The 54,179-nt window shown below is 59.5% G+C and carries 57 protein-coding genes, 2 tRNA genes and 2 pseudogenes (1 of these 61 cut by a window edge); 30 read left to right on the top strand and 31 right to left on the bottom strand.

Going from position 1 to position 54,179, the window contains the following annotated elements; all coding sequences use genetic code 11:
- The 3 genes from KKQ10_RS11675 to KKQ10_RS11685 all read left to right on the top strand — a co-directional run.
- Window positions 1-620, top strand: partial view of a RecQ family ATP-dependent DNA helicase gene (locus KKQ10_RS11675; protein ID WP_215501189.1) — the 3' end only. The gene continues 1,309 nt to the left of window position 1, outside the view; 620 of the gene's 1,929 nt are visible here — the last part of the coding sequence; its start codon lies off the left edge, out of view; it ends in the stop codon at window positions 618-620.
- Window positions 621-840: 220 nt separating this feature from the next.
- Window positions 841-2,067: a 3-hydroxyacyl-CoA dehydrogenase gene (locus KKQ10_RS11680; RefSeq protein WP_215501190.1), complete on the top strand. Its 1,227-nt coding sequence runs from the start codon at window positions 841-843 to the stop codon at window positions 2,065-2,067.
- A gap of 90 nt (window positions 2,068-2,157) precedes the next feature.
- Complete coding sequence (locus KKQ10_RS11685) at window positions 2,158-2,589, top strand: acyl-CoA thioesterase (protein WP_215501191.1); 432 nt, start codon at window positions 2,158-2,160, stop codon at window positions 2,587-2,589.
- Between the two features lie 64 nt (window positions 2,590-2,653).
- On the opposite strand, the gene KKQ10_RS11690 is transcribed toward KKQ10_RS11685, so the two are convergent.
- The 4 genes from KKQ10_RS11690 to KKQ10_RS11705 all read right to left on the bottom strand — a co-directional run bounded on the left by KKQ10_RS11690 (window position 2,654) and on the right by KKQ10_RS11705 (window position 7,646).
- The gene (locus tag KKQ10_RS11690; protein ID WP_127648529.1) at window positions 2,654-3,136 is read right to left on the bottom strand and encodes a glycine zipper domain-containing protein; all 483 of its coding nucleotides are present in this window, start codon (window positions 3,134-3,136) and stop codon (window positions 2,654-2,656) included.
- Between the two features lie 345 nt (window positions 3,137-3,481).
- Window positions 3,482-5,830, bottom strand: coding sequence for an FdhF/YdeP family oxidoreductase (locus KKQ10_RS11695; RefSeq protein ID WP_215501192.1), 2,349 nt, complete (start codon window positions 5,828-5,830; stop codon window positions 3,482-3,484).
- Window positions 5,827-6,666 carry a formate dehydrogenase accessory sulfurtransferase FdhD gene (gene fdhD / locus KKQ10_RS11700; RefSeq protein WP_215501193.1) on the bottom strand — a complete coding sequence of 280 codons (840 nt, stop codon included), beginning with the start codon at window positions 6,664-6,666 and terminating at the stop codon, window positions 5,827-5,829. The genes KKQ10_RS11695 and fdhD overlap by 4 nt, the downstream gene beginning before the upstream one ends.
- Before the next feature lie 92 nt (window positions 6,667-6,758).
- Window positions 6,759-7,646, bottom strand: coding sequence for a LysR family transcriptional regulator (locus KKQ10_RS11705; protein ID WP_215501194.1), 888 nt, complete (start codon window positions 7,644-7,646; stop codon window positions 6,759-6,761).
- A gap of 142 nt (window positions 7,647-7,788) precedes the next feature.
- Between KKQ10_RS11705 and lysM the strand changes: the two genes are divergently transcribed.
- Window positions 7,789-8,238: a peptidoglycan-binding protein LysM gene (lysM, locus tag KKQ10_RS11710; protein WP_127648533.1), complete on the top strand. Its 450-nt coding sequence runs from the start codon at window positions 7,789-7,791 to the stop codon at window positions 8,236-8,238.
- 51 nt (window positions 8,239-8,289) lie between these two features.
- Here the strand turns inward: lysM and yrfG are convergent, their stop codons facing one another.
- Window positions 8,290-8,952, bottom strand: a complete 663-nt coding sequence (yrfG, locus tag KKQ10_RS11715) for a GMP/IMP nucleotidase (protein ID WP_215501195.1) — start codon at window positions 8,950-8,952, stop codon at window positions 8,290-8,292.
- Between the two features lie 88 nt (window positions 8,953-9,040).
- Here yrfG and nudE point away from each other — a divergent pair, with 88 nt between their 5' ends.
- Window positions 9,041-9,607 carry an ADP compounds hydrolase NudE gene (gene nudE / locus KKQ10_RS11720; RefSeq protein ID WP_127648535.1) on the top strand — a complete coding sequence of 189 codons (567 nt, stop codon included), beginning with the start codon at window positions 9,041-9,043 and terminating at the stop codon, window positions 9,605-9,607.
- 5 nt (window positions 9,608-9,612) lie between these two features.
- Window positions 9,613-10,446: a 3'(2'),5'-bisphosphate nucleotidase CysQ gene (gene cysQ, locus KKQ10_RS11725; protein ID WP_215501404.1), complete on the top strand. Its 834-nt coding sequence runs from the start codon at window positions 9,613-9,615 to the stop codon at window positions 10,444-10,446.
- Between the two features lie 85 nt (window positions 10,447-10,531).
- Here cysQ and KKQ10_RS11730 read toward each other — a convergent pair whose 3' ends face one another.
- Genes KKQ10_RS11730 through rfbC form a run of 4 tightly spaced genes read right to left on the bottom strand, consistent with a single transcriptional unit; the run spans window position 10,532 to window position 14,756 of the window.
- Window positions 10,532-10,987, bottom strand: coding sequence for a YiiD C-terminal domain-containing protein (locus tag KKQ10_RS11730; protein WP_127648537.1), 456 nt, complete (start codon window positions 10,985-10,987; stop codon window positions 10,532-10,534).
- Entirely contained in the window at window positions 10,984-12,363 is a 1,380-nt protein-coding gene (locus KKQ10_RS11735) for a sigma-54-dependent transcriptional regulator (RefSeq protein ID WP_215501196.1), read from the bottom strand. Before KKQ10_RS11735 ends, KKQ10_RS11730 begins: the two co-directional genes overlap by 4 nt.
- A complete protein-coding gene (locus KKQ10_RS11740; protein ID WP_127648539.1) occupies window positions 12,360-14,168 on the bottom strand; it encodes a sensor histidine kinase in 1,809 nt (602 codons plus the stop codon). The genes KKQ10_RS11735 and KKQ10_RS11740 overlap by 4 nt, the downstream gene beginning before the upstream one ends.
- A gap of 42 nt (window positions 14,169-14,210) precedes the next feature.
- Window positions 14,211-14,756, bottom strand: coding sequence for a dTDP-4-dehydrorhamnose 3,5-epimerase (gene rfbC, locus KKQ10_RS11745; RefSeq protein WP_025110961.1), 546 nt, complete (start codon window positions 14,754-14,756; stop codon window positions 14,211-14,213).
- A gap of 146 nt (window positions 14,757-14,902) precedes the next feature.
- Between rfbC and KKQ10_RS11750 the strand changes: the two genes are divergently transcribed.
- The 3 genes from KKQ10_RS11750 (at window position 14,903) to KKQ10_RS11760 (ending at window position 19,635) form a co-directional block, all read left to right on the top strand.
- Window positions 14,903-17,815, top strand: coding sequence for an aminotransferase (locus tag KKQ10_RS11750; protein WP_215501197.1), 2,913 nt, complete (start codon window positions 14,903-14,905; stop codon window positions 17,813-17,815).
- A gap of 255 nt (window positions 17,816-18,070) precedes the next feature.
- Window positions 18,071-19,177, top strand: a complete 1,107-nt coding sequence (gene aguA, locus KKQ10_RS11755; protein ID WP_127648541.1) for an agmatine deiminase — start codon at window positions 18,071-18,073, stop codon at window positions 19,175-19,177.
- A 245-nt stretch (window positions 19,178-19,422) separates the two neighbouring features.
- Window positions 19,423-19,635: a hypothetical protein gene (locus KKQ10_RS11760; protein WP_007961849.1), complete on the top strand. Its 213-nt coding sequence runs from the start codon at window positions 19,423-19,425 to the stop codon at window positions 19,633-19,635.
- A 150-nt stretch (window positions 19,636-19,785) separates the two neighbouring features.
- Here KKQ10_RS11760 and KKQ10_RS11765 read toward each other — a convergent pair whose 3' ends face one another.
- A complete protein-coding gene (locus KKQ10_RS11765; RefSeq protein WP_215501198.1) occupies window positions 19,786-21,879 on the bottom strand; it encodes a TonB-dependent receptor in 2,094 nt (697 codons plus the stop codon).
- Window positions 21,880-22,135: 256 nt separating this feature from the next.
- Between KKQ10_RS11765 and KKQ10_RS11770 the strand changes: the two genes are divergently transcribed.
- The 6 genes from KKQ10_RS11770 to KKQ10_RS11795 all read left to right on the top strand — a co-directional run bounded on the left by KKQ10_RS11770 (window position 22,136) and on the right by KKQ10_RS11795 (window position 26,826).
- Window positions 22,136-22,804 (top strand): DsbA family protein, encoded by a 669-nt coding sequence (locus KKQ10_RS11770; RefSeq protein ID WP_215501199.1) that lies wholly within the window; start codon window positions 22,136-22,138, stop codon window positions 22,802-22,804.
- Window positions 22,805-23,098: 294 nt separating this feature from the next.
- Window positions 23,099-24,385, top strand: a complete 1,287-nt coding sequence (locus KKQ10_RS11775; RefSeq protein WP_127648544.1) for an OprD family porin — start codon at window positions 23,099-23,101, stop codon at window positions 24,383-24,385.
- Between the two features lie 228 nt (window positions 24,386-24,613).
- Window positions 24,614-25,360: a 2OG-Fe dioxygenase family protein gene (locus KKQ10_RS11780; protein WP_034151909.1), complete on the top strand. Its 747-nt coding sequence runs from the start codon at window positions 24,614-24,616 to the stop codon at window positions 25,358-25,360.
- A gap of 79 nt (window positions 25,361-25,439) precedes the next feature.
- Complete coding sequence (locus tag KKQ10_RS11785) at window positions 25,440-25,817, top strand: GNAT family N-acetyltransferase (RefSeq protein WP_127648694.1); 378 nt, start codon at window positions 25,440-25,442, stop codon at window positions 25,815-25,817.
- A complete protein-coding gene (locus KKQ10_RS11790) occupies window positions 25,814-26,530 on the top strand; it encodes an AzlC family ABC transporter permease (protein WP_003220701.1) in 717 nt (238 codons plus the stop codon). The genes KKQ10_RS11785 and KKQ10_RS11790 overlap by 4 nt, the downstream gene beginning before the upstream one ends.
- A complete protein-coding gene (locus KKQ10_RS11795) occupies window positions 26,509-26,826 on the top strand; it encodes an AzlD domain-containing protein (protein ID WP_007909127.1) in 318 nt (105 codons plus the stop codon). The genes KKQ10_RS11790 and KKQ10_RS11795 overlap by 22 nt, the downstream gene beginning before the upstream one ends.
- Here the strand turns inward: KKQ10_RS11795 and KKQ10_RS11800 are convergent.
- Complete coding sequence (locus tag KKQ10_RS11800; protein WP_215501200.1) at window positions 26,743-27,669, bottom strand: LysR family transcriptional regulator; 927 nt, start codon at window positions 27,667-27,669, stop codon at window positions 26,743-26,745. The genes KKQ10_RS11795 and KKQ10_RS11800 overlap by 84 nt on opposite strands.
- A gap of 333 nt (window positions 27,670-28,002) precedes the next feature.
- Between KKQ10_RS11800 and KKQ10_RS11805 the strand changes: the two genes are divergently transcribed.
- Together KKQ10_RS11805 and KKQ10_RS11810 are read left to right on the top strand one after the other, a co-directional pair.
- A complete protein-coding gene (locus KKQ10_RS11805) occupies window positions 28,003-28,413 on the top strand; it encodes an MbcA/ParS/Xre antitoxin family protein (protein ID WP_127648546.1) in 411 nt (136 codons plus the stop codon).
- Entirely contained in the window at window positions 28,410-29,090 is a 681-nt protein-coding gene (locus tag KKQ10_RS11810; RefSeq protein ID WP_215501201.1) for an RES family NAD+ phosphorylase, read from the top strand. Before KKQ10_RS11805 ends, KKQ10_RS11810 begins: the two co-directional genes overlap by 4 nt.
- 43 nt (window positions 29,091-29,133) lie before the next feature.
- On the opposite strand, the gene KKQ10_RS11815 is transcribed toward KKQ10_RS11810, so the two are convergent.
- Window positions 29,134-29,415, bottom strand: coding sequence for a DUF3077 domain-containing protein (locus KKQ10_RS11815; RefSeq protein ID WP_215501202.1), 282 nt, complete (start codon window positions 29,413-29,415; stop codon window positions 29,134-29,136).
- 470 nt (window positions 29,416-29,885) lie between these two features.
- On the opposite strand from KKQ10_RS11815, the pseudogene KKQ10_RS11820 reads away from it, so the two are divergent.
- The 3 genes and pseudogenes from KKQ10_RS11820 to KKQ10_RS28715 form a co-directional block, all read left to right on the top strand.
- Window positions 29,886-30,060, top strand: a pseudogene (locus tag KKQ10_RS11820) (type II toxin-antitoxin system HicA family toxin).
- A 31-nt stretch (window positions 30,061-30,091) separates the two neighbouring features.
- Window positions 30,092-30,517 carry a type II toxin-antitoxin system HicB family antitoxin gene (locus KKQ10_RS11825; RefSeq protein ID WP_127648550.1) on the top strand — a complete coding sequence of 142 codons (426 nt, stop codon included), beginning with the start codon at window positions 30,092-30,094 and terminating at the stop codon, window positions 30,515-30,517.
- A gap of 47 nt (window positions 30,518-30,564) precedes the next feature.
- Window positions 30,565-30,702, top strand: a pseudogene (locus KKQ10_RS28715) (helix-turn-helix domain-containing protein); the annotation flags it as partial.
- Window positions 30,703-30,815: 113 nt separating this feature from the next.
- Here the strand turns inward: KKQ10_RS28715 and KKQ10_RS11830 are convergent.
- From KKQ10_RS11830 to KKQ10_RS11860, 7 genes are all read right to left on the bottom strand, one after another.
- Complete coding sequence (locus KKQ10_RS11830) at window positions 30,816-31,364, bottom strand: hypothetical protein (protein ID WP_215501203.1); 549 nt, start codon at window positions 31,362-31,364, stop codon at window positions 30,816-30,818.
- 100 nt (window positions 31,365-31,464) lie between these two features.
- Window positions 31,465-31,540, bottom strand: a tRNA-Thr gene (locus KKQ10_RS11835).
- A 420-nt stretch (window positions 31,541-31,960) separates the two neighbouring features.
- Window positions 31,961-33,196: a methyltransferase gene (locus KKQ10_RS11840; RefSeq protein WP_215501204.1), complete on the bottom strand. Its 1,236-nt coding sequence runs from the start codon at window positions 33,194-33,196 to the stop codon at window positions 31,961-31,963.
- Window positions 33,177-33,866, bottom strand: a complete 690-nt coding sequence (locus tag KKQ10_RS11845; protein ID WP_003220713.1) for an ABC transporter permease — start codon at window positions 33,864-33,866, stop codon at window positions 33,177-33,179. Before KKQ10_RS11845 ends, KKQ10_RS11840 begins: the two co-directional genes overlap by 20 nt.
- A complete protein-coding gene (locus tag KKQ10_RS11850; RefSeq protein ID WP_007961693.1) occupies window positions 33,863-34,558 on the bottom strand; it encodes an ABC transporter permease in 696 nt (231 codons plus the stop codon). Before KKQ10_RS11850 ends, KKQ10_RS11845 begins: the two co-directional genes overlap by 4 nt.
- Window positions 34,559-34,635: 77 nt before the next feature.
- Entirely contained in the window at window positions 34,636-35,385 is a 750-nt protein-coding gene (locus KKQ10_RS11855; protein ID WP_127648553.1) for an ABC transporter substrate-binding protein, read from the bottom strand.
- Window positions 35,386-35,398: 13 nt separating this feature from the next.
- Entirely contained in the window at window positions 35,399-36,172 is a 774-nt protein-coding gene (locus KKQ10_RS11860; protein WP_041071351.1) for an ABC transporter ATP-binding protein, read from the bottom strand.
- A gap of 552 nt (window positions 36,173-36,724) precedes the next feature.
- On the opposite strand from KKQ10_RS11860, the gene gabP reads away from it, so the two are divergent.
- Window positions 36,725-38,116 carry a GABA permease gene (gabP, locus tag KKQ10_RS11865; RefSeq protein ID WP_215501205.1) on the top strand — a complete coding sequence of 464 codons (1,392 nt, stop codon included), beginning with the start codon at window positions 36,725-36,727 and terminating at the stop codon, window positions 38,114-38,116.
- A 70-nt stretch (window positions 38,117-38,186) separates the two neighbouring features.
- Here the strand turns inward: gabP and vapC are convergent, their stop codons facing one another.
- The 6 genes from vapC to KKQ10_RS11895 all read right to left on the bottom strand — a co-directional run bounded on the left by vapC (window position 38,187) and on the right by KKQ10_RS11895 (window position 41,993).
- Window positions 38,187-38,594, bottom strand: a complete 408-nt coding sequence (gene vapC / locus KKQ10_RS11870; protein ID WP_127648556.1) for a type II toxin-antitoxin system tRNA(fMet)-specific endonuclease VapC — start codon at window positions 38,592-38,594, stop codon at window positions 38,187-38,189.
- Window positions 38,594-38,824, bottom strand: a complete 231-nt coding sequence (vapB, locus tag KKQ10_RS11875; RefSeq protein ID WP_127648557.1) for a type II toxin-antitoxin system VapB family antitoxin — start codon at window positions 38,822-38,824, stop codon at window positions 38,594-38,596. The genes vapC and vapB overlap by 1 nt, the downstream gene beginning before the upstream one ends.
- A 164-nt stretch (window positions 38,825-38,988) precedes the next feature.
- Window positions 38,989-39,441 carry a hypothetical protein gene (locus KKQ10_RS11880; protein WP_215501206.1) on the bottom strand — a complete coding sequence of 151 codons (453 nt, stop codon included), beginning with the start codon at window positions 39,439-39,441 and terminating at the stop codon, window positions 38,989-38,991.
- A gap of 6 nt (window positions 39,442-39,447) precedes the next feature.
- Window positions 39,448-39,861 (bottom strand): hypothetical protein, encoded by a 414-nt coding sequence (locus KKQ10_RS11885; RefSeq protein ID WP_215501207.1) that lies wholly within the window; start codon window positions 39,859-39,861, stop codon window positions 39,448-39,450.
- A gap of 28 nt (window positions 39,862-39,889) precedes the next feature.
- The gene (locus tag KKQ10_RS11890; protein WP_502941586.1) at window positions 39,890-40,840 is read right to left on the bottom strand and encodes an alpha/beta hydrolase family protein; all 951 of its coding nucleotides are present in this window, start codon (window positions 40,838-40,840) and stop codon (window positions 39,890-39,892) included.
- Between the two features lie 94 nt (window positions 40,841-40,934).
- Window positions 40,935-41,993: a PDDEXK nuclease domain-containing protein gene (locus KKQ10_RS11895; protein ID WP_215501209.1), complete on the bottom strand. Its 1,059-nt coding sequence runs from the start codon at window positions 41,991-41,993 to the stop codon at window positions 40,935-40,937.
- Between the two features lie 259 nt (window positions 41,994-42,252).
- Between KKQ10_RS11895 and KKQ10_RS11900 the strand changes: the two genes are divergently transcribed.
- Both KKQ10_RS11900 and KKQ10_RS11905 read left to right on the top strand, forming a co-directional pair.
- On the top strand, window positions 42,253-42,702 hold the full coding sequence (locus KKQ10_RS11900; RefSeq protein ID WP_127648561.1) for a carboxypeptidase regulatory-like domain-containing protein: 450 nt from the start codon (window positions 42,253-42,255) through the stop codon (window positions 42,700-42,702).
- A 74-nt stretch (window positions 42,703-42,776) separates the two neighbouring features.
- Window positions 42,777-43,058 carry a YceK/YidQ family lipoprotein gene (locus tag KKQ10_RS11905; protein WP_252191581.1) on the top strand — a complete coding sequence of 94 codons (282 nt, stop codon included), beginning with the start codon at window positions 42,777-42,779 and terminating at the stop codon, window positions 43,056-43,058.
- Window positions 43,059-43,071: 13 nt separating this feature from the next.
- Here KKQ10_RS11905 and KKQ10_RS11910 read toward each other — a convergent pair whose 3' ends face one another.
- From KKQ10_RS11910 to KKQ10_RS11935, 6 genes are all read right to left on the bottom strand, one after another.
- Window positions 43,072-43,506 carry a hypothetical protein gene (locus KKQ10_RS11910; RefSeq protein WP_252191582.1) on the bottom strand — a complete coding sequence of 145 codons (435 nt, stop codon included), beginning with the start codon at window positions 43,504-43,506 and terminating at the stop codon, window positions 43,072-43,074.
- A gap of 186 nt (window positions 43,507-43,692) precedes the next feature.
- Window positions 43,693-43,768, bottom strand: a tRNA-Phe gene (locus KKQ10_RS11915).
- A 103-nt stretch (window positions 43,769-43,871) separates the two neighbouring features.
- The gene (locus KKQ10_RS11920) at window positions 43,872-44,144 is read right to left on the bottom strand and encodes an oxidative damage protection protein (protein ID WP_095192313.1); all 273 of its coding nucleotides are present in this window, start codon (window positions 44,142-44,144) and stop codon (window positions 43,872-43,874) included.
- Entirely contained in the window at window positions 44,141-45,208 is a 1,068-nt protein-coding gene (gene mutY / locus KKQ10_RS11925) for an A/G-specific adenine glycosylase (protein ID WP_215501210.1), read from the bottom strand. Before mutY ends, KKQ10_RS11920 begins: the two co-directional genes overlap by 4 nt.
- A complete protein-coding gene (locus KKQ10_RS11930) occupies window positions 45,205-47,430 on the bottom strand; it encodes an AsmA family protein (RefSeq protein ID WP_215501211.1) in 2,226 nt (741 codons plus the stop codon). Before KKQ10_RS11930 ends, mutY begins: the two co-directional genes overlap by 4 nt.
- Before the next feature lie 78 nt (window positions 47,431-47,508).
- Window positions 47,509-47,913 carry an acetyl-CoA sensor PanZ family protein gene (locus KKQ10_RS11935; protein ID WP_215501212.1) on the bottom strand — a complete coding sequence of 135 codons (405 nt, stop codon included), beginning with the start codon at window positions 47,911-47,913 and terminating at the stop codon, window positions 47,509-47,511.
- A 318-nt stretch (window positions 47,914-48,231) separates the two neighbouring features.
- Here KKQ10_RS11935 and KKQ10_RS11940 point away from each other — a divergent pair, with 318 nt between their 5' ends.
- From KKQ10_RS11940 to KKQ10_RS11970, 7 genes are all read left to right on the top strand, one after another.
- A complete protein-coding gene (locus tag KKQ10_RS11940; RefSeq protein ID WP_215501213.1) occupies window positions 48,232-49,896 on the top strand; it encodes an OFA family MFS transporter in 1,665 nt (554 codons plus the stop codon).
- Window positions 49,897-50,159: 263 nt separating this feature from the next.
- A complete protein-coding gene (gene hisB, locus KKQ10_RS11945; protein WP_007909204.1) occupies window positions 50,160-50,753 on the top strand; it encodes an imidazoleglycerol-phosphate dehydratase HisB in 594 nt (197 codons plus the stop codon).
- Entirely contained in the window at window positions 50,753-51,391 is a 639-nt protein-coding gene (gene hisH / locus KKQ10_RS11950; RefSeq protein ID WP_127648569.1) for an imidazole glycerol phosphate synthase subunit HisH, read from the top strand. The genes hisB and hisH overlap by 1 nt, the downstream gene beginning before the upstream one ends.
- Window positions 51,392-51,652: a DUF2164 domain-containing protein gene (locus KKQ10_RS11955; RefSeq protein WP_127648570.1), complete on the top strand. Its 261-nt coding sequence runs from the start codon at window positions 51,392-51,394 to the stop codon at window positions 51,650-51,652. It begins immediately after the preceding gene.
- A 101-nt stretch (window positions 51,653-51,753) separates the two neighbouring features.
- Window positions 51,754-52,491 carry a 1-(5-phosphoribosyl)-5-[(5-phosphoribosylamino)methylideneamino]imidazole-4-carboxamide isomerase gene (gene hisA / locus KKQ10_RS11960; RefSeq protein WP_127648571.1) on the top strand — a complete coding sequence of 246 codons (738 nt, stop codon included), beginning with the start codon at window positions 51,754-51,756 and terminating at the stop codon, window positions 52,489-52,491.
- Between the two features lie 9 nt (window positions 52,492-52,500).
- The gene (gene hisF, locus KKQ10_RS11965) at window positions 52,501-53,271 is read left to right on the top strand and encodes an imidazole glycerol phosphate synthase subunit HisF (protein ID WP_007897430.1); all 771 of its coding nucleotides are present in this window, start codon (window positions 52,501-52,503) and stop codon (window positions 53,269-53,271) included.
- 73 nt (window positions 53,272-53,344) lie between these two features.
- Window positions 53,345-54,100, top strand: a complete 756-nt coding sequence (locus tag KKQ10_RS11970; RefSeq protein WP_215501214.1) for a substrate-binding periplasmic protein — start codon at window positions 53,345-53,347, stop codon at window positions 54,098-54,100.
- Window positions 54,101-54,179 lie beyond the last annotated feature (79 nt).

The following is a 54,179-nucleotide window of genomic DNA, read 5'->3' on the forward strand; positions in this document are numbered from 1 at the left end:
AGACTTCCAGCCGTGCACGCACCTGGGCCACGGTGGATTTCGAAGCGATGTACACGCAGTACTCGGCTGAGCGCAATCGGGTGGTGACGGCGCTGGACTACTTCCAGGAGAAAGGCTGGGTCGAGCTTGAGAGCAAGCAGATGACCGAGGTCTACAACGTGCTGCACAGAGATTTCGACAGCGCTGTTTTGAGCGCCGAGTTGCACGGTTATTTCACCCGGCATGAGCAGGCTGAAATCGCCCGGATTCACGCGATGCTCGAGCTGTTCGCCACCGAGCGCTGCCTGGGTTATCGCCTGGCCGAATACTTCGGTGACCACAACGCGCCCGAGCGCTGCGGGCACTGTTCGGTGTGTCACGGGGATATAGCGCGCCTGCCGCCACCGCCGGAACTGCCGGCGCTTGTGGATAAGAGTTTCGCGGCGCTGTGCGGTGATTTTATCCACAGGCACGAGCAGCACACCGGCAGTGTGCCAACGGCGGAGCGCCTGACGCGGTTTCTGTGCGGGATCAGTGTGCCGCTGTTCACCAAGCTCAAGGCGCGGACGATTTCCGGGTATGCGGCGTTGGAGGAGTATCCGTACGCGGAAGTTCGCAGCTGGGTTCACGAACACCTTTGATCTGTCTGCAGGAGCTGCCGAAGGCTGCGATCTCTTGATCTTGCTATCGAAAATCAAGATCAAAAGATCGCAGCCTTCGGCAGCTCCTACAGTGTGTGGCTTCGGTGCGATGGGGGTTTATCCATCCGCTGAATGTCGTTCATCACGGTAATAAACTTCAAAAATACCCGGTGCCTGACTATGGTGAAGGCTGTCTTCGGATCGCCAACAAGAGAACAACATGAGCCAGACATCCTTCGATATTCAGCAAGCTGCCGTCATCGGTGCGGGCACCATGGGCCGCGGCATTGTCATGTGCCTGGCCAATGCCGGCATCGCTGTGCAGTGGGTCGATAACAATCCACAGATGCTTGAGCAGGCACTGGGTACGGTGGCGGACACTTATGCACACAACGTGCGCCAGGGCCGGATCGATCAGGTCGAAGCGGATGCACGTATTGCCCGGATCAGCGCGGCGGCGGATTACCCGGCGATCCGCAATGTCGATCTGGTGATCGAGGCGGTGTACGAAAACCTTGAGCTCAAGCAGAGGATCTTTCGCGAACTGGATGGCCTGCTCAAACCCGAGGCGCTGTTGGCGAGCAATACATCGGCACTGGATATCGATGCGATTGCCGCTGCGACACGGCGTCCGTCGCAAGTGCTCGGTCTGCATTTCTTCAGCCCTGCGCACATCATGAAACTGCTGGAAATCATTCGGGGGGCGCAGACTTCGCCGGCGGTATTGGAAGCCGCACTGAGACTGGGCAAACGCATGGGCAAGGTCAGTGTGGTGTCGGGTAACTGCCACGGTTTTATCGGCAATCGCATGCTGCATCCGTATGTGCTGGAGGCGCGCAAGATGCTGCTCGAAGGCGCTTATCCACAGCAGGTGGACGCGGCGCTGCAAGGGTTCGGCTTCGCCATGGGGCCTTTCCGCATGTATGACGTCGTCGGTATCGATCTGGAATGGCGCGCTCGCGAGTTGGCCGGCAAGGGCCAGGATGCGCCGGAGGTGCAGGTGGACAACCGTTTGTGCGAGATGGGCCGTTTCGGCCAGAAGTCCGGTAACGGTTATTACCACTATGAGCCGGGCAGTCGACAGGCCGAGCATGATCCCGAGGTCGATGCGCTGGTGCTGCGGGTCAGCGAAGGGCTGGGTTTCCAGCGTCGCGAGATCGGCGCTGAAGAGATTCTGGAGCGCTGCCTGCTGGCGCTGGTCAACGAGGGTGCAAAGATTCTCCAGGAAGGCATTGCCGGGTCGGCCCATGACATTGATCTGGTGTACCTGAACGGCTACGGTTTCCCGGCCGACAAGGGCGGGCCTATGGCCTGGGCGGATCAGCAAGGGCTGGCGGACATTCATCAGCGCTTGCTGGCGCTGCAGATGCGTCAGGGCGATCAGTGGCAGCCGGCGCGGTTGATTGGCGAGTTGGCGGCGCAGGGCAAGGGGTTTGCCGAGTGCTGAGTGGGGATGTATTGCGCTGGAGCCGGCTCGCGATGGGGCCACCACGGTTTTGGCTTTAGACTGCTCACAACACTCAATGGATCAATGCTGATGTCCAACCCGATGCCACAACGCGCCGACTACCCGCACTTCCAGCCCATCACCACACGCTGGCACGATAACGATGCCTACGGGCATGTGAATAACGTCACTTACTACAGCTTCTTCGACACGGCGGTGAACACCTACCTGATCCAGGTTGGCGGGCTGGATATTCATGACGGCGAGGTGGTGGGGTTTGTGGTCAGTTCGGCCTGTGACTACTTTGCCTCGATCGCTTTTCCGGACCTGATCGAGATCGGTCTGCGGGTCGGCAAGCTGGGCAACAGTTCGGTGCAGTACGAACTGGCGGTGTTCAAGGTCGGTGAAAGCGAGGCGTGTGCAGCAGGGCGTTTCGTTCACGTATTCGTGGATCGGAGCACCAATCAACCGGTACCGATTCCAGGCCGGTTGCGTGAAGCATTGGAGCGTCTGGTGGTTTGAATCAGAGCAAAAAAAATCGCAGCCCTTGGGCTGCGATTTTTGCTTTCCCGCTTAACGCAATGCGTTAGTCGCGATAGTAGCGGTGATGCTTGCGGTGGCCGTAAGCGTGACCACGACCAGGGTGGCCATCGCGGTAGTAGCGACGGTCACGGTCATAACCGCGATCGTAATGACGACCATCGTCATTGCTCTGGTTGCCCATGTAGTTGCCCAGCGCGCCACCGGCGCCGCCACCTGCTGCGGCGCCGATCAGGCTGCCGGTGGTGCCGCCCATGCTGCGGCCAACCACGTTACCGCCGGCTGCGCCCAGTGCACCGCCAATGGCTGCTTCTCCACGGCTGTGTTTGTTGGCACCCACCGCGCTACCACCCGCGCCGCCCAGGGCCGCGCCAATGGTTGAACCTGTGCTGCCGCCTAAAGACTGACCGACGACCGAGCCAAGAACCCCGCCCAATGCGCCGCCCACGCCTGCTTCGGCGGTGCCTCCGGCAGAAGCGAAGCCACTGACCAGGCCAAGGGACAACAAGAGAATCGAGGAGAACTTCATAGAGGAGCCTCAAAGGGATGACGGCGCGATCCTGAGGCTGTGTAACAAGGCTGACAATCAAAATCCGACGAATAACACGACTTGTATACAATTATGCAAGTTGCTGTTTTGTATGTGGAACTTAAGCGATTTTCGTCGGTCTTTAGCTACTTCGGACAGGCCGCTTTTGTGAAAAAGCGGCCTTTTTTGTGGGCGTTTGAAAGGTGCACAGTACAAAGAATGGCGTTGAATCGGCTACCGCTATCGCGAGCAGGCTCACTCCTACAGTGACCGAGTTCCTACAGATCGAACACATTCAACTGTAGGAGTGAGCCTGCTCGCGATAGCAATGGGGCTGACCCCGCATTAAGCAGATTTAGCCATGATCAACCCGGTCTCACTCGCCGCTTCCAGCCGGATCGCAATGAATTTCGACGTCGGTGTATGGCTGCCATCACCAGTGCTTTCCAGCGGCACCAGCGGATTCACTTCAGGGTAATACGCAGCCGCTTGCCCGGCCGGAATATCAAACGCCAGCAAGGTAAAGCCTTTCACCCGACGCTCACGGCCATCGTCCCACAGCGACACGATGTCGGCCTTCTGTCCCGGACGGAAGCCCAGGCGAATGATGTCGGCCTCGTTGGCGAACAGCACGTCGCGCTGGCCTTTGACCCCGCGATAACGGTCGTCGAGGCCATAGATCGTGGTGTTGTACTGATCGTGGGAACGCATCGATTGCAGGATCAGATCCGGCAGTTGTCCGGTGGCGCGGGTGCGTTCGTGCACCAGATCCTTGGGCAGCAGGTTGGCGCGGAAATTGGCCCGGCCCGACGGGGTGTTCCATTTGCGTGCACCGGCCGAGTTGCCGAGGTAGAACCCGCCCGGGTTCTTGACCTTCTCGTTGAAGTCCTTGAAGCCGGGAATGGTGTCGGCGATCAAGTCGCGGATGCGCCGGTAGTCGGCCACCAGCCAGTTCCAGTCCACCGGTTTGCTACCCAGCGTGGCGGCGGCGATGCCGGCGATGATCGCCGGTTCCGAGCGCATCTGGTTCGACAGCGGCTGCAACTGACCGTTGGAGGCGTGGACCATGCTGAACGAGTCTTCCACGGTGACCGCTTGCGGGCCTTCGGTCTGGATGTCGATGTCGGTACGGCCCAGGCACGGCAGGATCAACGCGTCTTTACCGTGGGCCAGATGGCTGCGGTTGAGCTTGGTGCTGATCTGCACGGTGAGGTCGCAATTGCTCAGCGCCGCGAAGGTGCGCGGGCTGTCCGGTGTGGCCTGGGCGAAGTTACCGCCAAGACCGATGAAGACCTTGGCGCGGCCCTCGGCCATGGCGTGAATCGCTTCGACCACGTTGTGCCCGTTTTCACGCGGCACCTTGAACTGGAAACGTCGTTCGAGGGAATCGAGGAACGCCACCGGTGGACGCTCGTTGATGCCCATGGTGCGGTCGCCCTGCACGTTACTGTGGCCGCGCACCGGGCATAGACCGGCGCCGGGTTTGCCGACGTTGCCGCGCAGCAGCATCAGGTTGGCGATTTCCTGGATGGTCGGCACCGAGTGGCGATGCTGGGTGATGCCCATCGCCCAGCACATGATCACGTTCTTGCCTTTGGCGTACATGCGCGCGGCTTGTTCGATCTCGACCAGGGTCAGGCCGGATTGCGCGACGATCTGCTCCCAGGGCGTGTCATCGACCACGCCCAGATACTCCAGCACATTGGTGCTGTGGGCATTGAGGAAGTCGTGATCGAACACCGCCGGGGCGCCAGCCTTCTGCGCATCGCGCTCCCACTGCAGGAGAAACTTGGCCATGCCGCGAAGCACCGCCATGTCGCCGCCCAGTGCCGGACGGAAGTACGCGGTGTTGGTCGGTTTGTCGCCGTTGGTGAGCATTTCCAGCGGATGCTGCGGGTGCTGGAAGCGTTCCAGGCCGCGCTCTTTCAGCGGGTTGATGCACACCACTTGTGCTCCGCGTTTCACCGCCTCACGCAACGGTTCGAGCATCCGTGGGTGGTTGGTGCCGGGGTTCTGACCCCAGACAAAAATCGCGTCGGCGTGTTCGAAGTCGTCGAAAGTCACGGTGCCTTTGCCGACGCCAACGCTCTGCGCCAGGGCCACACCGCTGGCCTCGTGGCACATGTTCGAGCAGTCGGGGAAGTTGTTGGTGCCGTAGGCGCGCACGAACAGTTGATACAGGTACGCCGCTTCGTTGCTGGCCCGGCCCGAGGTGTAGAACTCGGTCTGATCCGGGCTCGACAGCGCTTGCAGGTGCTTGCCGATCAGGGCGAACGCGTCGTCCCAGGCGATGGGTTTGTAGCGGTCGGTCTGGGCGTCGTAGACCATTGGCTCGGTCAGGCGACCCTGGTATTCAAGCCAGTAGTCGCTCTGCTCCAGCAGCGAGGTCACGCTGTGTTTGGCGAAGAACTTGCCGTCCACCCGGCGCTTGGTTGCTTCCCAGTTCACCGCTTTGGCGCCGTTCTCGCAGAATTTGACCATGCCGCTTTCCGGCGAATCGCCCCAGGCGCAACCCGGGCAGTCGAAGCCGCCGTTCTGGTTGGTCTTGAGCATCATGCGCAGGTTTTTCAGCGCGTTGTCGCTGGTCAACCAGGCCTGGGCCACGCTGATCAGCGCACCCCAGCCGCCGGCTGCACCTTTGTAAGGTTTGTAGCGCGGGACAGGTTTCTGGTCGGCTTGATGATGTTGGCTCACGCTTGATTCTCCATCGCTGGGCTGTAGACCCGCGGCGCATTCTTCTGCGGCAGGTGGATGAGATTGAGGTTGTGGCGCCGGGCCCATTGCACGGCAAGGCCCGTCGGCGCGGACAGGCTGACCAGGGTCTGGATGCCGGCGCGCAACACTTTCTGGATCAATTCGAGGCTGCAACGGCTGGTGACAATCGCCAGGCCGCCGTCTGTGGATATCTTCTGGCGGATCAGGCCGCCGATCAGCTTGTCGAGGGCGTTGTGCCGGCCAATGTCTTCGCGGCCCAGCAGCAATTCACCGCTGGCGTCCATGAACACCGCTGCGTGTACCGCGCCGCAGTGCTGGCCGAGTGGCTGGAACGCGCCGATGCGCTGGCGCAGGCCGTCGAGCCATGCAGCGGGCGGCAGAGGTGCGCCGGGCAACACGTTGAGGTCGGGCAGCGCCTGCTCCACCGCTTCGACGCCGCACAATCCGCAACCGCTGGTGCCGGCCAGTTGCCGACGTTGTTGCTTGAGGTTCCAGAAGGCGCGGTTGGCAATGGTCACTTGCGCGTATTGCGCCGAGCCTGCGCCGGTCAGTTGCAGGTCATAGATGTCGCTGGCGTCCTCGATGATGCCGCTGCCGAGGCTGAAGCCGACGATGAAGTCTTCCAGGTCCGTCGGGGTCACCAGCATCACGGCCTGGCTGATGCCGTTGTAGGCAATCGCCAACGCGACTTCCTCGGCGAGCGCGGTGCTGGCCGATTCCACAAGGGGCAGATCGCTGTAACTGTAGGTCTGGCTGGCGGCGGGCGCGGGCGTTTCGAGTGCAGGCGCCGCGCAGGCTGGGCGCTTGGCGTTCATGGCATCACCGACGGATTGATCAACGTTAAGACTAGGCGCGGCAACTTGTCGCGTCTAATCGCTACTGTCGATCTATTGATAGATACCGTCGATCAAGGCGTTGCCGGTGATTTCTGGTACAGCGCGAAACAGGCCTCGGCCAGCGCCGAACGCGGGGCGCCACGGCGCATGATCAGGCCCAGTGGCGCGAGGGTCCGGGCGTTTTCGATCGGTTGCAGGCGCAGGTGATCGGTGAGTTTTTCCAGACCGCCGTCCAGCGGCATGATCGCGCAGCAGAAGCCGCCATGCACAGCTTGTAACAATTGATGCACGGCATCGGTCTGCAGCAGTGGCAGCGGGGTCAGGCCCCGGCTGTGGAAGTTGTGGTCGATGGACTGACGAAAATGCATGCCGCTGGTGAGCATGCCCAGTGGCAGTTCGATCAGTGCTGCCCAACTCAACGGCGCGTCGCCAAAGGTGAAGGAGCGTTGGTCGTAGAGCAGGCCCATGCGGGTTTCGCTGAAGGCCAGTGAGTCGAAACGTTCGTGATCGAGCCGGTCGAGGTATGACACGCCGATGTCGATGCGGTTGTTTGCCAGATGTTCGAGGATCTGCTCGGAACTCAGTGCCGACATTTCGAAGCGCAGGTTCGGGTGCGCCGCATGCAAACGCTGCATCAGCGGCAGAGGATCGAAACTCGACAGCGGCACCACCCCCAGTCGCAACGTACCGATGAGGTTGCCGCGACACGCCGCCGCTTCCGCCTGCAATCCGTCATAAGCCGCCATCACCGAGCGTGCCCAGGCCAACACACGCTCGCCAGGCGCGGTGAATCCTTCGAAACGCTGACCGCGATTGACCAGCGGCAGGTCGAGTTCTTCTTCGAGATTGCGCAAACGCATCGACAGGGTCGGCTGGGTGATGTGGCAACGCGCGGCGGCCTGGCCGAAGTGGCGGGTTTCGTCGAGGGCGATGAGGAATTTCAGCTGCTTGATGTCCATCTTCGCTCCGGAGGGTGTTGGCGGGGGTGGGCGATTCTAGCGCTTGGGCGGTGGGTGGGTCATTGGTCGGTCTGGAACCGTGTTGGTAAAAGGTGGTCTAGGCTTTGGCGTCTGACCCTTTTATTCCATGGAGAGAAACACGATGAGCCTATTCAGCTTTATCAAAGAAGCCGGTGAGAAAATCCTCGATGCGCTGACGCCGGACAAGGCTCAGGCGAATGGCGAGGCGCTGACCAAGCACGTGCAGGAGGCGCTGTCGGGGATTGATACTTCGAAGATCCAGGTTAAGGTCGAGGGCGAAAAGGTTATCGCCACCGGTGAAGCCGCCAGTCAGGAAGAGAAGGAAAAAATTCTGTTGGCACTGGGCAACGTTGCCGGCGTCAGCGGCGTTGACGATCAGATTACCGTGACCGGCGGTGTGACCCAGGAAGCGAAGTTCGTCACGGTGGAGAAAGGCGACACCCTGAGCGCGATATCCAAACGTGTGTACGGCGATGCCAACAAGTACAACAAAATTTTTGAGGCCAACAAGCCGCAACTGAAACACCCCGACAAAATCTATCCGGGCCAGGTACTGCGCATTCCTGAATAACGACAATTCTCTGTAGGAGCTGCCGCAGCCTGCGGCGGCTCCTACAGGAATTCAAAGACCGATAATCAACTCCTGATAATCCCCAACCGCTGCAAATTCGGCGGTGTCCTTCGGCCCTTTGCGGCTGTCCGGCTCTTTGATCGCCAGCAGATGCGCCACACCGAAATCGCGCGCACTGCGCAGGATCGGCAAAGTGTCATCGATGAACAGGCTGCGCGCCGGATCAAAATCGATGTCTGTCTGCAAGGCATCCCAGAACTGCGGGTTCTCCTTGGGGAAACCGTAATCGTGGGAGCTGATCAGTCGCTCGAAATACGGCGACAGTTCGATCCGTTCCAGTTTCAGCGACAGCGAATCACGGTGGGCGTTGGTGATCATGACCACCCGTTTGCCAGCCTGTTTGATCGCTTGCAAAAAGGTGTCGGCGTCCGGACGCAGCGCAATCAGGTGCGCGGTTTCCAGTTTCAGTTCACGCACCGAGAGTTTCAGTTCGGTGCTCCAGAAATCCAGGCAATACCACTGCAACTGACCGGCATGACGCTCGAACAACGGCTGCAACTCCATGTCGGCCATGGCCCGGCTCACACCGTGCAGTTCGGCGTAGCGTTGCGGCAGGTGTTCCAGCCAGAAATGGTTGTCGAAGTGCAGATCCAGCAGCGTACCGTCCATGTCCAGCAGGACGGTATCGATGTCGGACCACGGTAAAGAAGGCATGGCAACGTCTCGAGCGGTAGAAAGATATCCGACACAAACAATCGGGAAAGCCGCGTTATAGTAGCGCGTTCACGCCAAGGAGCTTTGCATGCGCCAGAAACCCACTGTACTCGCCCGCGAGATCGTCGCCACCAGTCGCCTGTTTTGCGTCGAAGAACTGAAGTTGCGTTTTTCCAATGGCGTGGAGCGCACTTACGAGCGTCTGGTCGGCAAAGGTGCGGGCTATGGCGCGGTGATGATCGTGGCGATGCTCGATAGCGAACACGCGGTGCTGGTCGAAGAGTACTGTGGCGGCACTGACGAGTACGAATTGTCCCTGCCCAAAGGCTTGATCGAGCCGGGTGAGGATGTGCTGGCGGCGGCCGAGCGCGAGCTCAAGGAAGAGGCCGGATTCGGCGCCCGCCAACTGGAGCATCTGACCGAGCTGTCGTTGTCGCCCGGTTACATGAGCCAGAAGATTCAGGTGGTGCTGGCCACCGATCTCTACGAAGAGCGTCTGGAGGGCGACGAGCCCGAGCCGATGCGGGTCGACAAGGTCAACCTGCGTGAACTGGCAGCGCTGGCGCAAAACCCGCAATTTTCCGAAGGTCGCGCCTTGGCGGCGTTGTACCTGACCCGCGATCTGCTGAGCCAGCGCGGGTTCTTTCAGTCATGAGTGAGATGTCGATGAATTTTCCCCATCCGTTGATGGCGCCAGTGGTTGAGCTGGCATTGCAGGCTGGCGAGGCGATCCTGCCGTTCTGGCGCGCCGGTGTTGAAGTCACTGCCAAGTCCGATGATTCACCAGTGACTGCAGCGGACATGGCCGCACACCACGTGATCGTCGCCGGGCTGACCGCGCTGGATTCCAGCATTCCGATTCTGTCCGAAGAAGACGCCAACATTCCGCAGAGCGTACGCGCCGGGTGGCAGCGCTGGTGGCTGGTGGATCCGCTGGATGGCACCAAGGAGTTCATCAGTGGCAGTGAAGAGTTCACCGTCAACATTGCCCTGATCGAAAACGGCCGGGTGGTGTTTGGTGTGGTGTCGATGCCGACCAATGGCCGGTTCTATGTCGGCGGTGCCGGTCTCGGCGCGTGGCGCGGCGATAAGGACGGCACGCCGGTCGCGATTCAAGTGCGTGATGTGCCCGCACTCGGTGAAGCGTTCACCGTGGTGGCCAGCCGTCGGCATTCCAGCCCTGAGCAGGAGCGTTTGCTCGCCGGCCTGAGTGCCAGTCTGGGTGAACTGCAACTGGCGAACATCGGCAGCTCGCTGAAGTTTTGCCTGTTGGCTGAAGGGGCGGCGGATTGTTATCCGCGATTGGCGCCAACGTCGCAGTGGGACACCGCCGCTGCCCAGGGCGTGCTGGAAGGCGCGGGCGGTGAAGTCGTGGATCTGCAGGGCGAAGCGTTCTGTTACCCGGCGCGTGAGTCGTTGCGCAATGAGTTCTTTTTGGCGTTGCCGGCGAAAGCGGCGTGGCGTTCAAGACTGCTGGAGCTGGCTCGCTCATAAGATCAAAAGATCGCAGCCTTCGGCAGCTCCTACACAGGATTTCGCATTTACCTGTAGGCGCTGCCGAAGGCTGCGGTCTTTTGCGTTAGCGGTGCAGAACGTACTGCCCGCTGAAGGTCACCGCATCCTCATCACTGCCAGCATTGACGATCCGCGTATTGAGCGTCAGCCGCGCCCGCCCGTAGCGCTGATACATCGCCAGAAACTTCTTCCACACCGCCGCCTGCGGTGCCGGGCAAATCGCCGTGGCGTCGCCGGTCACCGGCAGCGGATAGCTGATCTGCCCTTCCTGAATCACGATGTGCCCGTCTTCGATGCCTTGCTCCTTCAGGCGCAAATGCAGCCAGCCCCAACCCGCGAGCACCGCGCCGCAGTAGAGGCTGCCGCCGAACATGGTGCTCTTGTGATTGACGTTCGGCTCCAGCGGCAAGTACAGGCTTAACTGCTGCTCATGCCAGTCGAGTACCTTGAGGCCCATCTCGCGGGTCAGCGGAATGTCGTGATGCAGCACGGACTCCAGATAGCGGCTGTCGCGGTTCATTCGGCTTCGTCTCCATGGGCGCCACTGTCGGCGAAATTCAACCCGTGCTTGCGCAGTTTGTCGTGCAGGGTCTTGCGCGGAATCCCCAGGGCTTCGGCGAGGCTGCGCACCGAACTGTGGGAGCGCGCCAATTCTGCGGCGATCAACGATTTCTCGAAGTTTTCCACTTGCTCGCTCAGACCGCCGCTGATGACTTCCACGGCAGTGCCGCCTTCACCGCTGTTATCCAGCGCCAACTCCAGGCCGAGGGCGAAACGCTCGGCGGCGTTCTGCAGTTCGCGCACGTTGCCCGGCCAGGTGTGGCGCAGCAGCAAGGCGCGTTGCGCCGGTTGCAGTTCGTGAGGCGGCAAGCCATTGCGGGCACTGGCTTCGTCGGCATAATGCTGGAACAGCACTAAAGCGTCTTCGCCGCGTTCACGCAGCGGTGGAATGCGCAGCGGCGCGACATTCAGACGGTAATACAAGTCGGCGCGGAAGCGCCCCTGATCGGCGGCCTGGCGCAGGTCTTCTTTGGTCGCAGCGATGACGCGGATGTCCAGCGGGATCAACTGATTGCCGCCGAGGCGTTCGACCACACGCTCTTGCAGCATGCGCAGCAGTTTCACCTGCACGTCCATGCTCATGCTTTCGATTTCATCGAGGAACAGTGTGCCGCCATTGGCGAATTCGAACTTGCCGATCCGGCGTTTCTGCGCGCCGGTGAAGGCGCCCGGCTCATGCCCGAACAGTTCGCTTTCGACCACTGATTCGGCCAGTGCCCCGGCGTTGATCGCCACGAACGGGCCGTTGCGTCGGCTCGACAAGTCGTGCAGCGCACGGGCCACGACCTCTTTGCCGGCGCCGGTCTCACCGAGGATCAACACGTCAGCCTTGGTCGCCGCCAGCGCGCCGATCTGCTCACGCAGGCGCAGCATCGGCGCCGAATGGCCGACCAGCCGTGCACTCAGTTCATTGCGGTCGCTCAAGGCCAGACGCAGGCTGCGGTTGTCCAGCACCAGTCGGCGCAGGGCCAGGGCGCGGCGCACGCTGTCGAGCAACGCGTCACTGGCGAACGGTTTTTCCAGGAAATCATAGGCGCCGGCACGCATCGCCTGTACCGCCAGCGGCACATCGCCGTGGCCGGTGATCAGCAGCACCGGCAGTTCCGGATCCTGAGCGTGCAACTCACTCAACAGTTCCAGGCCGTCCATGCCCGGCATACGAATGTCGCTGACCACCACGCCGGGCCAGTCACGCTCCAATTGTGCGGCGAGGCCTTTGGCTTCGGACAGCGGAAGGATTTTCAGGCCGGCCAGGTCCAGGGTCTGGCCGAGGGCCTGACGCAGGTGCGGATCGTCGTCGATCAACACCACCTGAATGCGATTGTCGATGGTCATGCACTTCGATCCTCGGACGGTTGCAGGCTGACCCCGGGCGCACCGGCGCGCAGCCGCAGGGTGATCAAGGCGCCACCTTGCTTGTGGTTGGCGAACGACAGTTCACCACCGAAGGCGCGCATCAGGGTTTCACAGATGGCCAGTCCCAGCCCAAGGCCCTGCGTGCGGGTTTTGGTGGTGTAGAAGGGCTCGCTGGCGCGGCCGAGGGCTTCCATGCAGAACCCCGGGCCGTTATCGCGAATGTACAGATTGACGCCTTCGGCGGTGGATTCGGCACTCAGCCAGAGTTTGCGCGGCGGACCTTTTTCGGTCAGCGCATCGAGGGCGTTGGCCAGCAGGTTACCGAGCACCTGGCGCAGACGGGTTTCCCCGGCTTCGACCCACAGGGTGGCGGCGGGCAGGTCGCGAATCAGCTCGACCTCCATGCTCCGGCGACGCTTGGCCAACAACGCCAGCGCATCGTCCAGCGCCGGTTGCAGGGCGACGCTCTCTGGAGCGTGGCGGTCGCGACGGGCGAAGGCGCGCAAGTGGGCGATGATCGAGGCCATGCGTCCCGTCAGTTCGCTGATCAGTTTGAGGTTGCCGCGAGCGTCGTCGGTGCGCTGATGATCGAGCAGCACTTCGGCGTTTTCAGCATAGCTGCGGATCGCCGCCAGCGGCTGGTTGAGTTCGTGGCTGATGCTCGCCGACATGGTGCCCAGTGCCGACAGTTTGCCGGCCTGGACCAGATCGTCCTGGGCGCGCACCAGTTCCTGCTGGGCCTGTTCACGCTCCAGCACTTCCTGTTTGAGACGGCGGTTGAGGCCTTCCAGATCGCTGGTCCGCTCGGCCACCCGACCTTCCAGTTCGCGACGGGCCTTGGCTTCGAACGCGATGCGTTCCAGGTAATGCCGGCGGCGCTGCATCATCAGCCCCAGCAACAGCATCACCACCAACAGCGTGGCGCCACCGATCGCGACAACGGTGCGCACCGGGCGGTCGATCAGCGTGCGCGGGGCAAGAATGCTGACGCTCCAGCCGGTTTCGGCGATGTTCACGGTCTGCGTCAGCCAGTCGTTGGAACTGAGGTTCAACGGGCGCGGTTCGCGGGTCGGGTAGGGCAGGATAGCGGTGATCGCCGAGCGCTCGGTATCGCTCAAGGTACGGGTCGAGCGGAAACGCCATTCCGGGCGCGAGGTGAGAATCACCACGCCATTGTGGTCGGTCACCAGCAGTTGTTCCGGGGTTTTGCCCCACAGGCTTTCGGTGTGGTCGAGGTCGACCTTGATCACCAGTACACCGATGATTTTTTCGCCGTTGCGCACCGCAGCGGCGAAGAAATAACCGCGCTTGGCCGAGGTGGTGCCCAGACCGAAGAAACGTCCGAGGCGTCCGGCCATGGCTTCGCTGAAATACGGACGGAACGCGAAATTGCGCCCGACGAAGCTGTCATGTTTGTCCCAGTTCGACGCTGCAAGGGTCTGGCCGCTGGTGTCCATCAGGTACATGACTTCGGCACCGGTCTGTGCGGCGATGTTTTTCAGCAGGCGATTGGCGTTGCCCTGGGTGACTCCGTCGTCCGGTGCCCCGAGTACGGCGCGCAGGGCCGGCAGGTCGCCGAGGATCTGCGGCAACACTTCGTAGCGGTGCAGGGTGCCCAGCAGGTTGGCGACGTAGAGATCGAGGGTCTGGCGGTTCTGCCCGGCCAGTTCACTGCGGTAATAGCGCTCGGCCAGATGTTCCAGCGGCCACAGCAGCGGTGCCAGACACAAGGCCAACAGGGCGAGGCTGCGCCAGCGGGGTCTGCGGGGAAGGGTAGGTTTCATGAGCCGGATGCGCCTGAGTGAACAGGCGCATTATGCCTAGGCTCAGGCGAAGACGTCAGCGTCCTTGAGCAGTGCACCAGCCTGATCCTTGGCCGACAGCTTCGGCGCTTCGTCCAGTTGCCAGTCGATGCCCAGAGCAGGGTCGTCCCAGCGAATGCTGCGCTCGGACGATGGATCGTAGTAGTTGGTGGTCTTGTAGAGGAATTCTGCGAACTCGCTCAGCACCACAAAACCATGGGCGAAACCTTCCGGAACCCACAGTTGACGGTGGTTTTCAGCCGAGAGGCGAACGGCAACCCATTTGCCGAAGTGCGGCGAGCTGCGACGAATGTCCACGGCCACATCAAGCACTTCACCAGCGGTTACCCGAACCAGTTTGCCCTGGGTGTTCTGCAGTTGGTAATGCAGGCCGCGCAGCACGCCTTTTTGCGAGCGCGAATGGTTGTCCTGAACGAATTGAGTGTCCAGACCGGTTGCATCCTGGAATGCTTTGGCGTTGAAACTCTCGTAGAAGAAGCCGCGCTCGTCACCAAATACCTTGGGTTCGATGATCAGAACACCGGGCAGATCGGTGGTGATTACATTCATGAGTTTTTTCCAGATAGATGTGAATGGCCGACATTCTTGCGCAAAGCGCCGGCGGATGCGAGCACTTGAATAACCTCGATTGGGGGTTGCGCATCCTCTGCAGCAATGGCGATATAGGCGCCTAATAACATTTCAGGGGTCGTCTCATGCCGCTCGCCACGTTGATTCATCGCGCCAGCTTGCCCAGCCCGCAGGTCTCCGAGGCGCTGGCCCGGCAGTGGTTGGCGGAGCATTACGGGTTCAGCGGCACGTTACAGGCGCTGGGCAGTCAGCAGGATCTCAATTACCGGATCGACAGCGCGCGTGGGCGCTTTGTCCTGAAAATCTGCCGCGGTGATTATGCGCTGGTGGAGCTGCAGGCCCAGCATGCGGGGCTCAAGTACCTCGCCGAGCACTCGTCGGTGCACGTGCCCAAGGTGATCCCGGCCATTAACGGCGAGGACCTGTTGTCGCTGCAGGCCAACGGCGAGCCGGTACACGTGCGGCTGCTGGATTACATCGAAGGCCAGCCGCTGACCCATCTTGAACACCTGGGCCACGACGTGGTGGCCGGTTTCGGTCAGCTGTGTGGTGAGATGGACCTGGCGTTGGCCGGCTTCGACCATCCGGGGCTTGAGCGCACGCTGCAATGGGACGCGCGCCACGCCAATGCACTGATCAACCATCTGCTGCCGGTCATCAAGGATGAGCGCCAGCGCGCCTTGATCGCGGACGCCGCCGAACAGGCCGAGCGCCGTTTGCAGCCGTTGCAGGACAAACTGCCGGTGCAGGCGATTCACATGGACATCACCGACGACAATGCCGTTTGGCAACGGGACGCCCGGCGCCACTGGCAATTGCAGGGGGTGATCGACTTCGGTGATCTGGTCCGTACCTGGCGGATCACCGATCTGTCGGTGACGTGCGCGGCGCTGCTGCACCATGCTGGCGGTGACCCTTTCGTGATTCTGCCGGCGGTGCAGGCCTATCACGCGGTGAATCCGTTGCAACACGAAGAGTTGCAGGCGCTGTGGCCATTGATCGTGGCGCGGGCGGCGGTGCTGGTGCTCAGTGGCGAACAACAGGTCAGTATCGATCCGGGCAACACTTACAGTCGCGACAACCTTGGCCACGAATGGGAGATTTTCCACGTGGCCACTTCGGTGCCGCTGGCGCTGATGGAAGCGGCGATCCTCACATCAGTCGGCCAGCGTTTGCCGGCGATCGGCAGTGAAGGTTTTGCGCCGCTGTTGCCAGAGCTGGTCGGGCGCGAATTTGCGTTGATCGATTTGGGCGTCCTCAGCCCGCATTTCGAGGCGGGCAACTGGGAGCAGGACGGCATCGATCAGCGGTTGCTGACGGAAGCCGCCGCCGCGCATGGCCTGGCGGCGAGTCGTTACGGGCAATATCGCTTGTCGCAAACACGACCGGACAGCGCGGTCGAGCCGGACACCTTCCCGCTGCACGTTGAATTGCGCGTACCGCAAGGCTCGGCTGTAGAAGCGCCATTTGCCGGGGTATTGCACCACGCGGCGGACGGTGTGCTGCAACTCGACGGGCCACAGCTCAGCGTGCGCCTGTGGGGCGTGAACGCTTCGCTGCACAGCGGCGCGGCGCTGGTCAAAGGTCAGGTGCTGGGAGCGGTCGGTGGACCGTTGAAGGTGCAGTTGAGTCGTGTGGCAGCGCTGGATGCGCCGTTGTTCTGCAGCCCTTCGCGCGCTGCTGCGTGGCAGGCGTTATGCCCCTCACCGGCGGCGCTGCTGGGCCTGGCCTGCGATGCCGAGCCGGAACTGGACGCCAAAACCTTGCTCGAGCGGCGCGACGCCAGTTTCGCCCGCACGCAAAAACACTATTACGTCGACCCGCCGCGCATCGAACGCGGCTGGCGCAATCACCTGATCGACATGCAGGGTCGCTCCTACCTCGACATGCTCAACAACGTCGCTGTGCTCGGCCACGGTCATCCGCGCATGGCGCAGGTGGCGGCGCGGCAGTGGTCGCTGCTCAACACCAATTCACGCTTCAACTATGCGGCGGTGGCGGAGTTTTCCGAGCGCTTGCTGAAACTGGCGCCGGAAGGCATGGACCGGGTGTTTCTGGTCAACAGCGGCAGCGAGGCCAACGACTTGGCGATTCGTCTGGCATGGGCTTACAGCGGCGGGCGCGACATGCTCAGCGTGCTCGAGGCTTATCACGGCTGGACGGTCGGCGCCGATGCGGTGTCGACCTCGGTTGCCGACAACCCGCGAGCACTGGAAAGCCGCCCGGATTGGGTGCACCCGGTGACCGCACCGAATATTTATCGTGGCCAATTCCGTGGTCTCGATTCTGCTCCGGACTACGTGCGCAGCGTTGAGGCCCAGTTGGCGCATATCGCCGAACAGAAGCGCCAATTGGCCGGGTTCATCTGCGAACCGGTGTACGGCAATGCCGGCGGTATCTCGCTGCCACCGACTTATCTGAAACAGGTCTATGCGTTGGTGCGTGCTCAGGGCGGGGTGTGCATCGCCGACGAAGTGCAGGTCGGTTACGGGCGCATGGGCCACTTTTTCTGGGGCTTCGAAGAGCAGGGCGTGGTGCCGGACATCATCACCATGGCCAAGGGCATGGGCAACGGCCAGCCGCTCGGTGCCGTCATTACGCGTCGGGAAATCGCCGAAGCGCTGGAGGCCGAAGGCTATTTCTTTTCGTCGGCCGGCGGCAGCCCCGTGAGCTGCCAGATCGGTATGGCGGTGCTGGATGTGATGAAAGAAGAAAAGCTCTGGGAAAACGCCCAGGTGGTCGGCGGCCACTTCAAGGCGCGTCTGCAAGCATTGATCGATAAACATCCGCTGGTGGGCGCGGTGCATGGCTCCGGCTTCTATCTGGGGGTGGAGTTGATCCGCAACCGCGAGACGCTGGAGCCGGCCACCGAGGAGACCACCCTGTTGTGCGATCGCCTGCGTGAGCTGGGGATCTTCATGCAACCGACCGGGGATGACCTGAACATTCTCAAGATCAAACCGCCGATGGTCACGTCGCGTCGCAGCGTGGACTTCTTTGTCGACATGCTGGATCGGGTGCTCGAGGAAGGCCTGTAACTGACATTGCTTCCTGTAGGAGTGAGCCTGCTCGCGGTGGCGGCGTGTCAGTCACCTTTGTGTTGCCTGACTCGCCGCCATCGCGAGCAGGCTCACTCCTACATTTGGTTTTGTGGGGTTAGTTCGATTTGTATCGGGTTTAAGAAGTATTTTTTAGGCTTTAAGTACCTTAAAAGATTTAAAATACGATATTTATCGGTTATAAAGTCGCCATTGCTTTGTAAACCCTCGACGGTTCCCAGGAGTCCTGATCCGATGACCACTTTGAAAAGTACCCCGCGTGACGATGGCTTCTACATGCCGGCCGAGTGGGCGCCGCAGACCCAGACCTGGATGATCTGGCCCGAGCGCCCGGACAACTGGCGCCTGGGTGGCAAGCCGGCGCAGGCCGCGCATGTTGCAGTGGCCAAGGCCATCGCCCGCTTCGAACCGGTGACCGTCGCCGTGTCGGCCGGTCAATACGAAAACGCCCGTGCACGTCTCGACGTACCGAATATCCGCGTGGTCGAGATGTCCAGCGATGACGCCTGGGTGCGTGACACCGGCCCGACGTTCGTCATCAACAACAGCGGCGAAGTGCGCGGTGTGAACTGGGACTTCAACTCTTGGGGTGGTTTTGAAGGCGGTCTGTACTCGCCGTGGAACCGTGATTCGCAGGTCGGTGGCAAGATTCTCGAAATCGAGCGCAGCCCGCGTTATCGCACCGAAGGTTTTGTGCTCGAAGGCGGCTCGATTCATGTCGATGGCGAAGGTACGCTGATCACCACCGAAGAGTGCCTGCTCAATCACAACCGCAACCCGCACCTGGATCGCGAAGCGATTGAAGCGGTGCTGCGCGACAATCTGTCGGTGGATAAAATCATCTGGCTGCCGGATGGCCTGTTCAACGACGAAACCGACGGCCATGTGGATAACTTCTGCTGCTACGTGCGTCCGGGCGAAGTGCTGCTGGCGTGGACCGATGATCCGCAGGATCCGAACTACCCGCGCTGCCAGGCCGCAATGAAAGTGCTGCAAAGCAGCACCGACGCCAAGGGCCGCCCATTCACGGTGCACAAGATGCCGATCCCGGGGCCGCTGTACGCCACCGAAGAAGAGTGCGCCGGGGTCGATCCGGTCGACGGTACGCAGGAGCGCAACCCGAGTGTTCGCCTGGCCGGTTCTTACGTGAACTTCCTGATCGTCAACGGTGGCATCATCGCGCCGAGCTTCGACGATCCGATGGATGCGCCTGCGCGGGAAATCCTGCAGACGCTGTTCCCGCAGCACGAAGTGGTGATGGTGCCGGGCCGTGAACTGTTACTGGGCGGCGGCAATATCCACTGCCTTACCCAACAGCAGCCAGCCCCGCACAAAGAGTGAGTTGAGACGTAACAGCTTGAGTTGATTCAGAAATCGGTCAAGCAAAAATTAGCTCGCTATCGATATAAAGAAGCCCGCAGCCCTGTTGGATCGCGGGCTTCTTTGTATCCGCTTGTCGACAAATCGGAAACCTTGGCATAGCTCTTGTATCGGACGAAGCGCACTAGGGAGAGGGAGGAACTTCAACAGTTCTGTCATAAACCTTGGATAACGTAGCCGCTCATGAACGGGGAGAGAGCGCTGAAATGAACGCCGAAGTGAACGTAGTCAGCGAGCGGACTTTGCATCCCATGGCCGTAAACGGCGAATCGCTTCAGATTGTCGCGCACTTTTTGAAATCCAACGGAACGCGTCAGATCAGGGAACCTGATCCGCGCCGGATGATGATCGAGCGCTACCCCGCTGGCCTGTTCAGCGAGGCCGAACTGGAAGCGTTATGGGCTGTGATGGAAGGATAAGAAGAACAACAGGGATTGGTAAAAGCGCTGCCGGGATGGCGGCGCTTTTTTATGGAAAACCGAAAAGATCGCAGCCTTCGGCAGCTCCTACAGGGAAGCACACCACCCCATGTAGGAGCTGCCGAAGACTGCGATCTTTTGATCCTGCTTTTAAAAACTATAGGTACCGGTCATTACCACGCTGCGCGGTGCGCCTGGCTGGATCTGATATTGGCTGGTGGCCGAGGCGTAATACTCACGGTCAGTGATGTTGTTCAGCGCTGCGCGCAAGTCCCAATCCTTGAACCGGTAGCCGAGCAGCGCGTCCCAACGACCATAACCCGGTAGCACCGTGGTATTGGCGTTGTCGGCATAACGCTGACCGACCAGGGTCAGGCCGGTTTCGCCGTACCAGCCCATTTCCGGTTTCCAGGTCAGGAACAGACTGGCGTTGTGTTTGGCCACGTTGTTGACGCGCTTGCCTTCCAGGCCGTTGTTATCCTTCTCGATGGTCGTGTCCTGCACGCCGACGCCACCGCGCATATACCAGTTACCGACGAGTTTGCCGGTCGCGGTCAGCTCGATGCCGCGGGAGCGTTGCAGACCGGTCATGACGGTCAGGGTTGGGTCATCGGGATCTGTGGTGCGGCGGTTGTAGAGCTCCAGGTCATAGACCGCCAGCGTGGTGCTCAGGCGATCATCGAGCCAGTCACTTTTCACGCCGATTTCTTTCTGTTTGGTCAGCTCCGGGCTCAAGTCGTTGGTATTGCCGGCAGCGCCTGGGGTGATGCCGATCAGGCCACCGCCTACGGGCGAGAAGGTCTTGGACCATGAGGCGTAGAACGAATGATTCTGCAGCGGCGTCCAGACAATCCCCAAGCGCGGGCTGGTGCTGTGGCTGTCGCGATCTTCGGAAATGTTCTTGAGCTGGTTGGTCGACTCGATATCGAAGGTGTCGTAGCGCAGACCGGCCAGCAATTGCCATTGATCGTTCAGACGCAGCTGATCCTGCACGTAGACCGCACGGCTTTCGACTTCAGTGTGGCTGTCGCTGAACACCTGCATGCTGCCTGTATGGCGCAGCTCGCGGTTGGGGTTGAACAGGTCAAGCGACGGCACCGGTTGCGCGCCTGGGGTCTTGCCGGTCGCGGCGTTGTACAACTTCGGATCGCGGCGCTGGCTGCCGATCTCGACCCCGGTCAACAGGCGATGCTCCAGACCAAAGGTATCGAAAGCGCCTTCCAGCTCAATGTTGTTATAGACGTTGCGGGTCGTCAGATCCTGCTGCCAGTGCTGGCGCGCGACCTTGTTGGTTTTTGGGTCGAAGTGGGTGAGATAGGTGTTGTCGAAATCGCTGTCGAGCTTGAACACACCCAAGGTCTGGCGCAGTTGCCAGTTGTCGTTGATCTCGTAGGTGAGTTTCGAGCGCAGGGACTGCGCCTTGTCGTCGATGAAGTCGTGATCGTTGCCATAGGTGGTGTCGCGACCGACGTCTGCCGGGCGCCCGTTCACCCCCGGAATGCCGCGATCCGGCGTGCGGTTGTAGCGGCTGTATTCGTATTGCACCAGCCAGTTGAGGTCCGGGGTCAGTTGCCAGCTCATCGACGGCGCAAACAACTGACGGTTACCACTGACGCCGTCGCGGAAGCTGTTTTCGTCCATGTTGCCCATGTTCAGGCGCAGGCTGAGGTTTTCGCTCGGGTCGGTGCTGAGGTCGGCGTAAAGGCTGCGTAAGTCTTCGCTACCGCCCTGGGCTTCTAGGGTCGAACGACGGCCGAACTCGGGCATTTTGCTCACACGGTTGACGATCCCGCCCTGGCTACCACGGCCGTAGAGTACCGCCGCCGGGCCTTTGAGCACTTCGACCCGCTCGATGTTGTGCAGGTCGCGCTTGTATTGGCTGTCGTCGCGAATACCGTCCAGATAGAAGTCATTGCTGGCGTCAAAACCGCGGATGCGTAGGCTGTCGAAGCGGGTATCGGCGCTGCTGCTGACGTTGGGAATCCCGCTCAAGGCGTCACCGATGTCATGGGTGCCGTAGTTGGCGACGTTCGAGGTCTTGATCGAGTCGATCGCTTGCGGCACATAGCGCACCGGTGTCGAGGTGCGGGTGGCGGTGTTGCTGATCTTGACGCGCGGGTCCTCGGCTTGTTCTTCGGCGCTGATCGCGGTGGCGGGCAACTCGGTGGTGGAATAAGCAAAACCGCTGGACAGAACGGCAGACAATCCAAGGGTGACAGGCGTGAGGCGGAACGGGGCAGGCATTGAAAAGCGCATCCGAAAGGGTAGAAGAATTCAAACGCGCGAATGGTAATGCTTTGCATTTGCTCCCGTAATTTATTCCTGAGAAGTTCCTCTGTCGGATTGTTTCAACTTATGTCGAGTTCGCTACAACCTGACCTATTGATCCATTCGACCGATTCCTGAAACAGTCTGAAAGCCATTCCGGCGTTTTTCCCCACTGCACGGAGGAATAGTCTGCCGCCATCGATTCTTCCTGATTTTCTGCCGGAGTTTTCTCATGATCCTTCACTACATTTATGATCCGTTGTGTGGCTGGTGCTACGGCGCCAAACCGCTGGTGCAAGCGGCGCAGCAAGTGCTGCCGGTCGTGGCTCACGCGGGCGGGATGATGAGCGGCCCGAACCGCCAGCAGGTCTCGCCGCAATTGCGCAATTACGTCATGCCCCACGATCGGCGCATTGCCGAGTACACCGGGCAGCCATTTGGCGAGGCGTATTTCGAAGGTCTGCTGCGCGATCACTCGGCGATTTTCGACTCGACCCCACCCATCGCTGCGGTGATGGCAGCAGAGTCCATCGACGGCCGCGGCCTGCAGATGCTCGGGCGTTTGCAGACCGCGCATTACGTGGAAGGGCGGCGGATCGCCGATGAGTCGGTGCTGTTCGACATCGCGGGTCAGATGGATTACGCGGCGGACACTTTTGCGGCTGCGTTTAAAGCCGTTGATACCCAAGCGCATGTAAAAGCCAGCCGCGCACTGCTGGCTCAGTTGGGCGGGCAGGGATTTCCGACGTTGGCGCTGGAGCACGACGGGCAATTCACGTTGATCGACATCAGCCCATGGCTTGGCAAACCGCAGGCCTTCGCTGATTGGCTGGGGCAAGCAACGGTGGGCGATGAGGCGGGTCAATCCCCCGCGCAATGTGGCCTCGAAGGTTGCGCGTAGGCGCGCTGGATTCACTGGCTCAGTGCATTTCCGAGCAACGGGCTATCGAAAAATTTACGATTCTTAGACGATTTTTGCCTATTTAAAGACGATTCTTGAAATTGACACGTTATTGAGGGCGCGGCTACGATTCGGCCCAACGCCTGTGGCCAACCGCCATGACCCAAAATAATAAAAAGGCCCGTCACGATTTTTCGTGGGCGGGTCTTTTTGTTTCGGGGTGAAAAAAGAGTGCAATAGCGCCGTTTCAGCCGTTCGACACAGCGCGTTTCAACCCGTAATAAGGAAAACAAAATGTTGAACAAGCGAATCAGCCTGATCGCACTGGGGATGTTGAGTGCTACACAGGCCATGGCCGACGGCCAGGCCGAATCCAAGGGTTTTGTAGAAGACAGCAGCCTTAAAGTGCTGCTGCGCAATGCCTACATCAATCGTGATTACAAAGACGGCAACCCGGACAAATCCGAGTGGGGCCAAGCGGCCATCGGTACGTTCTCGTCCGGCTTCACCCAAGGCACCATCGGTGTGGGTGTCGATGCTTTCGGTCTGTACGCCCTGAACCTGGAACGCAGCGAAGATCGCAGCGGCGCCGGCGGTATCGACTTCTTCAAGCGCGGCGACAGCGGCAAACCTGCCAACGACTTGTCCAAGGGCGGCGCAGCGGTGAAATTCCGTCTGTCCAACACCGTGCTGACCTACGGTGACCAGATGCCGGCCCTGCCGGTGCTGAACTACGATAATTCGCGTCTGCTGCCGGAAAGCTACACCGGTACCTTGATCACTTCCAAAGAGATCAAAGGCCTGCAACTGGACGCCGGTCGTTTCACTGCTGAATCGCGCAAGAGCGCTGAAGGCCGTGACAGCGGTGGTCTGAAATCGATCAACGTATTGGGCGGTAGCTACCAGTTCACCGAACAGTTCAAAGCGGCGCTGTACGCTTCTGACGTCGAAGACGTGCTGAAGAAGCAATACGTGAACGCCAACTACGTGTTCCCGATCGACAAGGATCAGTCCCTGACCCTGGACTTCAACGGTTATCGCACCAAGCTGGACGACTCCTATGTCCGTGAAAGCGGTGCTACCGGCGACGACAACAAGATCTGGAGCCTGGCCGCGACGTTCGCCACCGGCCCGCACTCGTTCACCGTGGCGCACCAGCGTTCTACCGGCGATAGCAACCTGGGCTACGCCTACGGCGGTTATCAGAAAGAGCAAGGTCGTGTCGGTGACGGTGGCAACACCATCTACCTGGCCAACTCCTACTGGTCGGACTTCAACGCTGAAGACGAGCGCAGTTGGCAGTTGGGCTATGGCCTGGACTTCGGTGCATTCGGCGTACCGGGTCTGAGCTACAACTTCGCTTACGTGCGTGGCGACAACATCACCACCTCCACCAGCGAAGGCGGTACCGAGCGCGAAATTTTCAACCAGTTCAAGTACGTCGTGCAAAGTGGCCCGGCCAAAGACCTGAGCGTGAAACTGCGCAGCTCGATCCTGCGCGTGTCGCAGAAATCCAGCGAGTACAACGTCAGCGGTAACGAACTGCGCGTTTTTGTGGATTACCCGATCAACATCTTCTGATGATCGTTCAGGTGTGACACGTGAGAAAACCCCGACTGGCTCGGGGTTTTTTTCGACGCTTTTTCCGCAAAAACCGTAAAAAAACCGTGTTTTTGTCACGCAAAAGTTGTTTTCAAGCGCCTTCAAGTACCGTTTCAATCAGGGCTTTAAATGCCTGAAATTCTTTCTCATGGACGCAAATTCTCCACCTAATAGATTAGGCCGCTCAACGCAGCGGAGAATTTGGTAATGATCGTTTTGAACAGAGAAGTGGGCGAATCGCTACGGCGGGACAAATATGTCAACGTCCAGGGTGGTGACTTCAATCTCTACGGTCATTTTGCCGACTTCGTCAGACTGACCAAAAGTTGGGAAAACATGGAGCCTGACAGTTACTACGGTCAGGCCGAAGCCGGCATGCGTTACCGTCGTTACAGCGACTTCGAGTACAACCCGAAAACACGCGAATTGAAGCAACTCGAGCATCGCGCGTACGTGCAGTCGAAAGAGAACAACGCCTATGTTGGCGGCCTGGTACGACACTTTCAGGACTTCTCCGATGAAGTGATTACTTCACCGGTGATGCGCAGCCTGATCGACACGGATTTTGAAGTGTACAAAAGCGTGCTGCCGGAAGAATTGCACGATGAAATCTGGCAGTGCCAGATCCATCAGATCCGCATCGAGATCAAACCCGGCAAGCAACTTGAAATCACCCCTGAAGGCATTCACTGCGACGGCTATCCGTTCAGCGGTGTGCACTTCTGGGGGCGCAACAATGTCGAGGGCGCGGAGAGTCGTCTGTACGACATCCACGAGCATCAACTGGCGTCGACCACTTACCAGGAAATTCTCGACACCACCTACTTCCTCGATCGCGATATGCGCCACTACGTGACCCCGGCCCGCAACACGCACACCCATGCGATGGCGTACCGGCAGATTCTGGCGATTTCCTTCTCGCGGCCCGGGACCGCTTTCGACATTGTTCGCTAATCAGATCACCCCAATCGATGGCGTCGAGTGCTCGACGCCGGTGGTGCTGCGACGCGCCACCGCCAAGGACGCGCAGCGCATGGAGCGCTTCTTCCGCCAGTTCGACGAAGTGTCGTTCTGCGAGTGGCAGGACGCCAAATGCCTGCGCGGTGTATTGATCCAGAAGACCACCACGGCCTATCTGGCCTTCGACGTGGAAGGCGAAATCGTCGGTGCGGTGCTCGGCGGCATGCTTGGCAGTCGCGGCACCATCAACCATCTGGCGGTCAGCCTGCGCTATCGCAGCCAGGGCGTCGGCCAGCGGCTGGTGGAAGCGGCGTCGTCTGACATGAAACGGGTCGGTGTATTACGGATGTTTCTGTTCGTCGACGATGCTAACCTCGCGGGCAAGCGATTCTGGACTGCCCAGGGTTTTTGCGAACCCCACGGCGAGCGGACATTTGAGAGGGATCTATGAATGAAACGTCCGGCAGTGCGCCGCTGATGGCCGCCCATCAGCCATCGCGCACGTTCGCCGAAGCCAGCCCGGTGGTGGCCGGTTATTTCACGGTGTCATTCGTGTTCGGGCTGATGGCGGTCAACGCCGGGCTGCCCATGTGGCTGCCAGTGGCGATGTGCTTGTTCGTCTACGCCGGCGCTTCGCAATTCGCCGCGCTGGCGCTGATCTCAAGTGGCGCTTCGCTGACCACCATCGTACTGACCACGTTCCTGATCAACGCGCGGCACATGCTGATGTCGGTGTACATGGCCAAGGCCCTGCGCGCACTGGGGCTCAGCCGCATGGAGCGCTGGGCTTACGCCGGTGGACTGACCGACGAATCCTTTGCATTTCACAGCGTGAAATTGGGCACCGGTGCACCGGTCAACATTCGTTACCTGATCGGCTTCAACCTGTTCTGCCACACCTCATGGGTGCTGGGCGGGTTGCTGGGCGCTGTCTGTGCGCAATACGCTTCGCACCTGATCAAATATCAGCTCGACTACGCCTTGACCGCGATGATGCTCTACGTGCTGGTGTCGCTGTGCAACACCCGCAACAAGCTCATCGCGGCTGCCGCCGCCGTCGCCTGCATGGGTGCGCTGAGCCTGGTTGGCACCTCGCCATTCAACGTATTCATCGCCACGTTTGTGGGCTGCGGAGTGGGTGTATGCCTGACCAAACGTTCCTGATCCTGGTGGTCGCGCTGATGATGGCCGTGACCTTTCTGCCACGCGCACTGCCACTGCAAGTCAACACCGAGCACTGGCCGCCGTTTATCGCGCGGGCGCTGGAATACCTGCCGGTGGCGATCGTCGCTGCGATCAGCCTGACACCCTTGTTGATCAAGGATCAGCACATACAGCTCGATCGCCCGGAATTCTATGCAGCGATTCCGACGTTGTTATGTGCGTATTTCAGCAAAAACCTCTTTCTCAGTGTGGCGGTTGGGACGGCTGCGTACATTGCGCTCGGTTCGTTCATGTAGCGGCAGATCGACCACATCGTTCAAGGCCTGGCCCGACAGGTTCGGGTTGTTCACCGCCAGACGCACTTCGAGGAAATCCTCGAAACCGGGGAAAATCGTCAGGCCGTTCTTTTGCGCGGCCTCACGCGACACCATGCCGACCGCATCCATCTGGGTGATCAACGACAGCGTCAGGGTCTCGCTGCAGGAATAGACCATGCGCTGACCGTTCTCGTGATTGCCCAGACCGGCGTCGAGAAAACGCAGAAAGCTGTGGGAATACGGACAATCCTCCGCAGGACGCACCTGAAACTTGTTGCCCAGCAACGTCAGCGGATCGTTTTCCTGCCCGCAATGCGCGCCGACCACCTGCACCTGCACATCCGGCAGGACGATACTCGGCAAACCCGGACGTTGCGGCCCGATCAGCACCGCGAGGTCAAAGTCCTCATTCTTCAGCTTGCTGAGGTTTTCCATCGACTCGGCGTAGCTGAATTCCATCTGATAATCAGGAAACACCTCGATCAGGCGTCCGATCATTCGTCGGTTGAAGTCAGACGACAACGTGTTGTTCAACGCAATCTTCAATGTGCGCTGGCCCGGCACCTTGAGCGCCTCGACCTTTTCTTCCATCTGTCGCGTGGCAATCAGCACTTTGTCCATGTAGGGCGTCAGCTCAGTGCCTTGCGGCGTCAACGTCAGCCCTTTGTTGGAACGTCGAAACAAGCGGAAACCGAACTGCTCTTCGACCTTGTTCAACTGCGCGGCCAAGGCCTGCACAGTCAGGCACGAATGCTCGGCTGCGGCCGACAACGAGCCGGTCTGCACGATGCGCATGAGGTTGCGTAAGGTTCTGCTATCCATGGGTAATGCCCTCTGAAGTGGGCTGGGTATTGTTGTTTACGAGACTGCCGATCCGGCGTCATATGCCGGCTATATTCCAGCACCTGAGCATAGTTGTCGCGGATTTAGTAGCGAATTGATGCCCCTGCCGATGGCTGGAAGCTGACACAGGATCGGGATTTTTGATGACGTGGGGGTGATGAAGGTCAAAAAATACTGACTTGGAATAACAATTCTTGGCTTTTCCCGGGATGTGATCAAAGGAACGAATTGATTCATTTACGGATTAAAAGAAAACAAACATCCGTATCTGTACTAGGCTTGAAGGCATGTCACTCAGCAATGGAGGCGGCCGTGCCTACCACATCCCCAGCCCTTACACCGCGTGAGCAACTCGACGTCCCCGAAGCCGGGCGCGTCGCGCTGAAGTTCTTCTTCAACCTCATGGAGCGCTGGGGCTGCAACGCCGAGCAGCAGCGAACGCTGTTGGGCGGCGTCGGCAACACCACGTTCTACAAGTACAAACACCTGCCGTCGAACATACGCTTGCCGCATGACACGCTGGAGCGCATCTCGTACCTGATGGGCATTCACAAGGCGTTGAGCATCATCTTCAGCAACAGCCGCGAGCGCGCCTACACATGGGTCAGCAGCCCCAACACGGCTGCGCCATTCAATGGCCGAACAGCGCTGGATTACATGCTGGCGGGGAGGGTGGTCGACATCGCTGATGTGCGTCGCTACCTCGACGGGGTGCGCGGTTGAAGGCTCTACCGTTGGTCGAGCCGCAATGGCCCAAGGCCTATCGGATCGTCAACAGCAGCTTTCCGCCGATTGCGTTGTTCGAAGACGTGCTCGACCCCGAAGACCTGGAAATCGCCTACGCGCTGGAAGCGCTGACCAACGATCGCCTGATCGAGCAGGCCGGCGTCCTCGCCCGCGTGCGTCCCGAAGACCGACTCTCCGGCCCCGGTTCAACGCCGGTGATGGCGGCGTTTACCCACATCGGCAAAAGCAGCCGCTTCACCGATGGCACCTTCGGCGTCTATTACGCCGCCAGCAGCCAGGCCGCCGCCATCGCCGAAACCTGCTATCACCAGGAACGTTTCCTCGCGGCCACCAACGAAGCGGATCTTGAGCTGACCATGCGTACTTACGTCAATCGCGTGGTTAAACCGCTGCACGACGTTCGTCATGACTTTCCCGATTTACATCAACCCGATCCAGACGCCTATGGCCCGTCACAGGCGTTTGCCCGACAACTGCGCGAGTCTGAATCCTGGGGCCTGCTCTACAACAGCGTCCGCCTGCCGGGCCATGAATGTGTCGCCGCGTTTCGGCCGCCGGCGGTGTCGATTCCGAAACAGGGCAAGCACCTGCGTTATGTGTGGAGTGCGAGCCAGCGCAGGATTTCGTTTGTGTTTGAGATCAATCAGGTTTGAAACGCAAAAAGCCCTCGCATCAGCGAGGGCCTTACATCGGTGGTTACATCAACGGCTTGTCCGGCGGCGCATCCATCACTTTCACTACATCATCTATCAGGGCCTTGCTTAACTCCTGCAGATACTGGGAGGCGTAAGCGTGAAGATCAGGATCGCGCGAGACTGTGGAATCTGCGCTCAGTAGCTTGGAGATGTGAAGCAAATGTGAGGCGTGCGAGAGAGCGGCTATTACTGGAACACCACGATTGGTGCGGAACAGCGCTTGATTGGCCTGGAAGGAAAAGTGCGTGAGGCCTGGGGTTTTCAGATCGAGGTAGTTGGTCATTTCGCTTCACCTGCCGAACTTAAGGAAGTGGAGTGCGGTGACCGGTGCTGCAGCGCGGCGGATTACGGATGGATCAAAGGCGTTCATTTGTGACACTCCCTGTATCAAATGAGAGCTACCAATTCGTTATCAGTCGAATGGGTGGCAGCTATGCGCGGGCTGATAAACCGGAGATACAGGAACCCGGCAGACCCGAAGGTCTCCCACGCACAGCCGCCATTGCACGGTAATGCAGACACAAAAAAGCGCCGGCAAACGTGAATTGGGGCGCTGGTGCGCCTGTATCTTACCCGGGTTATCAGGCCCGGTCGCTGAATTGGCAGCGACGGGTTTGACGGTAGCTTGCGGAGGACGGATGCGCAATCGTGGCCAGGTGGTGGCCGTTGCCATCTCTGTGTAGTGCAACACCTATGTTGCGCATGCAGCAAATATGTTGCACATTCGCTTTACCGAAACGGCGAGTGATGCACATGAAGTACAGCGAGTTTCGGCGATGGTTGAAAGCCCAAGGCGTTGAGTTTCAAAACGGCAAGGGCAGCCACTTCAAGGTTTCCTTGAACGGTAAATCAACTGTGTTTCCCGACCACGGAGCTGGGCGAAGGGTTGAGAAAATCGATAATCAAACAGCTGGGCCTCAAGGATTGAGGCTCAGTTGTACCCCATGAGAGGAATCGTGATGTTCGAATATGCGTTGGAAGTTCACGAAGAGCCGGACAGTGTCTGGTTGTCCTGCGCAGAAATTCCAGAGATGCACGCCGTTGGCGACACCCTCGAGCAAGCGTTGGACACCGCCATTGATGCAATCGAGACGGCGCTCTCGATATACGTTGATGATCGCCGGTTGATTCCGACCGGTCAGGCAGGAGAACAGAAGAGTGACGTCGTACTGCGTTTACCTGCGCTGACTGCTGCGAAGGTTGCGCTGTGGAATACGCTTCTGGAGTCTGGTGTGAGCAAGGCAGAGCTGGCACGGCGTCTCGGCGTGCAACGGCCTCAGGTAGATCGCCTGGTTGATTTCCTGCATCACTCCAAGATCGAGAACGTTGAGCGTGCGTTGCAACAGCTTGGACGGCGGATTTCGCTTTCGGTGGAAGCTGCATAAGTTCAGCAAGCGAGCGTTGGAGAAAGTAGCTGAAGGCGAAGAAAGGCATAGCAGATGAACTAGAGCGATTTCAGACGGACTTGCTGGAATCTGTACGTCATATGAAGGCTGGAAAGGCCGCGCGCGTAACGCAAGTGCCGCTCTCGGCGGTTACTGAAGAACAAAGGAAGGCCGGTGTTTCTCAACGCGTTTCGCCTACGTAAGCTCCGTAGAAACACGAGAACAATAGGGTGGTGGAAAAATAGGGCCAGACCACTGATTCAGTTGAAAACGTGGTCTGGCCCTTATTTCCCATAGATCACGGTCGCGTATCGCTCACCCATTCTGGTCGAATTACGGCTAGCGGAGGATTTTGGGCAAGCACTTCAAAGATGAATTGTTGATCTTGTTTATGAGTGTCGTCGACGGACTTTGAATGCAATCGGAACCGGACTTCGATCCTGTTCAAGCGATACCGGCCCTCGCGCACAGCGCTTATGCCGTTCTGATTAATGTGGCCGACTGGGAAAGTGTAAGCCGCACCGCTTTGTCCAATTAGCGACCACCCTTTGTGGCTTGGTGTCTCGTAAACCTCGTCACCGATCTGAAGCTGGACTGCAGTCATCATCACAAAGCATGGGTGTGGTCCCACGTTGAAAGGGCGGACAGAAACTACATAGACTATCTCACCTTCGCCGCGATCAAGCGGTTCGACGTTTACCACTGGAACAACGTATGGCCGATATTTCGCTCGGTACTCACGCCGAAGGTAATAAAGGGTGACTGCGGTGATTACGAGTGCGATTAGCGCTATAGCCGCAGTAACTGCGTTGGCATAGTCAGTGGAGAATGTTTTGAGCCATTCCATAGCGTGCCTCCAAGGCGAACCGCACGTCGTTATTACGTCGCTTATTACGTCTTACGCAAACAACAAAGCCCCTGCATTTCTGCAGGGGCTTCGTTTTGTATGGTGCCGGCACCAGGAGTCGAACCCGGGACCTACTGATTACAAGTCAGTTGCTCTACCAACTGAGCTATACCGGCGTGTGGGCGACGATTATAGCGATTGGGTTGGTTCTGTAAACCCCTGAATTCAGACTATTTTTACGCAAGCGCTGGATCAGGCGTGGCGTGGGCTGTGTCGTTGGGGTTTCAGCCGCAGAATTGGGCTTCCTGGCGGTCAATCCAGCCTGAGAGTGATGGCAGGATTTCGGCACCGTTCAAGCACCCATTTTCCTCGTTTATGTCCTTTTGATTGGAAGCTTATGCACAACGGATCGTCGCAACGGCGGCGTTGCGGGGGATTTTGTGGACAGGTTCTCATCTTGTGCGCAAAGCCCTGTTTTACAGGTTTTTTATCCATATGAACAAAAAATGACCAATGCTGTTTCTGTCACGTAAAGGCCGTGGATATTGGATCCACGGGAAAACCATCAACAGAGTTATCCACAGGCTGTAAAGGTTTTAGCTGCGTTCGGCCAGCAGCAGAAAATTACGCGGGGTCAGCGGGGTGTCGCAGAAGGTGCCGAGGCGTACGCGGTATCCCTGTTCGCTGAGGAAAATGGCTCGATCAAGGTTCAGCCAAAGTTCCAGTGGTCGTCGGAAAAGTCCGCGCAGCAATTCCAGGTTGCGAACTTCGGCCAACCGCTGCCAACCGGCCGCTTCCAGCGTTCGCCAATCTGGCGTGCCGATTGTGGATAACTCTTTCAATGCAGCCAGATCCCTGCAGTAATCGGCGAAGGATTTGTCCAGCCAAGCGCTGGGCAGCGACGGGGTTGGCAGGTATTCGTCGACGCCGCGCGCTTGCCGTTGCAGCAGGTCGAAGGCCAGGCGTCGGGCCATGGAGGTGTCGCGCTGACGTCGGACGCGTGCACCGGCGGTGACGGTTTCGCTCATGGGCAGTGCCAGATCTTCGAGTGAGAGCTGTAGGGCCGATCGCAAGCCCGCGCAGGACAATGCCTGGTACTCGCTGCGATTGATCCGGTTGTAGCAGCACGGGGCAATGGCCATCTGCTGACATCCGGCAGCGCTCGCCAGTTGCATCAGTCGCACGTGCAGATCACCGCAGGCGTGCAGGGCGACGGGGGTGTGCTGAGCGCTCAAAACGGTCGCCGCGTCTGCTGCCAGCACATCCTGTTCGACATGCAGCGCGTGCAAATGGTGACGCTGACTTAGCGCCTCACCGCTGGCGACCAACGCCGGATCGTATTCAACGCAAGTCAGCTGTTGACCGGCGCCCAGCAGGCGCCGGCCCAAATGCCCCTTGCCGGAACACCAGTCCAGCCAATGCGTCGGCTGCGAGGCGAAAGACAAACGACTGGCGAACGCTTCGATCTGCTGCCACTTGCGCCCCGGCACATCGACATTCAAGCGATGGCCTGCAGCATCCAGCGCATGCTCCGGCAACTCACCGACCGCGCTCAGCTCAGCCGACAACGCCGCCAATGAAGCGAACGGCTCGGGGGCGTCGATGAGATCGGCGGGATGGTTATGTGCACGCTCTGCATCTTCCAGCGTTCGTCCGCGTAGCCACGAAGACAACTCGGGGTAGGCGGTTTCCCAGGCAAGCGAAAGATGGGTGAACGGACGAGGTTTCCACAGCGCCTGATGCTCAATCAAAAAAGCATCCAGCGCGCTGAAGCGGGCGAGTAGGTCCTCGCCCGTCAGCACGTGGGAAGCATCAACGCCCTTGGCAGGCATCGACGCGCAGCCAGCGCTCCAGCAGCTTGAAGCCGCGCACCAGCACGTAGGACATCAGCAGATAGAACACGCCGGCGGCAAAGAAGATTTCCACCGGCAGGTAGGTGCGCGCGATGATCGTGCGGGCCATGCCGGTCAGTTCCAGCAGGGTCACGGTGCTCGCCAGCGCACTGGCCTTGAGCATCAGGATCACTTCGTTGCTGTACGCCGGCAGGCCGATACGCGCCGCACGCGGCAGCATGATGTAGAACATGGCCTTGGGTTTGGACATGCCCAGCGCCCGCGCTGCTTCGATCTCGCCGGGCGGAATCGCCTGGATTGCGCCGCGCAGGATCTCGGCGATGTACGCCGCGGTGTGCAGGGTCATGGTCGCGGTGGTGCACCAGAACGGATCGCGCAGGTATGGCCACAGCGCGCTGCTACGCACGGCATCGAACTGCGCCAGGCCGTAATAGACGAGGAACAGTTGCACCAGCAACGGCGTGCCACGGAAAAAGAAGATGTAGGCGTAGGGCAAGGCGCGCACGTACCACAGCTTCGAAGAGCGGGCGATGCCCAGTGGAATCGCCAGTAGCAGACCGGCAATCACGGCAATCGCCACCAACTCCAGGGTCAGGGTCGCGCCCTGTGCCAGTTTCGGCAGCCACTTGATGATCACTTCCCAGTTCATGAAGCGCTCCTCGCAAAGCCGCGAGCGGCGCGTTTTTCCAGGAAGTGCATGCCGGTCATCGCCAGCACGGTGAGGCCCAGATACATGACCGCCGCCACCAGATAGAAAGTGAACGGCTGTTTCGAGACGGTCACGCCGATCTGCGCGTGACGCATGATTTCTTCCAGGCCGATCACCGAGACCAGCGCGGTGTCTTTCATCAGGATCATGAACAGGTTGCCCAGGCCAGGCAGGGCGATGCGCCACATCTGCGGCATGATCAGTTTGGTGAAGATCCGCCATTTCGACAGGCCCAACGCCACACCAGCTTCACGGTGGCCCTTGGGAATGGCGAGGATCGCGCCGCGAAACACTTCCGTGGCATAGGCGCCGAAGCACAGACCCAGCGCAATGACGCCGGCGGCGAAGGCGCTGAGTTGCAGGTCGGGGTTGCCGAAGAACTCGCCTAGGCTGCGCATCAGGTTGACCGTACCGAAATAGATCAACAGCACCCAGAGCAATTCCGGGACGCCACGCACCAGGGTTGAGTAGGTACCGCCAAGCCATTGCAGCGGCTTGTACGGGGAAGTCTTGGCCAAGGCGCCGAGCAGACCGAGCACCAGTCCCAGGCACAGGGCCGTCAGCGCCAGTTTGACGGTCATCAGCGCACCGGCAGCGAGGGCCGGGCCGAATCCGTAGAGGTCGATAATCATGGATTTCTTTTCAAATCGCGGCAGGCAAGGCCGGGAGCCGGCACCGTCAAATCCCGGTGCCGGTCCCGCAGGTCAGATCAATAGATGCTGAACGGGAAGTACTTGTCGTTGATCTTCTTGTAGGTACCGTCGGCGACGATTTCCTTCAGGGCGGCGTTCAGCTTCTCACGCAGTGGGTCGCCTTTGCGCACAGCGATGCCGATCTTGTCGCTTTCCACAACCGGGTCGCCTTTGAACTCGTAGGCTTTGCCCGCGTCGGTTTTCAACCAATCGTAGTTGGCGTACTTGTCGGCGAGGATGGCGTCGACACGACCGGAAGTCAGGTCCAGGTAGGCGTTTTCCTGGGTGTCATAGAGTTTGACCTCGATATCGCTACCGTAGGTGTCCTCAAGCCAGGTACCGGCGAGCGTGGCGCGCTGCGTACCGATGATCTTGCCTTTGAGCGAATCCTTGTCGGTTTTGAAATCGACATTTTTCGGTGCGATGAACTGCAGCTTGTTCGAGTAGTACGGGTCGGTGAAGTCCACCGCGCCCTTGCGCTCTTCGGTGATCGACAGCGAGGACACCAGGAAGTCGAACTTCTTGGCATTCAGCGCAGGGATGATGCCGTCCCAGTCGGAAGTGACCACGGAGCATTCGACTTTCATCTTGGCGCACAGGGCGTCGCCGATGTCTTTGTCGAAGCCGACCACGTTGCCGCTGGCGTCTTTATTGTTGAACGGCGGGTAAGCCGCTTCGATGCCCATCTTCAGGGTCTCGGCCATGGCACCGGCGCTGAACGCGAGGGTGACGGCGGCGGCCAGGAAGACCTTTTTAAAATTCTGCATGCATGTTGCTCCGTTAGCGGTTGCTGGACATGAATTGTTTGCAGCGCGCCGAAAGCGGGTTTTCGAACACCTGCTGAGGCGATCCTTGCTCTTCCACCAGGCCCTGGTGAAGGAACACCACTTCGCTGGAGACCTGACGGGCGAAGCCCATTTCGTGGGTCACCAAAAGCATGGTGCGGCCTTCTTCGGCCAGTGCGCGGATGACACTAAGTACTTCCTGAACCATTTCCGGGTCAAGGGCGGAGGTGGGTTCGTCGAACAGAATCACCTTCGGCTGCATCGCCAGCGTGCGGGCGATGGCCGCGCGTTGCTGCTGACCGCCGGACAGCTGCGACGGATACGCGTGGCGCTTGTCAGCGATGCCGACCTTGGCCAGCAGTGCTTCAGCGACTTCGATCGCTTCGGCTTTGCTCTGGCCGAGTACGCGGCGCGGGGCTTCGATGATGTTGTCGAGCACGCTCATGTGCGGCCACAGGTTAAAGTTTTGAAACACAAAACCAATCTCGGAGCGCAGGCGATTGATCTGCTTGCCGTCGGCGGCAACCAGCTCGCCATTCTTGGCGGGCTTGAGCTTGAGTTCTTCACCGGCCACCAGAATCTGGCCCTGGTGCGGGTTTTCCAACAGGTTGATGCAACGCAGGAACGTGGACTTGCCGGAACCGGAGGAACCGAGGATCGAGATCACATCGCCGTCGCGGGCGGTCAGCGAGATGCCTTTGAGCACCTCAAGCTGTCCGTAGCGTTTGTGCAAGTTGCGGATTTCAAGCGCGGGCGTGGCCTCAGCCATGTGCGTTCCTCATATATGTTGCGCTCCTGCTGTTGGCTGGCCTTCCTGGCGAGGCGGCCAAGCTAGCATAGCGTTTCAATGGCAGCCAACAGCGCTACGAGCGGTAAGCGGATGGCGTGTGGCAGGTTGTCGCATCGGCACAGCAGACTGTCGCCCCATCAACAACCGAACGGGTGTTTGATCGTGCAAACCCGTAGGCGTCGCGTAAAAAAAGGCGCGATGGTGCCAGCTTTGGCGGGGTGTTGGAAGCGCTATCCGGCCGAACGTTCCCGAATCGCCCTTTTATTGTGCGTCCCGTACTTTTTCAGTGTGTTTCTGGTGCGCACATTCGTTTGAAAAGTGAGTCGCAGGGTAACGCTCTGGCGAATTGCCATTAATTCCAAGGACTTGCGATGTCTGTCCGGTCGCGCGCAAAACCGCAGCCCAGAAGAGTTTGAAACATTTTGGCGCATTTATTGCGTGCAGAATCTGGAACGCCCTGTTGGTTTCTTTTTACGAAAAGGAAATTCAGACGGGACGGACGCAATCGCTTTCCTCGCAAAGGTAGTTCCGATGAGCAGTACCCCAAGCTCCAATGGCCTCGAACAGGGGCTCAAACCGCGTCACGTGACCATGTTGTCGATCGCCGGTGTGATCGGCGCCGGTCTGTTCGTTGGCTCCGGCCACGCTATCGCTGCCGCCGGCCCTGCCGTGCTGTTGGCTTACGCCGCCGCCGGTACCCTGGTGGTGCTGGTGATGCGCATGCTCGGTGAGATGGCTGTCGCTTCGCCAGACACCGGCTCGTTCTCGACTTACGCCGACCGTGCCATCGGGCACTGGGCCGGTTTTACCATCGGCTGGCTGTACTGGTGGTTCTGGGTGCTGGTCATTCCACTGGAAGCCAATGCCGCCGCAACCATCCTCCATGCGTGGTTCCCGGGCGTAGATATCTGGGCGTTCGCTTTGGTCATCACCATGCTGCTCACCGTGACCAACCTGTTCAGCGTGAAAAACTACGGTGAATTCGAATTCTGGTTTGCCCTGATCAAAGTGCTGGCGATCATCGGCTTCATCATCCTCGGTCTGGCGGCCATCTTCGGCTTCTTGCCGAACAGCCAGGTCAGCGGCGTTTCGCACCTGTTCGACTCCGGCGGCTTCCTGCCCAACGGCATGGGTGCAGTCCTGGGCGCGATCCTGACCACCATGTTCTCGTTCATGGGTACCGAAATCGTGACTATCGCGGCCGCGGAATCGAAGAACCCGGGCAAGCAGATCTCCAAGGCCACCAACTCCGTTATCTGGCGGATCGGCCTGTTCTATCTCGTCTCGATCTTCATCGTCGTGGCCCTGGTGCCGTGGAACGATCCTACGCTGGCCAACCTGGGTTCCTACCAGACCGTGCTGGAGCGCATGGGCATCCCGAACGCCAAGATGATCGTCGACATCGTGGTGCTGGTTGCCGTAACCAGTTGCCTGAACTCGGCGCTGTACACCTCGTCGCGCATGCTGTTCTCTCTGGGCAAGCGCGGTGATGCACCGGCCATGTCGACCCGCACCAACAAAAGCGGCACGCCTTACTGGGCAGTGATGCTGTCCACCGGTGCGGCGTTCCTCTGCACATTCGCCAACTATGTGGCCCCGGCCGCCGTGTTCGAGTTCCTGCTGGCCAGCTCTGGTGCCATCGCGCTGCTGGTGTACCTGGTGATCGCGTTCTCGCAACTGCGCATGCGCAAACAGCGCATGGCCCGTGGCGAGAAAGTCGTCTTCAGCATGTGGCTGTTCCCGGGCCTGACCTACGCGGTGATCATCTTCATCGTTGCGGCGCTGACCATCATGCTGTTCCAGGAAGCGCACCGCGTGGAAATCCTCGCGACCGGCCTGCTGAGCCTGCTGGTGGTCGCTGCCGGCCTGCTGGTAGCACGTCGTCGCAAGCTGGAAAAGCGTGGTGCGGTGGTCTTGAACTGATCCGCAACGCGTAATGCAAAACGGCCGCTGTCAGTGATGACGAGCGGCCGTTTTGTTTGTGGGCGGTAGATTAGTCAGGGTGCACCCAATCTTCTATGCGCAATCCGGGAACACGTTCAAATTCCCGCACATTGTTCGTCACCACAATAAGTCCTTGTGAGCGCGCATGACCTGCGATCATTTGGTCATAGGGGCCAATAGGCGTTCCTGCTTTCGCCAGTTCAGATCGAATCATTCCGGCTTGTGCTGCTGCATCACCGTCAAAAGGTAATACTTCCAGTCGTGCGACGAATCCTTCGACAACTGAAAGATTTTTTTCGGGAACTGCCGACTTTTCAGCGCCGTAGATAAGCTCCATGAGCGTGATAGCGCTGATGCACAACTGTCCGGAATGGCGATTGAACGCTTCGCGACAAATCTGTGGTTTGTTTTTGATTGTGAAAATGCAGATGTTGGTATCCAGCATGTATTTGATCATCAGAACGACTCACGCTCCTGATCATTCGGTTGCTCACGGTCAACCATGAAATCAGCGGAAACGTCATCGCCATCGAACCAGCTATCCCAGCTTTCTCCAGCCGGTGTGATCACGCGTGTTCTACCGATAGCGATCACTTCTACTCGTTTGACATCTCCGGGCATTGCGACTGCCTTTGGCAATCGGACGGCCTGGCTCCTATTGCTCATGAAAATTGTGGTTTGCTCCATATTCGGCCTCCAAGGTCTGCGCCTGCAATGAACCAAGAATAGGTTGTGGCTTGGATATGTCAATGGGATATACGTTGCCCTCGGACAAAGAGTTTTCAGATCACCCAATCAAAAACGGCCGCTGTCAGTGATGACGAGCGGCCGTTTTTGTTGGTGAGCGGGGTTTATTCGCTCTTTTCTTCCGGCGTATCCACCGACTTCCCGTAAGCATCCAGCGCAACCCCGAAATCGGTGATGAACTGTGGCTCGCTCAGCCAGGCCTGGGCGGTTTCGATGTCCATGCCGTCGGCCCACATGCGGTAGTCGATCAACATGTCGGCGGCCAGGTGGGTGGCGGCCATGCCTTCGTTCTCGGCGTTTTCCATGTCCAGCAGCTCTGGATGATCAACGATGATGAACGCCAGTTCGCGCAGCAGCGTCAGCAGCATCTCGTTGCGGCTGACGGCTTCGGCGTCGCGCATTTTGCTGAACATCGCCAGGGTGTATTCCGGGATCGGCTCGGCCAGATGGCCGAGGTCATCGTCCTGTTCGAGCGGCTTACGGCCGACCATGCGGATGTGCTTGGCTTTGGCCTTGGCGCGTTTGGCGCGTTTCTGTTGCTTGTTCAGGGATGCCATGGGAACTCAGTTCTTCTGTTGGGATTGTGCGGCGATCGCGTCGGACGCCGCTACATAGTCGGCTTGAAAGGCCGGGGATTCGATCCATGCCAGCGCGCCGGCTTCGTCGGTTTCTTTCGACCACTGACGGTACTCGATCAGCGCGGCGAGGATGAAATCCATCGCGCCTTCTTCGCCTTCCTGGTCAAAGACCAACTCCAGCAGCGGGTCTTCGAGGAGCGCGGTGCACATGGCTTGCTGGCTGATCTTCTCGGCGTCGATCATTTTCTTGAACAGCTCGGTCAGGTCCACCGACTCGAAATCGATGCGGTCATCGTTCGGGTCCAGCTCGACTGGCGCCTCGGCGCGTTTGGTGCGGTTCTGCTTGGCCTTGGTCTTGGCCCGGGCGGCGCGTTTTTGCTGCTTGTTGGCGGAGGCCATGGTGTGTTCCGTCGTGCGTTGATAGGGCTCAGCTGCGTGGCACTGTCCGCCCGGGTGAATCGGGGGCCAGTTCGCCGGTTTGCAGCCAGGTCAGAGCGATGGGCCATAGTGTGGCTTGGTATGCGTTGCGAAAAAAGGCGAAATGTCCCACTTGTTGCTCGCCGATGTCCTGCGGCTCGATGCGCAGGTGGGTTTTGCGCGCATGGCTGAAGTAGTCGAGCAAGCGTTCGATGGCCGCAACGGTGCCATAGGGGTCGTCGCTGATGCTGATCGCCAGGGTCTGGGCGCGGACGTTGGTGAAGGGCATTCGACCGGCAGCCTTCAGCAGTCTGCGGCCGCTCGGGCGCTGCTCGTAACGTCCGGTGGGCGTGCTCCAGTCACGTACGACGCCGGCGGGCGTGTCCTCCAGCCAGCCGAGGCGCTTGCCGGGGAAGTAGCCACAGAACCGCGTCAGCAGCGGCATCAGCAGATGCCATTTGCCGAACATGCGCCAGCGCTGTTCCGGCGCATAGTCGCGCCAGTAAGCGAACTGCGCGCCCACCGTCACCAGCCGACGAATGACCTGTCCGGACGCACCGAGCCCTGCCGCGCAACCGCCGAAACTGTGGCCGACCACATCGATTGGCTGACCGGGGAATTCCCGTTGCGCGCGTTTGAGCATCGCTTCGAAATCCATCGCGCCCCAATCGGTCCATGAGGCCTTAAGGTCTTTCATGATTGCCGGGCGTGATTCGCCGATGCCTCGGTAATCGTAAGTGATCACGTCGAAGCCGTTGGCGAACAGATAATCAGCGAAGCGCGCGTAATGTCGGCCGCGTACCGAGGTGGCGGCGTTGATGATGACTACCGGGCGCTGGATGTCGGGCAGGGCGTGTCGCCAGGTGAAACCGCCGAGCACAAAACCATCGGCGGCGACTTCCTTGAAGCCCTCACTTTGTTTCTCAGTCAAAAGCGGTGACTTTGACTGCATGTCTTCCATTGCTGGCGTACCCTGACAGCTCATCGCGCTTAACCTTTTCGGGGAGCTGTCAACGATAGTCTTCGCGCCACCCGGGAACAACAATCGGCAGTTTCTATTCAGTGGATTGAAGGCGCTGGCGTTCTTCGATCAAGGCCTGTTCTCGATTGAGTTCGGCGCGCAGTTCTTCCTCGCTCGGCAATATCGTCTTGTAACTGCTGGCGAACAATTGCTCATTGCCCTTGAGCATTGAATAGCGTGCCACCGAGTCGTTGCTCTCTGCGCACAGAATGATTCCGACTGTCGGCTTGTCGCCCTCGCTGCGCTTGAGCTCGTCGTACATGCGCACGTACATGTCCATTTGCCCGACGTCGCGGGCGCTGAGCCGGCCGCGTTTGAGATCGATGATCACGAAGCATTTGAGCAGGTAGTTGTAGAACACCAGATCGATATACAGATCCACATCATGGGTGCTGATGCGTTGTTGGCGAGCGACAAATGAAAAGCCTTTGCCCAGTTCAAGAAGAAAGCCCTGCAGGTGCTCGATTAGAGCCTGTTCAAGGACATTCTCTCTGATCTTGCAAGGTGAAGGCAGCCCGAGAAATTCGAGCAAGACGGGGTCGCGAATGAACTCGCGCGGATTGCTTTTCATCGCCTCAATATTGGTGGAGGCCTCCTCAATCACATCGGCCTTGTCTCGACTCATGAGGAGCCGTTCGTAATAGAGCGTATTAATCTGGCGATCAAGGGCGCGGCTGGACCAGTTCAGGTTGGCGGCTTCTTTCACGTACCACTGGCGCGCTGTTGCGCTTTCGACCCGCAGCAGCCTGCGATAGTGAGTCCAACTCAATTCGAGACGCAGTGCGTCTCGAATTGGGAACAACTGATAAAACAGGCGCATTTTCCGAAGATTGGTTTCATCAAACCCCTTCCCGAACTGCGCCGTCAGATCTTTCGCCAACAAGGCCAGCAACTGCTTGCCATACCCCGCACGTTGGGCGCCTTTCTGTTCAAACTCGACAATATGCCGGCCAATCTGCCAGCAGGTCTGCACCTGAATCGTATCAACCGCACGCAGCACTTTTTGCCGCGCCTGGCGAATCACTTCGCCCTGCTCCCCCAGCAACGAGTCGATTTTCGGATCTTGCACATCAGTCGGTTTTATCTGGCTCATCGAGTCATTCGCATCAGTGGAAACAGGCGCAAAAGCATGCCAAGAGTCGCCGCTTGGCGATGTCGGGCGAGCCTGCTTAGGTGGCAGGAAGAGGGGATGGGTGTTGCAGGACGTTGCCGACAAAAGGTGTGTCAGTGAGTAATGGTCTGTAGTCCATTTCGTACACAGCCCAAGTTCCAATCAATCTAAAACCCGGCCCCCTGCACAAAATCTAAAAGGAGTAACGGTTGGGCTCTACAGGAGCCCGGGAGTCGTCATCATGAAACGCGTTTTTTCATTCATGCTGCCAATCGCGGCGGTTGCTGCATTGGTTTTTCCGGTGATGCCGCAGGCCGCCAACCTGGAACCGGTCGACAGCGCCGGTGTGCAAGTCCAGCAACAACAGCAAAACGGCATCAACTACCTGTCCGGCGGGATTGGCGTTGATGAAGCAAAAGCCATTCAGCAGACTACCGGTTACAACCTGCACATGACGTTCGCAGTGGGGGCGCAAGACGAGTACACCGCTGATGTCGATGTGATGATTCAAAAGTCGCCAGGGCAAACCGTGCTGACCCTCACCCAAGCGGGCCCGCTGGTGTACGTACAATTGCCACCCGGTAAGTACACGGTGGTCGCCACTCGCAATGGCGAAACACGGCACGACGTGACAGACATTGGCAGTGGCACAGCACGCAATCTGGTTTTCCACTGGAATGACGCTGGATAAGGTTGGGTGTAATTGAGCGTCGAGGCGCGGGTACAATCCCGCGCCTTATAGTTTGTGGCGAAGGAAGTACTGGTTTGAAAGGGATTTTGCGTATTGGCTCAGCAGTGAGCCTGGCTTTGCTGTTGGCCGGTTGTGGAACGATGATGGGGCGTATGAACGGTGATTCAGAAGAGCCGTACTACAAGGGCGTCGATGGCAACCTGCACTTGCTTGGCGTGAGAGGGGGAGACGGCATGCCATCCGCCGTCATCTGTTACATGATGATCGTTTGCCCGCTGATTACCGTCGTATCTCTACCGGTCGACGCTGCGCTCGACACGGTTTTGTTGCCAGTCGACTACGTCAACACCCTCTGAGGGCAACCTCCATTTACCGCTGCGTGCGCTTGGCCTTTGCCTTGTCGGTGGGCTCGTGCGCCACGCGGTAAAGCCATAATCCGATCCAGCCGACGGCCACCAGGAATACGGTGCCAATGCACTGCGACACGATTTCGAACCAATACATTCGGGGTTGTAGCGCAAGGGTGTAGGTATGACGTGGGCCAGATCGGTTCCCTGTAGTGATGGAGCCGCTGATCAAGCTGTGGACGATCAGATAAATCGAGGCGCCGATGACGAAGGCGGTCAGTACGCCGACGAGAACCGTCAGCCAGAATGAAGCTCTGCTCTGGCGATAGGGTGGCGGATGGGGCAGGGGTACGCGGGTTCTTTTCTGGTTCATCGAGTGGATGACCCTCTTCCTTAAGGTGCGGCCAAAGTAGCGTGGATCGTCGTTGGCCGAAACCCGTCGACGTTGAAAACTCATCGCGCAATGATTGATATGCGTTGAGAACTGGTCGATGACCTACTGACCATCTGAAACGACAAAACCCGCGACGCCAGTAAAGGGGTCGCGGGTTTTTTCTGGGCTGCGCAAAAGGCTGGATTGAGCCGCCATCAAATCGCAGGCATAAAAAAACCCTGAATCTTGCGATTCAGGGTTTTCGGTATTTGGTGCCCAGAGACGGAATCGAACCGCCGACACGGGGATTTTCAATCCCCTGCTCTACCGACTGAGCTATCTGGGCAACGGGGCGCATTAAAAGGGTTTTTCGGATTTACGTCAACGACTTTTTTAAAGTTTCTTAAATTAATTCCGTCGCTTACGATCCACCCCCCGAATTTCGGGGTTTACTCGGCAGGTGGAACGTAGCCTTCAGCTTTGGCGTAATCCTCGCCGGAGAAGAACTTGTCCATTTCACCCTGAAGATATTTGCGATCTTCAGCGTTCATCATGTTCAGACGCTTTTCGTTGATCAGCAGGGTCTGGTGTTTCTGCCAGTCAGCCCAGGCCTTGGCCGAGACGTGGTCAAAAATATCCTGACCTTTTGCGCCCGGGAAAGGAGCACGTTCCAGCGCGGGCAATTCTTCTTTGTACTTACGGCACATGATGGTACGGGTCATGGTGACTCTCCTGCATTCAATACGGCGGCCGCGCGTTCGAGCAAGGTTTTGACCGGGGCTGCAAGGCCCAGGCGCGGCGGGGTGGCGAGGTTATACCAGAGCCAGTCGGCCTCGGCCACGTGATGGCTGGCCTCCTGCACCTGAACCAGCCAGGGTTCGATGGACAGCTGGAAATGGCTGAAGGTGTGGACGAGGTCTGGCAGCGCCTGCTGCTCGCCCATCGTCAGCGAGTGCTGATCGGCCAGATGTTGCAGGTCGTCGAGGTCGTCGAGCTCCGGCAGGCTCCACAAGCCGCCCCACAGACCGCTGGACGGGCGGCGATAGAGCAGAATCGCGCCGTCGCCATTGGCCAGCATCGGCATCAGCGTACGTTTTTGCGGGATCGCCTTGCGCGGCTTGGGGATCGGGTAGCGTGTCTCCAGGCCGAGCATGTGCGCCTCGCAGCCCTTTTCCAGCGGACACAGCAGGCAGCTCGGTTTGCTGCGGGTGCACAGCGTGGCGCCGAGATCCATCATCGCCTGGGTGTAGGCGTTGACCCGATCGTGCGGCGTGAAACGCTCTGCGTTGGCCCACAGTTGCTTGGCGACCTTCGGTTCGCCCGGGTAACCCTCTTGCGCGGTAAAACGCGCCAGAACGCGTTTTACGTTGCCGTCGAGAATCGGCGCACGCAGGCCCATGCTGATGCTGGCGATGGCCCCGGCGGTGGACAGGCCGATGCCCGGCAGATCCGTAAGCTTTTCCACATCCCGCGGAAACTCGCCGCCGTACTGGCTGACGACGATCTTCGCGGTCTTCTGCAAATTGCGCGCGCGGGTGTAGTAACCCAGCCCGGTCCACAGGTGCAGCACTTCGTCCTCCGGCGCTTCGGCCAGCGCTTGAACCGTCGGTAGCGCGGCCATGAAGCGGTCGAAGTAATTGAGCACGGTGCTGACCTGGGTCTGCTGCAACATGATCTCCGACACCCACACCCGATACGGGTTGATGTCCTGCTGCCAAGGCAAATCGTGGCGGCCGTGGCGGTCGAACCATTCCAGCACCGCCGTGGAAAACTGCTCCGCTCTCATCGCTTGAACAGCCCCTTCAATGCGTTTTTCAGTTCCGGGCTGACTTTGTCGCCCAGTTTTTCGTCGATCTTCTCGCTGAGCTTGTCGCCGGCCATTTTGGTCGCGACCTGGCCCAGACGTTCGTTGTCCAGGCGGCAGGCCTTGGCGCCCAGTTCCAGCGGGCCACGGCAGCGCAGCGGCCACTGGATACCGACAAATTTTTCGCCAACCTGACAGGCCGGGTCCGGCATGGCGCTGGTGTCACCTTCGACGATGATGCCGACGCGATAATCCATGCCCAGCACCCGCAGGTCGATGTCGCCGTCACCGTTGACGGTCATGCCGGGGATGCGCACTTTCAGGTCCGGGTTGCTGGCGACGCCGTTGCGCAAGGTCAGGTTGCCCTTGAGTTCCTGGAACGGCGTGTCCTTGCCCCGTGGCTCGCCGCTGAGGGTTTTGCGGTTGAGGGTGGCGATACCCTTGCACAGTTGCTGTTCCAGGTTGGCGTTGAGCAGCACGCCGTCGTTGATCACGAAACTGGCGTTGCCGTTGAGGGTTTCGATCAGCGCCTGCTGGCTGTTGCCGCTGCCTGTGACGTTACTGGTCAGCGTGACCAGACCTTTGACCGGCGGATTCTTGCCCTGGCTTTCGAGGATTTTCTCCACCGGAACGCGGTTGATCCGGGTCTGCAGATTCAACACTGGCGCACTCGGGCGCACGTCGAGGGTGCCTTTGGCTTCGAAGTCGCCGTTGTACAGGCCGCCGTGCAGGTTCTCCAGAGTCAGCAGGCCGCCCTGGCCCGTGGCTTTGAGTGCGGCGTTCTGGATCGGCAGTTTGTCGAGGGTCAGTTGGCCGAAGCTCAGGTCGGCATCGACATCGAGTTTGGCCAGGCGCTCGACCGGCAGCAGGCGCTCGGTGCTCCAGGCGCTTTTGCTTGGTTTGTCCGGCAGCGGTGTGCTGCCGGCACCGGCCATGGCATCGGCTTCGGTGCTGGCGACTTCAGCCTGGCGCACTTGCGTGGCAGTCTTGGCCTTGTCCGATTTCGGCGGCAGGTAGCGGTCGACGTCGAAAGTGTCAGCCTTGAGGATCGCCCGCAGCGACTGTTTGGCGAAATCTTCCACGGCAATACGCCCGCTGAAGCTGCTGTCGTCGAGTTTCAGGTTGATGTTGTCGAGGGCGACGCTGGTTGGTGTGGCGGCCACACGGCTGACCAGTTCGACCTTGCTCAGACTGCCGGGCGCCATCGCCGGCAGCGTCTGGCCGATGCTGTCGACGAATTTCGCCAGATCGAACTGGGCGATCGAGATGCCTCCAGTGATCTGCGGGGTCTTGTCGAGGTCGTTGGCTTTCAGCTCACCGAGCGCGCGCAACTGGTTGGCAGAGATCTTGATCCCGGTCCATTCGGCGACGTTCGCGGCTTTGTCCAGCAGCATCTGGCCTTGGGCGGAGAAGGTCATGGTCTTGCCTTGCAGCGGATCGCCAGTCAGTTCGCCGGACAGCTTCATGTCTTCGAACTTGTAGCGTTGCAGGGCGCGCTCGATGCGCAGCTCGCCGTTGAGCTCGGTACGCACCCGCAGCACCGGCTGATTGGTGCTGAGGAACGCCGTGGCTTTCAGCGGAATATTGGTCGAGTCGTGTACCGCGCCGGTGCTCATCTGGATGCTTTCGGCGCTGTACTGCTTGCCGGTCTGCTCGTCGTTGTACTCAACGCGGGCGTTGTTGACGGTCAGGCTGTCGATGTCGAGCCGGATCGGCTGCGGCGGTTTTTCCGGCTGGGCGGGGGCCTCTGCAGCAGCTGTGCTGGCAGGCGTCGGGCTGCCGGCAGGTGCGGCGGGTGTCGGCAACTTGCCGATGTCTTCCCAGTTGCCGTGGCCGTTCTTGTCGCGTTTCAGGCGCAGGTTCAGGCCCTCGACACGCACATCGCTCATCTGCACTTCGCGGCGCAACAGCGGCAGCACGCGCACGGACAGGCCGAGCATCTGCAGATCGGCATACGGTTCGGTTGGATTGATCAGGGTGGCGACGCTGGCCTCGTGCAGTTCCAGGCCGAGCCACGGGAACAGGCTCCAGCCGATATCGCCATTGAGCGTCAGCTCGATGTGGGCCTTGTCGCGGGCTATCTGGCGGATCTCGTCTTTATAGTCGTTGGGATCAAAGAGGTGGGTCAGGGCGAAGCCCGCCGCCACAATGATCAGCAACAGCCCGAGAAGTACCAGACCCAGGATTTTGCCGAACGCTTTCATGGGCGAGTCCTTGTAGTTAGTCGAATTCGTAATTTAGCCGGGGAGTATAGCGCTGCATCCGCCCGGTTCGGGGCGCCGTCATGTAGCGATTGTTTCCAGCGGCACTTGCAGTTTGGCGGCCAGCGCCTGCGCTTCAAGGTGTCCGGCAGGCGCCAGCAGACGCAACTGCGCACCCGCTTGCGACGCCAATTTCTGCGCTTGGTTCACCAGCCGCTCGGCCACTCCACGGCGTCGGGTAACTTTTCGCACACATAAATGGGACAAGTACCAAACCGTGTCGTGCCTTGTCAGACGCGCAGCACCGAGCAGGCGATCATTGAAACGTCCTGCAATCAAAGTCCCGTCAGCCAGGCAGTTTTCGATCAGTTGAGCGTCATCGGTATACGGTGCGAACAGCCATTGCGGGGCATCACGATAAATCTTCTGCAGATCCTGCTGATCCTGGTAACTGGCGTCTTCAAGCGTTTGAACGATGACAGGCATTGATGCTCCTCAAGAGTGTCTCCCTGTAGGCGCTGCCGCAGGCTGCGATCTTTTGAGTTTCGCCTTTCAGAACAAGGTCAAAAGATCGCAGCGTTGCGCAGCGCCTACAGGAGATGAGATCAGGTGACACGAAAAAGGTGATATCAGTTTGGTTTTTCTGTCACGTGCTAATGGTAACCTTCGCCAGTTCGTCCGTCCTTCTGCGACTTAACGTCGCGCCTTCAAGGAGCTTCACCTAAAAAACGGTCATGCCTGCGTGCATCAAGGCCGAGGGTGAACAGTGGCTGGCGAACCATACTAATAATTGGGGGATACACAATGAGCACGAGCATCACGGCGGACGGCCTTCGCGCCGACCAGCCTGCGTTCCTGTCCAAGGAACGCATCATCGCCAAGCCCGGTTTCAACCGTTGGCTGGTTCCACCGGCCGCTCTGGCCATCCACCTGTGCATCGGCATGGCCTACGGTTTCTCGGTGTTCTGGTTGCCGCTGTCCAAGGCGCTGGGCATCACCGCTCCGGTGGCTTGCGCGCCGGACATGAGCTTCATCGCCCAGGTGTTCTCTTCGCAATGCGACTGGCCGATTTCGATGCTCGGCTGGATCTACACCCTGTTCTTCATTTTCCTCGGTTGCTCCGCAGCGATCTGGGGTGGCTGGCTGGAACACGCAGGGCCACGCAAGGCCGGTGTGGTATCGGCACTGTGCTGGTGCGGCGGTCTGCTGATTTCGGCGCTGGGTATCTATACCCACCAGATCTGGCTGATGTGGATCGGCTCCGGGGTGATCGGTGGTATCGGTCTGGGCCTGGGCTACATCTCGCCGGTATCGACCTTGATCAAATGGTTTCCGGACAAGCGCGGCATGGCGACCGGCATGGCGATCATGGGTTTTGGTGGCGGCGCGATGGTCGGTGCACCGTTGGCGACTGCGCTGATGAGCCACTTCGCTTCGCCGGCCGGTGTTGGCGTCTGGCAGAGCTTCGTGGCCATGGCTGCAATCTATTTCGTGTTCATGATCGGTGGCGCTCTGGCCTACCGCGTGCCGCCAACCGGCTGGAAGCCTGAAGGTTGGACCGCCCCGGCGAAAAAAGCCTCGAACTCGATGATCACCCACCGTCACGTACACGTGAATGTGGCGTGGAAAACCCCGCAATTCCGTCTGGTGTGGCTGGTGCTGTGCCTGAACGTGTCCGCCGGCATCGGCATTCTGGGCATGGCCTCGCCACTGTTGCAGGAAGTGTTCGGCGGCAAGCTGCTGGGTGTTGACGTGCCGTTCGGTCAACTGGATGCCGGGCAACTGGCGTCGATTGCCGCAATCGCTGCCGGTTTTACCGGTCTGCTGAGCCTGTTCAACATCGGTGGCCGGTTCTTCTGGGCTTCGTTCTCGGACTACCTGGGTCGCAAAAACACCTACTTCGTGTTCTTTGCCCTCGGTTTTGCCCTGTACGCGTTGATCCCGAACATGGGTCACCTGGGCAACGTTGCGCTGTTCGTGGCGGCGTTCTGCATCATCCTGTCGATGTACGGCGGTGGTTTTGCGACCGTTCCGGCGTATCTGGCCGACCTGTTCGGTACGCAAATGGTTGGCGCGATCCACGGTCGTCTGCTGACTGCCTGGGCGGCGGCTGGCGTGCTCGGTCCGGTGCTGGTCAACTACCTGCGTGAGTATCAGTTGAGTATCGGCGTTGAACGCGCTGCCGCTTACGACATCACCCTGTACATCCTCGCGGGCCTGCTGGTGCTGGGTTTCCTGTGCAACCTGCTGGTGCGTCCGGTGGCTGACAAGTACTTCATGACCGACGCCGAACTGGCTGCCGAACAGGCGCTGGGTCATGACAAAGGTGCCGACAGCAGCACTGTGCTGGAGTGGAAAGCCGCGCCGGGCACCAAGCCGCTGGCGATCGCCGCGTGGCTGGTGGTGGGTATTCCGTTGGCGTGGGGTGTGTGGGTGACCCTGCAGAAGACGGCGGTACTGTTTCACTAAGTAAAACGTAGTACCCCTGTAGGAGTGAGCCTGCTTGCGGTAGCGGTCTGACAGTCGACAGAAATGTTGAATGTGAGGGCCCTATCGCGAGCAGGCTCCCTCCTACAGTTGTTTTGGGGTGCCTGTAATGGCTTGTATGGACATGTCTACCCGCGACAGCCGGGGCTTCTGTCCGTCAGGCATATCACGTCTCGTGTTTCTGTTTCGGCCCCGCGTGCCTATAATGGCTGCCTTTTTCGCCCAATGATTTTGCGGAGCTGGTGATGGCCGAACGTAAGGCGTCTGTCGAGCGCGACACTCTGGAAACCCAGATCAAAGCCTCGATCAACCTTGATGGCACCGGAAAGGCCCGATTCGATATCGGTGTTCCTTTTCTTGAGCACATGCTGGATCAGATCGCCCGTCACGGGTTGATCGACCTGGATATTGAATGCAAGGGCGATCTGCATATCGACGACCACCATACCGTGGAAGACGTCGGTATCACCCTCGGCCAGGCGTTCGCCAAAGCCATTGGCGACAAGAAAGGCATCCGTCGCTACGGCCACGCCTATGTGCCGCTCGATGAAGCGCTGTCACGCGTGGTGATCGACTTCTCCGGTCGCCCAGGCCTGCAGATGCACGTGCCGTACACCCGCGCCACCGTGGGCGGTTTCGACGTTGATCTGTTCCAGGAATTCTTCCAGGGTTTCGTCAACCACGCGCTGGTCAGCCTGCACATCGACAACCTGCGTGGCACCAATACCCACCACCAGATCGAAACCGTGTTCAAGGCTTTCGGCCGCGCCCTGCGCATGGCCGTCGAGCTGGATGAGCGCATGGCCGGGCAAATGCCATCGACCAAAGGCGTTCTGTAATGCAGACGGTTGCAGTTATCGACTACGGCATGGGCAACCTGCACTCGGTGGCCAAGGCCCTCGAGCACGTCGGTGCCGGCAAGGTGCTGATCACCAGCGACGCGGACGTGATCCGCGAAGCCGATCGCGTGGTATTCCCCGGTGTTGGCGCGATTCGCGACTGCATGGCGGAGATCCGTCGTCTCGGTTTCGACTCGCTGGTGCGTGAAGTCAGCCAGGACCGTCCGTTTCTCGGCATCTGCGTGGGCATGCAGGCCCTGCTCGACACCAGCGAAGAGAACGACGGCGTCGATTGCATCGGCCTGTTCCCGGGCGCAGTGAAGTTCTTCGGCAAAGACCTGCACGAAGACGGCGAGCATCTGAAAGTCCCGCACATGGGCTGGAACGAGGTGAAGCAGAAGGTCAGCCACCCGCTGTGGCACGACATTCCGGACCTGGCGCGTTTCTACTTCGTGCACAGCTACTACATCGCCGCCGCCAACGCGCGGCAGGTGGTCGGCAGCGGTCATTACGGGGTCGATTTCGCCGCAGCGCTGGCCGATGGCTCGCGTTTCGCCGTGCAGTTCCATCCGGAGAAGAGCCATACCCATGGCCTGCAATTGCTGCAGAACTTCGCGGCGTGGGACGGTCGCTGGTAAATGGCTGCCAAGAAGTCCAAGCCGCCGATCCTGACCCTCGCTCCCGAACAGGAGAGCGAGGCCTATCGCAAGATCCAGCGGTTCATGGAAGACCGTTTCGAACTGGACCTGGGTTCGTTCGAAGCGGCGGAAATTCTTGAGCTGTTTACCCGCGAAATTGCTCCGCACTTTTACAACAGGGCGATTTTCGATGTGCAGACCCACCTCAAAGAGCGGTTTGAAAGCATCGAAAGCGACCTGTGGGCGCTCGAAAAAAATTAGGAGCAGCTGCAAGCTTCAAGCTGTCAGCTGCAAGAATCAGACACACGTGCGCGCTTGCAGCTTAAAGCTTGCAGCTTGCAGCTCTTTGACGAAGGAAAAGCATGCTAATTATTCCTGCTATCGATCTTAAAGACGGTGCCTGCGTACGTCTGCGCCAGGGCCGCATGGAAGATTCCACAGTGTTCTCCGATGACCCGGTGAGCATGGCTGCCAAGTGGGTGGAGGGCGGTTGCCGCCGTCTGCATCTAGTCGATCTGAACGGCGCGTTCGAAGGCCAGCCGGTCAACGGCGAAGTGGTCACCGCGATCGCCAAGCGCTACCCGAATCTGCCGATCCAGATCGGCGGTGGCATCCGTTCGCTGGAAACCATCGAGCACTACGTCAAAGCGGGCGTGAGCTACGTGATCATCGGCACCAAAGCGGTGAAAGAGCCAGCGTTCGTCGCTGAAGCCTGCCGCGCGTTCCCGGGCAAAGTGATCGTTGGTCTCGACGCCAAGGACGGTTTCGTCGCCACCGACGGCTGGGCTGAAATCAGCAAGGTTCAGGTCATTGATCTGGCCAAGCAGTTCGAAGCCGACGGCGTGTCCGCCATCGTTTACACCGACATCGCCAAAGACGGCATGATGCAGGGCTGCAACGTACCGTTCACCGCTGCGCTGGCTGCGGCGACGAAGATTCCGGTAATCGCTTCCGGCGGTATCCACAATCTGGGTGACATCAAGTCGCTGCTCGACGCCAAGGCCCCGGGCATCATCGGCGCAATCACCGGCCGGGCGATCTACGAAGGCACCCTCGACGTCGCCGAAGCGCAAGCTTTCTGCGACTCGTACAAAGGCTGAGGACTGACCATGGCGCTGGCCAAACGCATCATCCCTTGCCTGGACGTGGACAACGGCCGGGTCGTCAAAGGTGTGAAGTTCGAGAACATTCGCGATGCCGGTGACCCGGTAGAAATCGCCCGTCGCTATGACGAACAGGGTGCCGACGAGATTACCTTCCTCGACATCACGGCCAGCGTCGATGGCCGCGACACCACGCTGCATACCGTCGAGCGCATGGCCAGCCAGGTGTTCATCCCGCTGACTGTGGGCGGTGGCGTGCGCACCGTGCAGGACATTCGCAACCTGCTCAATGCCGGTGCGGACAAGGTCTCGATCAACACCGCCGCGGTGTTCAACCCTGAGTTTGTCGGCGAAGCTGCGCAGCATTTCGGCTCGCAGTGCATCGTCGTCGCCATCGACGCGAAGAAGGTTTCCGGCCCGGGTGAAACCCCGCGCTGGGAAATCTTCACCCATGGCGGGCGCAAGCCGACCGGTCTCGACGCAGTCGAGTGGGCGAAGAAGATGGAAGGCCTGGGTGCCGGCGAGATCCTGCTGACCAGCATGGATCAGGACGGCATGAAAAACGGCTTCGACCTCGGCGTAACCCGCGCCATCAGCGATGCGCTGGGCATTCCGGTGATCGCCTCCGGCGGCGTCGGCAACCTGCAGCACCTGGCTGACGGCATCCTCGAAGGCCACGCCAGCGCAGTGCTCGCCGCGAGTATTTTCCACTTCGGCGAATACACCGTGCAGGAGGCCAAGGCCTATATGGCGCATCGCGGGATTGTCATGCGCTAAACCGTACAGGCCAGTGGACAGCATGGCGTACCCAAGGCACTCTTGGGCACGCCATGGATTCCGGTAGCCCGACATGATCAAACGCCTGCTTCTTGTTATCGCCAGTGCTTCTGTGTTGTTGCTCAACACTGCTCGGGCCGAAAACAGTCCCGACACCGATCTGGTGCTTCTCACCGAAAACTTCCCGCCCTACAACATGGCGAAAGATGGCAAGAACTTCGCCAAGGGCGAGAACATCGATGGCATCGCCACCGATATCGTGCGCGAAATGTTCAAGCGTGCCGGCCTTACCTACAGCCTGACGTTGCGCTTCCCATGGGAGCGGGTCTACAAACTGGCGCTGGAGAATCCCGGTTACGGTGCCTTCGTGATGGCGCGCCTGCCGGATCGCGAAAACCTGTTCAAATGGGTCGGCCCGATCGGCCCGGACGACTGGATCATGTTGGCCAGGGCTGACAGCAAGATCACCCTCGAAACCCTCAACGATGCGCGAAAATACAAGATCGGTGCCTACAAGGGCGACGCGATTGCCGAGACGCTGACCAAGCAAGGCTTGAAGCCCCTGGTGGTGCTGCGCGATCAGGACAACGCGAAAAAACTGGTCAACGGTCAGATCGATCTGTGGGCCACCGGTGACCCGGCCGGGCGCTATCTGGCAAAACAGGACGGCGTGACCGGGCTCAAAACCGTGCTGCGCTTCAACAGCGCCGAGCTGTACCTGGCGCTGAACAAGGATGTGCCGGACGAAACGGTGAAGAAGCTGCAGGCGGCGCTGGATCAGATGCGCAAGGACGGTGTGGTGGACGAGATCATGGGGCGGTATCTCTAGCGCCTGTCTGAAGATCGCAGCCTTCGGCAGCTCCTACAGGAGGATGCATGGCAAATGTAGGGGCTGCCGAAGGCTGCGA

Source organism: Pseudomonas sp. MG-9, from assembly GCF_018729515.1.
GTDB lineage: Bacteria > Pseudomonadota > Gammaproteobacteria > Pseudomonadales > Pseudomonadaceae > Aquipseudomonas > Aquipseudomonas serboccidentalis.

What these genes read in the sequence shown, in the direction of transcription:
- KKQ10_RS11955 (WP_127648570.1), top strand. Translation starts at nt 51,392, where the DNA reads ATGGCTGCCAAGAAGTCCAAGCCGCCGATCCTGACCCTCGCTCCCGAA.
- KKQ10_RS11765 (WP_215501198.1), bottom strand. Translation starts at nt 21,879, where the DNA reads ATGCCTGCCCCGTTCCGCCTCACGCCTGTCACCCTTGGATTGTCTGCC.
- KKQ10_RS11845 (WP_003220713.1), bottom strand. Translation starts at nt 33,866, where the DNA reads ATGAACTGGGAAGTGATCATCAAGTGGCTGCCGAAACTGGCACAGGGC.
- KKQ10_RS11855 (WP_127648553.1), bottom strand. Translation starts at nt 35,385, where the DNA reads ATGCAGAATTTTAAAAAGGTCTTCCTGGCCGCCGCCGTCACCCTCGCG.
- KKQ10_RS11895 (WP_215501209.1), bottom strand. Translation starts at nt 41,993, where the DNA reads ATGAGCCAGATAAAACCGACTGATGTGCAAGATCCGAAAATCGACTCG.
- hisH (WP_127648569.1), top strand. Translation starts at nt 50,753, where the DNA reads ATGCAGACGGTTGCAGTTATCGACTACGGCATGGGCAACCTGCACTCG.
- KKQ10_RS11930 (WP_215501211.1), bottom strand. Translation starts at nt 47,430, where the DNA reads ATGAAAGCGTTCGGCAAAATCCTGGGTCTGGTACTTCTCGGGCTGTTG.
- hisA (WP_127648571.1), top strand. Translation starts at nt 51,754, where the DNA reads ATGCTAATTATTCCTGCTATCGATCTTAAAGACGGTGCCTGCGTACGT.
- KKQ10_RS11920 (WP_095192313.1), bottom strand. Translation starts at nt 44,144, where the DNA reads ATGACCCGTACCATCATGTGCCGTAAGTACAAAGAAGAATTGCCCGCG.
- KKQ10_RS11690 (WP_127648529.1), bottom strand. Translation starts at nt 3,136, where the DNA reads ATGAAGTTCTCCTCGATTCTCTTGTTGTCCCTTGGCCTGGTCAGTGGC.
- KKQ10_RS11780 (WP_034151909.1), top strand. Translation starts at nt 24,614, where the DNA reads ATGATCGTTTTGAACAGAGAAGTGGGCGAATCGCTACGGCGGGACAAA.
- KKQ10_RS11850 (WP_007961693.1), bottom strand. Translation starts at nt 34,558, where the DNA reads ATGATTATCGACCTCTACGGATTCGGCCCGGCCCTCGCTGCCGGTGCG.
- KKQ10_RS11885 (WP_215501207.1), bottom strand. Translation starts at nt 39,861, where the DNA reads ATGGCCTCCGCCAACAAGCAGCAAAAACGCGCCGCCCGGGCCAAGACC.
- KKQ10_RS11775 (WP_127648544.1), top strand. Translation starts at nt 23,099, where the DNA reads ATGTTGAACAAGCGAATCAGCCTGATCGCACTGGGGATGTTGAGTGCT.
- hisB (WP_007909204.1), top strand. Translation starts at nt 50,160, where the DNA reads ATGGCCGAACGTAAGGCGTCTGTCGAGCGCGACACTCTGGAAACCCAG.
- KKQ10_RS11940 (WP_215501213.1), top strand. Translation starts at nt 48,232, where the DNA reads ATGAGCACGAGCATCACGGCGGACGGCCTTCGCGCCGACCAGCCTGCG.
- KKQ10_RS11795 (WP_007909127.1), top strand. Translation starts at nt 26,509, where the DNA reads ATGCCTGACCAAACGTTCCTGATCCTGGTGGTCGCGCTGATGATGGCC.
- KKQ10_RS11705 (WP_215501194.1), bottom strand. Translation starts at nt 7,646, where the DNA reads ATGGACATCAAGCAGCTGAAATTCCTCATCGCCCTCGACGAAACCCGC.
- KKQ10_RS11740 (WP_127648539.1), bottom strand. Translation starts at nt 14,168, where the DNA reads ATGAAACCTACCCTTCCCCGCAGACCCCGCTGGCGCAGCCTCGCCCTG.
- KKQ10_RS11815 (WP_215501202.1), bottom strand. Translation starts at nt 29,415, where the DNA reads ATGACCAACTACCTCGATCTGAAAACCCCAGGCCTCACGCACTTTTCC.
- KKQ10_RS11890 (WP_502941586.1), bottom strand. Translation starts at nt 40,840, where the DNA reads ATGGAAGACATGCAGTCAAAGTCACCGCTTTTGACTGAGAAACAAAGT.
- KKQ10_RS11830 (WP_215501203.1), bottom strand. Translation starts at nt 31,364, where the DNA reads ATGGAATGGCTCAAAACATTCTCCACTGACTATGCCAACGCAGTTACT.
- lysM (WP_127648533.1), top strand. Translation starts at nt 7,789, where the DNA reads ATGAGCCTATTCAGCTTTATCAAAGAAGCCGGTGAGAAAATCCTCGAT.
- mutY (WP_215501210.1), bottom strand. Translation starts at nt 45,208, where the DNA reads ATGAGAGCGGAGCAGTTTTCCACGGCGGTGCTGGAATGGTTCGACCGC.
- KKQ10_RS11750 (WP_215501197.1), top strand. Translation starts at nt 14,903, where the DNA reads ATGCCGCTCGCCACGTTGATTCATCGCGCCAGCTTGCCCAGCCCGCAG.
- vapB (WP_127648557.1), bottom strand. Translation starts at nt 38,824, where the DNA reads ATGGAGCAAACCACAATTTTCATGAGCAATAGGAGCCAGGCCGTCCGA.
- fdhD (WP_215501193.1), bottom strand. Translation starts at nt 6,666, where the DNA reads ATGAACGCCAAGCGCCCAGCCTGCGCGGCGCCTGCACTCGAAACGCCC.
- KKQ10_RS11910 (WP_252191582.1), bottom strand. Translation starts at nt 43,506, where the DNA reads ATGAGTTTTCAACGTCGACGGGTTTCGGCCAACGACGATCCACGCTAC.
- KKQ10_RS11685 (WP_215501191.1), top strand. Translation starts at nt 2,158, where the DNA reads ATGTCCAACCCGATGCCACAACGCGCCGACTACCCGCACTTCCAGCCC.
- nudE (WP_127648535.1), top strand. Translation starts at nt 9,041, where the DNA reads ATGCGCCAGAAACCCACTGTACTCGCCCGCGAGATCGTCGCCACCAGT.
- KKQ10_RS11900 (WP_127648561.1), top strand. Translation starts at nt 42,253, where the DNA reads ATGAAACGCGTTTTTTCATTCATGCTGCCAATCGCGGCGGTTGCTGCA.
- KKQ10_RS11860 (WP_041071351.1), bottom strand. Translation starts at nt 36,172, where the DNA reads ATGGCTGAGGCCACGCCCGCGCTTGAAATCCGCAACTTGCACAAACGC.
- KKQ10_RS11785 (WP_127648694.1), top strand. Translation starts at nt 25,440, where the DNA reads ATGGAGCGCTTCTTCCGCCAGTTCGACGAAGTGTCGTTCTGCGAGTGG.
- KKQ10_RS11880 (WP_215501206.1), bottom strand. Translation starts at nt 39,441, where the DNA reads ATGGCATCCCTGAACAAGCAACAGAAACGCGCCAAACGCGCCAAGGCC.
- KKQ10_RS11760 (WP_007961849.1), top strand. Translation starts at nt 19,423, where the DNA reads ATGAACGCCGAAGTGAACGTAGTCAGCGAGCGGACTTTGCATCCCATG.
- KKQ10_RS11970 (WP_215501214.1), top strand. Translation starts at nt 53,345, where the DNA reads ATGATCAAACGCCTGCTTCTTGTTATCGCCAGTGCTTCTGTGTTGTTG.
- rfbC (WP_025110961.1), bottom strand. Translation starts at nt 14,756, where the DNA reads ATGAATGTAATCACCACCGATCTGCCCGGTGTTCTGATCATCGAACCC.
- KKQ10_RS11680 (WP_215501190.1), top strand. Translation starts at nt 841, where the DNA reads ATGAGCCAGACATCCTTCGATATTCAGCAAGCTGCCGTCATCGGTGCG.
- vapC (WP_127648556.1), bottom strand. Translation starts at nt 38,594, where the DNA reads ATGATCAAATACATGCTGGATACCAACATCTGCATTTTCACAATCAAA.
- hisF (WP_007897430.1), top strand. Translation starts at nt 52,501, where the DNA reads ATGGCGCTGGCCAAACGCATCATCCCTTGCCTGGACGTGGACAACGGC.
- yrfG (WP_215501195.1), bottom strand. Translation starts at nt 8,952, where the DNA reads ATGCCTTCTTTACCGTGGTCCGACATCGATACCGTCCTGCTGGACATG.
- KKQ10_RS11730 (WP_127648537.1), bottom strand. Translation starts at nt 10,987, where the DNA reads ATGAACCGCGACAGCCGCTATCTGGAGTCCGTGCTGCATCACGACATT.
- KKQ10_RS11935 (WP_215501212.1), bottom strand. Translation starts at nt 47,913, where the DNA reads ATGCCTGTCATCGTTCAAACGCTTGAAGACGCCAGTTACCAGGATCAG.
- KKQ10_RS11840 (WP_215501204.1), bottom strand. Translation starts at nt 33,196, where the DNA reads ATGCCTGCCAAGGGCGTTGATGCTTCCCACGTGCTGACGGGCGAGGAC.
- cysQ (WP_215501404.1), top strand. Translation starts at nt 9,613, where the DNA reads ATGTCGATGAATTTTCCCCATCCGTTGATGGCGCCAGTGGTTGAGCTG.
- aguA (WP_127648541.1), top strand. Translation starts at nt 18,071, where the DNA reads ATGACCACTTTGAAAAGTACCCCGCGTGACGATGGCTTCTACATGCCG.
- KKQ10_RS11790 (WP_003220701.1), top strand. Translation starts at nt 25,814, where the DNA reads ATGAATGAAACGTCCGGCAGTGCGCCGCTGATGGCCGCCCATCAGCCA.
- KKQ10_RS11825 (WP_127648550.1), top strand. Translation starts at nt 30,092, where the DNA reads ATGTTCGAATATGCGTTGGAAGTTCACGAAGAGCCGGACAGTGTCTGG.
- KKQ10_RS11800 (WP_215501200.1), bottom strand. Translation starts at nt 27,669, where the DNA reads ATGGATAGCAGAACCTTACGCAACCTCATGCGCATCGTGCAGACCGGC.
- KKQ10_RS11770 (WP_215501199.1), top strand. Translation starts at nt 22,136, where the DNA reads ATGATCCTTCACTACATTTATGATCCGTTGTGTGGCTGGTGCTACGGC.
- gabP (WP_215501205.1), top strand. Translation starts at nt 36,725, where the DNA reads ATGAGCAGTACCCCAAGCTCCAATGGCCTCGAACAGGGGCTCAAACCG.
- KKQ10_RS11735 (WP_215501196.1), bottom strand. Translation starts at nt 12,363, where the DNA reads ATGACCATCGACAATCGCATTCAGGTGGTGTTGATCGACGACGATCCG.